A 56,894-nucleotide genomic window follows, 5' to 3' on the forward strand; every position below is an offset into this window, starting at 1 on the left:
CAACGGCCGACTCATCCGAACCGCGCCGAACACCTACAAGATCACCCTCCCCGACGCCTTGACACCGCCGCCCAGTCCTTAACTTCGTGGCATTGCGCCAACATCCAGAAGTAGCAGCAGAAAAGCCCCACTGCCCGTCTGCGGGCAGTGGGGATCCGGCCGGTTCACACGATGCGTCAGACGTCGCCGAACTCGCCGGAGCGAACGGCGAGGACGAAGTTCGACCAGGCGTCGACCGGGAAGGCCAGGGTGGGTCCCTCGGGGTCCTTCGAGTCGCGGACGGGAACCTGGCTGGAGGGCCCGATCGCCACCTCAACGCATTGTCCCTGCTGGGCGCTGTATGAGCTCTTGCGCCAAGCGACGCTGTGTAGGTCAGCCATGTTCAAAACCCTTCCGCCTTCTCGAACGAACTCGATGCTCGCGGCCCGGGACAACGCCTCGACCTGGAGGTGATCGTACTCACTGGCCCACGCGGCCAGTGTCTCCGGATTGCGTTCAAGGAAGCCCCGCTTCTGCATCTCCCCGTAGCCGACCATGGCCCCTGTTCGGCATGGTCAGCATCGTGATTGGGTGGGCAAACGGCCTGAGTTCGCCCAGTTCTGTTCGGTGTAGGCGACACCATCGCCAAGCAGGTCGCTGAACAGGTGGACTGCGAAGGAACAGACCGCGGGCCCGGATCGTTCACGGTCCGGGCCCGCGGAGGCTGGACCGGGGGCTCAGACTTCGCCGAACTCGCCGCTGCGGACAGCGGCGACGAAGCTGGACCAGGCCTCGGTCGGGAAGACGAGAGCCGGGCCCTCGGGGTCCTTTGAGTCGCGTACCGGAACAACACTGGGGAAGCTCGGGGCTACCTCAACGCAGTTGCCACCTTGCTGACTGTAGCTCGCTTTCATCCAGCGGGCGGCGGCCAAGTCGATGTCGGACATTCGATCCCTTTCCGAGTAGCGCGCATCCATTTGCTGGACCGGGGGCTCAGACCGCGCCGAACTCGCCACTGCGGACAGCGGTGACGAATGACTTCCAGGCCTCAGCCGGGAAGACGAGAGCCGGACCGTGGGGGTCCTTCGAGTCACGGACGGGCATCAGTTCACGAGAGCCACGCGCAACCTCAAGGCAGTCGCCGCCTTGCTGGCTGTACGTCGACTTCACCCATGAAACGGTAGTCAAGTCGAAATCAGCCATGGGATTCCTTCCGGGCATGGAGTATCAAATCGAGAGTCGCCGACTCGGCCAGCGCTCCTACCTGGAGGCGATCGTATCGTCTGCGCCAGTCGCGGAGCCTGTCGTCATCTCGTTCGACGTGCCCTCGCCCCTCGGACTCAGAGTAGCCAAACAGGGAGCCGTCGGGGAGTGTCAGCAGTCGCATGGGCAGGGCGAACGGCCTGTGCTCCCCCATGCTGAACGGCGCCACCTGGAGTACCACGCGCCCCTGTTCGCACAGCTGTTCAAGTCGTTCGAGCTGTTCCCGCATGACCTCCGGACCGCCGATGATCCGCCTGAGGCAGCTCTCGTCCAGTACGGCATGGATGAGCGGCGGGTCTCGTCGCGCCACGGCCTCCTGCCGCGCAAGCAGAAAGGTCAGCCTCTCTTCTGCCTGCTGGGGGGTGATGTCCCTTCGGCGAACATCTGCCCTTGTCAGAGCCGCTGCATAGGACTTCGTCTGAAGCAAGCCCGGGATGACACCGAGCTCGAAGATCCGGATCTCGCTGGCTCGGGCCTCGTTGGCTGCGTACTCCGGAAAACCCTCCAGCAACGCCGAGTGCTTGGCCTGGAGCCACATCAGCAGCAGGGTTCCGCCCGTCTCCAGTACGCGATCGGCATCACGTGCGAACTTCTCGCTCGGTGGGGTCCGGCCAGGCGGGGCAAGTTCGGCATAGGAGACGTAGGAGGGGTCGACCCCCACGAGCCTTGCCAGCTGGGCTTGCGTAAGGCCGGCGGCCTTGCGTGACCTGCGGAGTTGCACCCCGAAGGGCGCCCAGGGGCTTGATGTTGGATCAAGTTCCTTGATGTTCATCGACCTTCACCTACTTGCCGAGTACTGACTTCAAGCTTCAGATCGGCTTCCGATAGTAGAGGTCGGGACCCCATCATGGCTACATCCGGTGATTCACCGAATGCGCAGCGCAACCTGGGCGCGGCGCCACTCCATTCGCACGCCATCTCCCTTGAGGTGCTTCGCCATGCTCACTGCCCGGCGTCCCCGCTTGTTCGTCGCGCGCCTCGACTCCTGTGTCGAATCCACGCCCCTGGCCCGGTACATGCTCCGGGCCTACCTCTCCGGGCTGCCCTCCGGGGAGCGCTACGGCGACACCGCCGAACTGCTCCTCGGAGAGCTGTTCGCCAACGCCGTGCAGCACTCCGGCGCCCCCGACGACCGCCACATCGAGGTCCGCTTCTCCCTCGTCAGCTCCCGCCTGCGGATCGAGGTCCACGACGCCGGCTCCGGGTGCCCCGCCCTCCACGTACCTGCCCCCGACGACGAGCGCGGCCGCGGACTGTTCCTCGTCAACAGGCTCGCCGAACGCTGGGGCTGCACGTCCCGGCCGGGCGGCATCGGCAAGTTCGTCTGGGTGCTCGTCGCCCCCGCCCCTGCCCCCGCGCTCGTCACCGTCTGAAAGCCCGAAGCCCTATGAACCTCGCGACCCTCGCCCGTCACACCCTCTCCCGCGGCGCCACCCCCGCCGCCACCTACGCCCTCCTCGCCCGCCTCGGCCACCGGCCCCTGCCCGTCGCGCGGGCCGTCTGCCTCGCCCTCGACATCCCCCACGCCGAGACCACCCGCCGCCTCGCCGACTGCCACGACGCCCTCCTCGCCGACCCCCGCCCCGACTCCGAAGCCGACACCGGCGAACTCCTCGAAGCCCTCGGCGTCTTCGACATCCCCGTCGCCCTCGACGCCACCGGCCTGGCCGTCGTCGACCTCTTCCTCACCGCGATCGAGGCCCTGGGCGGCATCCGACCCGGCCACCAGCACGGCCTCACCCGCTGGTTCACCACCGGCAACCTCACCGCCGCCTACCTCTCCCTCACCGCCACCCACCCCCTGCCCCGCACCGGCGACCCGGCCCTCTACTGGACCACCCTCACCACCGCCGGCGAACTCCTCACCACCACCCCCAACCCCGACCCCCGCCTCAAGTACGCCCTCACCCACTGCCGAACCCAAGCCACCCGCACCTGACTTCCGCACGAGAGTCGACCCCGCCGACTTCCTGCGCGGCGCGGCTGGCGGGGCGGCGGTCGGTGGGATGGGTTGCGCGGGCCGCTCCGGCTGAGCGGCCCGCGCCTGAAGGTCTGTGTCGTGCACGAGAAGTCGACCCCGCCGACTTCCTGTACAGCGCGGCAGGAGCCGACCACGCGCTGCCACCGCGCGTCGACGCGCAGCGCCCGAGGGGACATGCCGCCGAGCGGACGGCGGCCGATGCGGCCGCCTGTGTGCGGGCGGCCCCGCACGGCCGCCCGGGGCCGGTCGCCGCCCGGGGCCCGTGGGCCACGGTGGGCACCGGTCCTGCGTGACGGCGTGTGAGAGCCTGGCCCGGTGCTGCACGACGGACCAGATGACCCGACAGCGGCCCGACCGCAGTGGTGGGCCGCGTACCTGACCCGGCACTGCGCGGTCGCCGACACGGAGCGCGAGCTGGTCGCGGGGTGGTTCGGCACCGACGTCGCCGAGGCCGACGCCGCCTGGGAGACGGCGATGCTGGAGGGACTGGAGGCGCGCCTGCCCTTCGGGGGCGGGCACACGGTGCTGCTGTACAGCTGCGACCTGCCGACGGACTGGGGAACGGAGTACCTGGTCCTCCACCCCGGCTGGGGTCGGGTGCGGGGCCGTCTCGCCGCCGTCGACACCCGCTTCCCGGAGCCGGAACACCGGCAGGGGCCGGGCCTGTCCTGGCGGGAGCTGGTCCACCTCGCCCACACCCCGGACCATGCTGCGCCCGGTGTGCACGACCCGTCCGCGCGGCTGCTGCTCCTACTGCCGACGCTCGGCGACGCCCGACTTCCGCCGGACGCCACCGAGGTGGTGCGGGCGGCGCTGGTCGCCGTCGGGACTCCGCCACAGAACGCGGCGCGCCTTGCGGCCTTCCTCCTGCGGCACCCGCTCTGGGCACCCGCCCGCTGGAGCGCACCGCAAGGCCGCCGGCGACGGGGCCGGCCCTGGGCGGCCGGGCGCGAGCGCAACTTCGCCGGGATCCTCCACTGTGATGCCCCGGGAAGCCCGCGCTTCGCCCGGCAGCTCGCCCACGGCATCACGCCCGCGCAGAGCAGGCAGCTCGCCCGGGCGCTCGGGACCTGGCAGCCACGGTGACGGCCCTTCAGCCGACCGGGTAGGCCGGGTGGGCGGCGAGGTTCCGTCCCACCCGGATCCACACACTCTGCACCCAACACGCCATTGCAGCGGCCTGACCCAGATCAAATACCTCGCCAGCAGAGTCACTCCGCCGACTTCTCGTGCGCTGCGCTGTCCGGGCTGTGTTGTTCGGTGGCCGGGCCATGGCGCAGGACGCCGACCGGGCCGACTTCCTGGGCGCGGGGGCTGGTTGGGGTGGGTTGTTCGAGGCCGATGCGCCACGCCGACGGCAACATTGGTGCGCCGGGGCAACCGGTTCGTCCCCGGGACTGCCCCGGTGGCTCTGGTCCTGGCGACCCCGGCCCGGTAGGCAGGAGCGAGACGAGCCGAAGGCCGCCATCGGATGGGGAGCGCATGCACGACCGCAGCAGGGCCAGGACGACCGGCGCCGGCACCAGCCGCGAACCGGCCCGGCAACCCACCGGGCCACGGGCGGCGTCCGCAGCGCCCTGGAGCCCGATGGCCCAGCAGGCGGCCGCCGGGAACCGGGCCGTCGTGCAGATGCTGCGCCGGGCCGGCCACGGGCACGACGGGCAGCACGACGGGCAGCACGACGAGTTGCCCGAGGTGCAGCGTTCCGCCGTCCACGACGTGCTGCGCGCCCCCGGGCGGCCGCTGGACGAGGCCGTCCGTACCGACATGGAGGCCCGGTTCGGCGCCGACTTCTCCGACGTGCGGATCCACAGCGGCCCGGCGGCCCGGTCCTCCGCGGCCGAGGTGGGGGCCCTGGCGTACACCTCGGGCAGTCACGTCGTCGTCGGCGCGGGCGGCGGGGACCGGCACACCCTGGCCCATGAGCTCGCGCACGTGATCCAGCAGCGCCGGGGCGCCGTCGCCGGGACCGACAACGGGGCCGGCCTGAAGGTCTCCGACCCCGCCGACCGGTTCGAGCGGGAGGCCGAGGCCACCGCGCGGCGCGTCATGGCCGGGCACCCGGAAGAAGCGCACGACCACGGGGCCCCCGCACGGGCGCAGGCCGGTGAACCGGCCGCCGCCGTGCAGCGGATCGTCAAGGTCACCCCCGGCATGTACGCGCGGGGCGTGGGCGCCACCGAGGAACAACCGCTCACCGGGCCCCAGCTCGCGCGGTACCTGGCGATCGCCGTGCAGGACGAGGTGAACCGCGCCCACAAGCTCGACCCCCAGGGCGGGTTCAAGGCGAGGCTCACCGCGATCAGGGACAGGCTCAAGCCCGCCACCCTCGACGTGCCCGAGGCCCTGAGGCTGACCACCGCGCTCGTCACCGCCGTGAACACCTTCCTGCAGACCCAGCAGGTCTACGTCTCCGACCACAACCCGCCGGACCACGAGGACGGGCCGGGCGCGATGGTGCCGGTGCCGAACGCGGACACCCGGTACGCGACCGAGCCGAACACCGCGGACACCGGCTACTACCACACCTCCCTGTCCGGGAACACGGAGCCGTACTGGGGCAACGACGACACGATGCGGGACAAGACCGCCCGCTCGCTCGGCCCGGTCGTCGCCGGGGGACAGGCCCCGCAGGAGCAGCCCCGGCTGCAGAGCCACGCACGGGGCGGGGCGAACCTGCCGCTGAAGAAGCTGACGCTGAAGCAGGCCGTCGAGATGCTGCCGCGCCCGCTGCTCAACCTGATCTTCGACGTGCGCTACCAGCTGGAGGACCCGGACCCCGGGCAGCAGCGGCCGGTGATCGACGAGCGGAGCCCGGCGCAGCAGGCGGTGCGCGACAAGAGCCCAAACCAGCCTGGCACGCTGCGCAGTTGGCACCAGGACGACTACGGCCGGCTGCCCGACAACGGGTTCGACCCGGCGGCCGTGCCCGCGCACGCGGTGCCGCTGCACGACCACTACACCGCCAACTCGCAGTCCGGCGCGGGCTCCTCGGTCCAGAACGCGGCCACGTCCCCGCGCGGCTTCGCGGAGTACACCGGTACGGGCAGTGACTGGGAGCACAACGTCAAGGTGGTGCTGGACTACGTCAACAAGCGTGTCTACCTCACCCTGACGCACTACCAGTACTGGGCGCTGATCCGGCCCGAGAACGCCGGCGGGCCGTACCGGTTCTGGCAGGGGCCGGGCCAGAACCTGCAGGCCGCCCAGGGGGATCTGGCCAAGGAGCCGGACGGCGAGCGGGGGATCATGATGAGCCCCTGGCTGGAGATCACCTTCACCTGACCGGGACGGGCCCCCGGCGCGCGCCGGGGGCCCGTCCCGGGGCTGCCCGCGCCCGGTGGCCCGGGCTGTCCGCGACCGGAGGCCTGCCCGGTGGCCCGGGCTATCCGCGCCCGGTGGCGCGGGTGCGGCGGGTGAGGGAGTCGAGGACGACGGCGGCGAGCAGGACGGCGCCGGTGATCATGTACTGGATGGCCTGGGCGGCGTGGACCATGTCCAGGCCGGTGGTGATGGACTGGATGACGAGGATGCCCAGCAACGCGGACCAGGTCTTGCCGCGCCCGCCGAAGAGGCTGGTGCCGCCGATGACGGCCGCGGCGATCGCGCTCATCAGCACGTTGCCGCCGCCCAGTTGCTTGTCGGCGGAGCCCTGCTGGGAGGCGTAGAACAGGCCGCCCAGGCCGGCCAGGAAGGCGGAGAGCACGAAGACGGAGATCCGGATCCGGGCGACGTTGACGCCCGCGCGCCGGGCCGCCTCGACGCCGCCGCCCACCGCGAAGACCTGCCGGCCGTAGCGGGTGCGGCGCAGCACGAAGTCGGTGGCGAGGACGGCGCCGAGCAGGACGACCAGGGACAGCGGCAGGCCGCGGTCCTGGTTGAGGGCGTAGGCGGTGGCCAGGCACAGCACCGCCAGTGCCCCGGCGCGGACGGCGCTGTCGGCGGCGGGGGGCGTGGTGAGGCCGGCGGCGCGGCGGCGGCGGGCGGTGTGCAGGCGGGCGGCCAGGTAGAGGGCGGGGGCGAGGACGGCCAGGGCCCAGGCGTAGGCGATGTCGCCGTCGCCGAGGAAGGTGCTGTCCAGGCTCGCGACGATGCCGTCGTGGCGGTTGTTGACGGTGCCGCCGTCGCCGAGGACGTACTCCTGCAGGCCGCTCCAGGCGAGCATCCCGGCGAGGGTGACGACGAAGGCGGGCACGCCGACGCGGGCGAAGAACAGGCCGTGCAGCAGCCCCATGACGCAGGCCGCGCCGAGGGCGGCGAGGATGGCCACCCACTCGCTCCAGCCCTGGCGCACCGTCAGCACCGCGGCGACGGCGGCACTGGCGCCGGCGACCGAGCCGAGGGAGAGGTCGATCTCGCCGAGGATCAGCACGAAGACGACGCCGACCGCGATCAGTCCGGGCCCGGCGATGAAGCGGGTGATGTTGGTGAGGTTGTCGGCCTGCAGGAAGTGGTGGGTGACGGACTGGAAGACGACGGCGATGACGACCAGGCCGACGACGACCGGCAGTGACCCGAGCTCGCCGGAGGCCAGGCGCCGGCGGGCGGCCTGCAGTTGGCCGGCCAGGCCCGGTGCGGTCTGCCGCAGCCGCGGGTCGGCGGCGGCAGTGCCGGGGGCGGCGGGACCGGCGGGGTCGCGGTCGGCGGCGGGGGTGGCGGGTGCGTCGGGGGCGCTCACAGGGCCTCGGCCTCCTCGGTGTGCTCGGTGCGGCGGGCCCGGCGGGCGTGGGCGTTGTCGGTGGCGCCGGTGATCGCGGCGACGATCTGCTCCTGGGTGGTGCCCGCCACCGGGAAGACGCCGTTGTTGCGGCCCAGGCGCAGCACGGCGACGGTGTCGGCCACCGCCCGTACGTCGGCCATGTTGTGGCTGACCAGCACGACGGCCAGGCCCCGCTCGCGCAGCCGCTCCACCAGGTCGAGGACCTGGGCGGTCTGCTCGACGCCGAGCGCGGCGGTGGGCTCGTCCAGGACGACCAGGGCCGGTTCGCCGACCAGGGCGCGGGCGATGGCCACCACCTGCCGCTGCCCGCCGGACAGCGCGGCCACGGGGGTGCGCACGTCGGGGATGCGGATGGCGAGGGTGTCCAGCAGCCGGCGGGCGTGCTGCTCCATGGCGACCTCGTCGAGCAGGCCGCGGCGGCGTTTCTCGCGGCCGAGGAAGAGGTTGGCGATGACGTCGAGGTTGTCGCACAGGGCGAGGTCCTGGTAGACGGTCGCGATGCCGAGGGCGGCGGCGTCCTGGGGTCGGGCCAGGCGTACCGCCTCGCCGTGCCAGGCGAGGGTGCCCTCGTCCACGGGGTGGACGCCGGCGATGGTCTTGACGAGGGTGGACTTGCCGGCGCCGTTGTCGCCGACGAGGGCGAGCACCTCGCCGGCGTGGACGGCGAGGTCGACGTCGGTGAGGGCCTGGACGGCGCCGAAGCGCTTGGAGACCGAGCGCAGCTGCAGGACGGGTACGCCTGTCACGGGAACAACCACCTTGGGGGAGCGGCTACTTGATCGACTGCTTGGTCGGCTGCCCGGACGGCTACTTGAGGCCGGCCGCGGCGCACGCGGCGGCGTAGTCGGCGGTGCAGACGTCGGAGGCCTTGTAGAGGCCGTCGGCCAGGACGGTGGCGGCGATGTTGTCCTTGGTGACGACCTTGGCGTCCAGGAGCTTGGCCGGGATGTTCTTGTCGGTGGCGCTGTCGACGCTCGCGGTGGCGACGGCCTTGACGTCCTTGCCCTGCAGCAGGGCGACGGCCAGTTCGGCGGCGGTCTCGGCGAGCGGGCGGTAGGCCTTGTAGATGGTGTACGCCTGGTCGCCGTTGACGATGCGCTGGATCGCGTCCAGGCCGGCGTCCTGGCCGCCGACGGGGACCTTGATGCCGGCGCCCTTGAGCTGGGTGATGATGGCGGCGGCCATGCCGTCGTTGGCGGAGTAGACGCCCTGGAAGCCGTTCTTGCCGAACTCGGTGACGGCGGCGGAGATCTTCTGCCCGGCGACGACGGGGTCCCACTGCCCGGACTGCTCGTAGACGACCTTCTTGACCTTGCCGTCGAGGACCTTGTGCGCTCCGGACTTGAACTGCGCGGAGTTCGGGTCGGCCTCGTCGCCGTCGATCATGACGATGTTCGCCTCGGCGGCCTGCGCGCCGATCGCGTCCAGCAGGGCCTGGCCCTGGAGTTCGCCGACCTTCTCGTTGTCGAAGGAGGTGTACGCGGCGACCGGGCCGCTCGCGAGGCGGTCGTAGGCGACGACCTTGACGCCCTTGGCCGCGGCCTCCTGCACCCACCCCTCGGTGGACTTGGCGTTGTACGGGTCCAGGATGATCACCTTGACGCCCTGGGTGAGCAGGGTGTCGAACTGCTGCTTCTGCTTGGCGGCGCTGCCCTCGGCGTTGTTGTACAGCACCTTGCACTGCGCGCACAGGGACTTGACCTTGGCCTCGATGAACGGGCGGTCGAAGGACTCGTAGCGCACCGAGGAGGCGTTCTCGGGCAGCAGCAGGCCGATGGCGTTCGGGTCACCGGCGGAGGTGGACTCGCTCTTGGCGCCGCCGGCCTTGCCACAGGCGGCGGTCATGGACAGGGTCAGCGCGAGGCCCACGGCGGAGACGAGGGCGCGACGCAGGACGGCGTTCATACGGTTGGCCTCTCCCTGGGGTCGCCGCGGCGTTGCGGCGGGGTGGGGGGAGTCAACCCTGGGCGCGTACATGACGTCAATAAGTAAAACCAGCCTCCCGAAAATCCACCACTATTCGTTATCTTCGTGAACACGCCCCTGGTTCCGCGGGTAGACGCAGACCGCCCCGGACGCACGATCCGCCCCTCCACTGCCCGCCGGCCCAGGAATCCGGTGCCCGCAGCGGTCCCTGACATCCGACGACAGGGGCGCGCCTGCCCGCCCGACGGCACAGCAGACGCGCCCCCGGGAAGCGACGCCGGCGAACGGCTACGGCTCAGTGCGGGTGCCCCAGGTACGGGAACGCCGGCAGCAGGTCCGTGTGCGGCCCGATGTGGTCGCCGGACACCTTGCCGTCCGTGAGCATCGTCAGCCGCGCCGAGGTCACGTCGTCCGTCAGCGACCGCCCGTTCGGATAGACCGCCGGACGCGAACGGTCGTAGCGCAGGACGTCCGGCAGCACCAGCCGCAGCTGCGCCTCGGCCGCGTCCGTGGTGTACCCGCCGACGTGCTGCAGCTTCGCCGTCCACGGCCCCCGGTACGTCACCCAGTCGTCCACCGGCTCACCGGCGTTGTACGCGTCCTTCACGTCCTCCTCGTTGAAGTACGCCGTCAGCGACGGGTGCGCACCCCGGTCCACCGACACCAGCCGGCCGTCCTTGCGCACGCTCACCCGCGCCCACACCCCGATCTGCGGCGACGGCCCGAACTGCGCGTCCGGCGCCTCCAGCACGATCCCGAACACGTTCTTGTCCGCACCCCAGTCCACCCCCGTCCACTCGAACCCCTTCACGATCCCGTCCAGGTCCGCGAAGAACGGATCGCTGCGCAACCCCGCACTCACCCGGTAGGGGCCCGCCTCCACCACCGCCGGGGTGCCGTCGAAGCTCACCGGCGCGTCCGCCACCAGCACCTCGCCGGTCGCCTCGTGCCCGCGCGCCCCCTCACCGGTGGCACGGCGCACCGTCATGGTCTGCGACCCGCCGGCCGGCTCGGAGAAGGTGAAGCTGTACGCGATGTCGGCCCGGTTGTCGCCGTCGGTGTCGATGTCGATCCGGTACACCGCCTCAGGGTGGAAGGCCTTGCCGCCGGACGGCGCGACCGGGTTCACGTTCATGATCAGCACCGTCCGGCCCGGCTCCGGCGAGGCGAAGGCGAACAGGTCGGTCAGGTCCAGGCGCGCGTCACCCTCGGGTGAGCGCAGGTTCGGTCCGCTGAGGTGGTGCGACAAGACGGCCTCCGGATGTCGAGTTGCTTCGCGAGCACGCGCGCGAGAGCCTCGCGCGCGTCCGCGTGGACACCCCCCGCCCCCCGGCCCTTGCTAACACGCCCGCCCGCCCCCGGCCCGCCCCACTGCGCCGTCCGGACGAGCGCGCGGCGAGGTCGGGGCGGGGAGACAGCGGCGCCAGGAGGCCCGCGGCGCCTGCGGCCCCGGCAGCACCGGCAGCACCGGCAACGCGCGGTGCCCGTGGGAGACCGGCGAGTCGACCGGCTCCAGCAGCGCCCCGGCAGCGAGGGCGACGTCCGGGAAGCGCCCGAACAGCCGGCGCAGCGCCGCGCGCCCCTCCGGACGGGCCGGCGGCGCGCCGAGGCAGAAGCGCCCGCCGCGCCCGCCCGGCTCACACCCGCAGGCCGTCCGCCTCCCGGACCCGCGCCGGCGGCGCCACCGCGACCGTGGCGCGCTCGAACAGGGCGCCGCTGCGGCTGCCGGCCACCGTACGCACCCAACGCCAGCCCCGCGCACGGTAGTAGGCGTGCAGGGCCGTGTTGTCGCTCCACACGTTCACCCGCAGCAGCCCGGCGCCCGCCCGCGCGGCCCGCCAGGCCGCCCAGTCACCCAGCCGGGCGCCGATGCCCTGCCCGGCGTACCGGCGGTCCACCGTGAAGGAACTCAAGTAGCGCGCCGGAAGGGCCAGTTCCTCCCCACTCCACAGCCGCGGACTGCCGGTGGGCCGCAGCGTCACGGTCGCGACCGCCTCGCCCCGCGGCGCCAGCGCGGCGACCACCGTCGCACCCCGGGCGATCAGCGCCAGCCCGCGCTGCGGGTCGTACGGGGACGACCACTGGGCCGAGCCGTGCTCCAGCGCGATCCAGGCGGCCGCCTCCGCCCGCAGCGCCGCCAACCGGGGCAGGTCGGCGGCCACCGCCAGGCGGAGGTACAGCGCCACCGGCGCCGTCAGCACGGCACCGCGGACGGCACCGCGCACGGCAGCGGCCCCTCGACGGGCTCGAACGTGAAACCCGCCCGCAGGGCCTCCACCAGCCGCCGCCCCTGCTCGGTGAGCGCGATGCCGTCCGCGGTGGTCAGCGAGTACCGGGCGACGATCCGGCCCAACGGCACCCCCGGATGCAACACCGTTCCCGGGGCGGGCAGTTGCAGCAGCACGCAGTCGTCCGGGCCGCACTCCAGCAGCCCGAACCCGACCCCGCAGTACTGCAGCAGCCCGTCCTTGAGCCGGTGCAGCCCGCCGCCCGGCGCACCCGCCACCCGCACCGGGCCGCCGGTGTGCCGCACCACCAGCTGCACCGCGCCGTCCGCGTCCGTGCGCGGCTCGCCACCGGTGGCGTGGCCGTACAGCTCCAGCACGTGGCGCAGCGCCGACGGCAGCGCGTCCTCCGCCAGCTCCAGCTCGCCCAGCAGCCAGGTCGAGCCCTGCATCCGGCAGTTGAGCTCCAGCAGCAGCGCCTCCTCACCCGCCAGGACGAAGTCCGCACCGAACAGCCCCCGGTAGCCGAGCGCCGCCAGCGACTCCCCGACGCGCCGCGCCGCCGCACCGGCCCGGGACAGCGCCCGCGCCGGCAGCAGCGCGGGCGCCGCGAAGTCGCAGCCGGAGTACGTGCCGAAGGGCGCGCCGACCCCCTCGACCCGGGTCAGCTGGACGGACGGGCGCAGCACCCGCACCGTGCCGTCCGCCGACACCAGGACGTGCACGTTGACCGCCGCGCCCTCCACGTAACCGCTCACCAGCCAGGGCCCGCCGCCGACTTGGCGGATCGGAACCAGGTCCGCCTCCTCGGCGACCAGGTGGGTGCCCTTGCCGCTGGAACCGAGCGGCGTCTGCACCACGTAGCGGTCGCCGAAACGCCGGCGCAGCTCCCGGTGGTCGAGCACCGGGACCACCGCGTCCGGCGGTGTCAGCGCCCCCAGCGACCGCAGCCACGCGCGCTGCGCCCGCTTGTCGCCCAGCACCGGCGGCGTCGGCCGCACCGGCGGCTCCGCCAGGCGGGCGCCGAGCGCGTCAAGTGCCGGGCGCCACTCGGGTTTCATCGCCGTGTAGGGCAGCAGCGCCAGCTCCCGGCCCCGCCAGCCGCCGCCCGTACCGCGGCCCCTGCCGCCGCCCGTTCCGCCGTGCGTACGGTCGCCCTCGGCGATCCGGCGCAGCACCTCGTGGACGCCCGCCCCCAGCGGGGTGTGGTCGCGCACCGCGCAGTACGGCTCCAGCGCGTGGAACCGCGCCCCGAACTCGCCCGCCCAGCCCGCGTCCGCGCCCTCCACGGTCAGCACCTCGGACAGGCAGCCGGTGCGCAGCAGGGGCAGCAGGAACAGGGGACGGGCGCAGCACGACAGCCCGGGCACGGCCCGCAGACGGGCCGCCGCTTCGTCACAGGATGTGATCACCACGCGATTATGGGGAGCCCGCGACCGGCCCCGCCGCCGCCCCGGCCCCCGCCCCGCCCGCCACGAGGCACGCCCCGCTCCCACGCTCACCCGTACGAAGGAACGACCGAGCGGCGCCCCGGTTGACGGCCCGCCGGGGCCGCTGTCGGAGGCCCGCAGTACCGTGCACGAATGAACGACCGCACCGACCGGGCCGACCGCACCGGCCAGTCCACTCACACCACTCACACCACCGCCCCTACCTGGCGGGTCACCGAGACCGCCGGCCTGGAGACCTCCTGGATCGACCTGCGCCCCACCACCCTCACCGCCCACGGCCGCGCCGCCGCCGCCGAATTCGCCCCCTACTGGCTCGACTACGAACTCGAGACCGGCGAAGGCTTCACCACCCGCCGGATGCACGTCACCGCCCGCACCCCCGAGACCACCCGCACCCTGGACCTGCGCCGCGACGAGGCCACCGGCCGCTGGACCGTCGACGGCACCCCGCGCCCCGACCTCGACGGCGCCCTCGACTGCGACCTCGGCCTGTCCCCGCTCACCAACACCCCGCCCGTCCTGCGCCACGCCCTCCACCAGGGCCCCGGCGAGCACCACTTCCTGATGGCCTGGATCCGCGTGCCCGACCTGGTCGTCGTGCCCTCCCGCCAGACGTACACCCACCTGCGCCGCCACCCGGACGGTGGCGCCACCGTCCGCTACGCCTCCGGCGACTACCGGGCGGAGCTGCTGCTGGACGCGGACGGACTGGTCGCCGACTACCCGGGTCTTGCCCACCGCCTGGCCTGATACGACGCCCGCCGCCCGGGCCCTCTTCCCGGGCCTCCTTCCCGGGCCCGATACGCTCGGGACCGTTTCCCGGCTCACAGGAGGCCCCCGATGCCCTGGTTCACGCTGGAGCGCTTCGACGCGTCCTTCTTCGACACCGCGCCGCACCGCCACCGCTTCCGGATGGACCTGCCGGTGGCGCCGCACACCGTGTGGGAGGGGCTCGCCGGACGGACCCCGCTGTCCTGGTGCCGCGGCCTGGCCGGCGGCCGCTACACCTCGCCGGCCCCGCACGGCGTCGGAACGACCCGGGAGGTCACGGCCCTTCGGCTGCTGCGGCTGCGTGAGGAGTTCGTGCACTGGGAGGAGAAGGAGGAGGGCCGGCGCCACGCGTTCTGCGTCACCCAGGCCGGCCTGCCGATCTACCGGCGCTTCGGCGAGGACTACCTGGTCGAGCCCCTCGCCGCCGGCGGCACCCGCTTCACCTGGACCTTCGCCTACGAGCCCGCCCAGTTCCTGCGCCGCCCCGCGGCCCTCACCGACGCACCCGGGGCGGCGTTCCTGCGCACGCTGATCGCCGACACCAAGCGCCACTTCGGCGCGGCGTAGCGCCGCCGGAAGCGCCCGCCGGAAGCGTCCTGGGAGCGCCCCGGGAGCCCGGCCCCCGGAGCGCCCCCCGGGAGCCCGGCCCCCGGGGGCGGCGCGGCCCGATGCCGCCGCTGCCGCCCCTCCTGCCCGTCTCCGGTCCCGAGCGGGCCCCGTCACCCGATCGGGTGGCCGGCGGCCGTTTCCCGTGCCGGTGACGGGTGCGTGGGTAGCGTCGGTTCATGATCGTGGAATCGTCAACCCGGCTGACGCATCGACGATTTGACTTATTGTCGTACAGGTAAAGAGGCATCGTCGCATGGCAGAGAAGCGCCTGAAGTCCTGGGGCAACAACCGCTCCGGCCAGCTCGGGGACGGCACCTGGACCGACCTCCGCACCACGGCCACCACCGTGCACGGGCTCACCGGCACCGACGTCCTGAAGATCGCCGCCGGCGGATTCGGCGCCGCCACCGGCCACGCACTGGCCCTGCTCACGGACCGTACGGTGCAGTCCTGGGGCGTCAACGGCTCGGGCCAGCTCGGCGACGGCACGGTGTTCAGCCACAACGCGCCCGGCCAGGTGCTCGACCTCGCCGACGTCACCGACATCGCCGCCGGCGGCGCGCACAGCCTCGCCCTGCTCGCCGACGGCACCGTGGCGGCCTGGGGGCGCAACGACCACGGCCAGCTCGGCAACGGGGCCACCGCCGACAGCGGCATCCCCGTCCGGGTCGAGGGCCTGAGCAGGATCGTCGCCGTCGCCGCCGGCCTCCACCACAGTCTGGCCCTGCGCGAGGACGGCACCGTCTGGGCCTGGGGCTACAACGGCAACGGCCAGCTGGGCGACGGCACTTCCTCCAGCCGCGGCAGCGCCGCCCCGGTCGCCGGCCTGACCGGGGTCAGCCGCATCGCCGCCGGCGCCGGCCACAACCTCGTCCTCGTCGGCGCACCGGGCGCCGGCGCCACGGTGAAGGCCTGGGGCTACAACGCCACCGGCCAGCTCGGCGACAACACCACCATCAACCGCTTCACCCCGGTCACCACCCAGGCCACCTGGACCGGCGGCGTCACCCGGATCGCGGCCGGCTGCAACCACAGCATGGCGGTGGTCGACACCGACCACCGCCTCAAGGCCTGGGGCCAGAACACCGCCGGCCAACTCGGCGACGGCACCACCGTCTTCCGCGTCCTGCCCGTCACCGTCCCCGGCCTCACCGGCGTGCGCCTGGTCGCCGCCGGCCGCGAACACACGGTGGCCCTGTCCGGCAGCGCCACCGTCCACTCCTGGGGCAGCAACGGCTCCGGCCAGCTCGGCGACGGCACCACCACCGACAGCACCACCCCGGTCCCCACCCTCACCGCACTCACCGGCATCGACAAGCTCGCCGCCCCCGTCGGCGGCGACTTCAGCCTCGCCCACTGAGCGCCTCGACGGTGCCCGGCGGTCCCTCCTGTCACAATGCCCCCGTGAGCGTTCCGTAGCCGCAACCATGCAGACAGTGAGGTAGTCATGTCGAAGGTCAAGCTGAGCACCAACCACGGCGACATCGTCCTCCGCCTCGACGCGGAGAAGGCCCCGGCGACGGTGGAGAACTTCCTCCAGTACGTCCGGGACGGCTTCTACGACGGGACGGTCTTCCACCGGGTCATCAACAACTTCATGATCCAGGGCGGCGGAATGCAGCCCGGCCTGAAGCAGAAGAAGACCCGCGACCCCATCCAGAACGAAGCCGACAACGGCCTCAAGAACGTCAGGTACTCCGTGGCGATGGCCCGCACCGGGGACCCGCACTCCGCCACCGCCCAGTTCTTCATCAACGTCGCCGACAACGACTTCCTCAACCACAGCGGCAAGAACGTCCAGGGCTGGGGCTACGCCGTCTTCGGCGAGGTCGTCGAGGGCCAGGACGTCGTCGACTCCATCAAGGCCGTCCCCACCGGCTCCAAGGACGGCCACCAGGACGTCCCCAAGGAGGACGTGGTCCTCGTGAAGGCCGAGGTCGTCGAGTAGGACGGGAAGCAGGGGCCGGCAGGAGCGGGAAGTCGGCCCGGCCGACTTCCCACTCCGCGCGGCTTCGCCCGCCGCGACGGCGCCGGCCCCGCCGCCACCCCGCCGGCCGAAGGAACCCGGCCACTGCTGGACGCCCTGCGCCACGCCGGCCCCGACGGCGGCTGCTGGACCCGGCGGGACCCCTCCCAGCCCCCCAGGAACGCCGCCGCCGTCGCCCGCCACCAGCTCCAGGAGGTCGCGGTCCACACCTACGACGCCCAACTCGCCGTAGGCGCCGCACAACCGCCGCCCGAGGACGTCCCCCACCACACCACCGAGGATCGCTCCCGGCGCCTGTCGCTGTCCGCCGACGGCGCCCGCGTCACCCCCATCTCCGCACCCGCCGAAGCCCAGCACGCGCCCGACACCTCCGCCACCGCCGCCGAACCGGTCCTCACCTTCCGCGGCCGCAACCCCGTCGACGCCCTGAAGCTCGACGGCGACCGCCGCGTCCTCGACCGGCTCGTCGACCGGGACCCGCGCGCAGTAGCCGCACGGCGCCACACACCCGGCCCCGTATGCTCCTGCCCATGAGCACCGCACCCCCCACCCGCAAGCGCGACGGCGCCGCGACCCGCGAGGCGATCCTCGCGGCCGCGGTCGTCGAGTTCACCGAGCACGGCTACGCCGCGGCGGGGGTGCGCCAGATCGCCGAGCGGGCCGGCGTCACCGCGATGATGATCAACCGCTACTTCGGCTCCAAGGAAGGCCTGTTCGCCCAGACCGTCGACCGCGCCTTCGCACCCCCGACCGTCGTCGGCGACGAGAGCACCGCCCTCGCGCACACCCTCGCCCGCACGCTCGCCCGACGCACCGCCGCCGGCGCCGACCCGCTCGACCCCTTCCTCCTGCTGCTGCGCTCCGCACCGGACCCGGAGGCCGCGGCCATCCTGCGCCGGGGCGTGGAGACCCACGTGGGCGCCCGCCTGGCGGGGCTGCTCGACGGACCGGACGCCCACGTGCGCGCACAGCTCGCCCTCGCCCTGGTCGCCGGCACCTGGCTGCTGCGCAGCGTCGTCGGCACCACCGCCCTCGCCACGGCCGAGGACCAGCGCCTGGCCGAACTGCTCGCGGGCATGCTGGAACCGGTCGTCTCCGTGCCGGGCGGCGCGCAGGCGCCCGCCGCCGACGGGTAACGTCCGCCGGGGCCGGGGAGGTTGGCCATTTCGCTCGTCCCGGTGCGGCCCCCGGCCCCGCTCCTCGGTCGCCCCGCTCCTCCCGGGCGCGGGGGCGGGTGCTCAGAACGCGGAGCGGATGAGCCCGCCGTCGACGCGGATGGTGGCCCCGCTGACGTACTGGGCGTAGTCGCTGCACAGGTAGGCGACGGCCGCGGCGATCTCCTCGGGCTCGCCGAAGCGCTCCTGGTCGTTGGGGATCATGGCCCGGACGGCGTTGGGCCGGATCTCCTCCCAGGTCTCGCCCCAGCCGTGGTCGGGTCCGACGCGGGTGATGAGGTCCCGGGTGGCGTCGACGAGGATCGCCCCGGGGGAGACGACGTTGGACGTCACACCGGTGCCCTTGAGCTCGCGGGCGAGCGAGACGGCGAGGTTGTGCCGGGCCGCCAGGGTGGCGTTGTACTGGGGGAAGGCGTCCGCCGGCTGGGAGGCGAGCCCGCCGCCGATGGTGACGACCCGGCCCCAGCCGCGTTCGCGCATCGCGGGGACCAGGTGCCGGATCATGCGCACGCCCGAGACGACGTTGACGTTGTAGGTCTCGCACCACTCGTCGGGGGTGGCCTCGGCCCAGGACAGGTGCCGGTAGAAGCCCGCGTTGTTGACCAGGATGTCCACGGGCCCGTCCGCCGTGGCTGCGCGGGCGACCTCCTCGGCGCCACCGTCGTCGGCGAGGTCGCCGACCACCGCGTGCGCCGTCCCGCCGGCCTCGCGGACCTCCCGCGCGACGCCCTCCGTACGGCCCTCGTCCCGGCCGTGCACCACGACCGCCGCCCCCTCGGCCGCCAGCAGCTTCACCATGGCCTTGCCGAGCCCCGCGCTCGAACCCGTGACGAGCGCGCGCTTGCCGATCAGCTTGAGATCCATCCCGTGCTTCCCTCCCGTGCGACGTGTCCGCCCCAAAAGTATACAGCTGTAGACTTCTGGGGTCGGGGCACCCGAACCACCCCCGGCCGCCGCCCTGGCAGGGCGTCTGGGAGTCCGACCGGGATGGACGGGCAGCGGGCTGGAGTTCCATGAGATGAGCGGCGCGCGACCACCGGCGGAGAGCACGGGGAAATTCGGTTGCCGCGGGCCGCCGTCTCGATCATGATCGCCCGCATGGACTTTTGATGACTGCCACGTAGTACGTACCTGTCGCGCGATCGACCTCGGAGCCTGAAGACCCGGCCCCGGGGTGATGGGTCGCGCCCCTCGTGAGCATCCGTCAGAGAGCGGGAGCCGCCGAGTGAGTTCGGCACGCCCTCCTGCTGAGTCCTGAAAGCATCCAACACACATGAATACCGACCGCAAGGCCCTGTGGGCCGTGCGTCAGTCCGCCCTGCCCACCATCGTCCGGTCCTGCCCGGACTGTCCCGGCATGCGGCACCGCGCCTCGGGGAAGATCCGCGCCAACGCGAACGGCAAGCTGCTCGACGTCTGGCTGCTGCTGAGCTGCGCGACGTGCGACCGGACCTCGAAGGTGCCCGTCCACGAGCGCGTCCACGTCTCGACGGTGGAGCCGGCCCGGCTGGTGGCGTACGAGATCAACGATCCGGCAACGGTACGGGAGTTGGTGATGAGCACGTCGCTCGCGGCGAAGAACCGGTACCGGCTCGACTGGACCGGGACGTGGGAGCTGGAGACCCGCACGCCGCTGTACGCGCTCGACGACCCGAACCCGCTCTCGGTGCAGGTGCGCTTCGAGCTGCCCGCGCCGGTCCGGGTGGAGCGGCTGCTCCAGCTCGGTCTCGGCCTGAGCCGGGCCGAGGTGCGCCGTCTGGTCGCGGACGGGCGGATCCGCCTGCCGTTCGCTCCGGACGTCAAGGCGCACCAGGACTTCGAACTCACCATCCACGGACCTGGTTCCGTCGACGCGGCCAGGCACGCGGAGTCCCTCGATGCGCCCAACGCCGAACGCACCGACCTGGCTCGGATCGGGCTGCCGCCCGCACCCGGCCGGGAGCTCCCACGCCGGGCCACGGCGCGCGCCTAGAAGTCTGACGTAGATCTCGCTGATGGAGAGGCTGTCCCGCTCGGGGACAGCCTCTCCTGGGCTATGTGGTCGCGTCGCCGGCAGGAACGGCTAGTAGTAGCCCTTCGAGCCGTCCAGGAGCTCCCGGACGATGTCGGCGTGCCCCGCGTGCCGTCCGGTCTCCTCGACGAGGTGGATCAGCATCCAGCGCAGGTTGGCGCCGCCGGCGCGGAAGCCGGTGTGGCGGCCGACGTCGTCCAGGGAGGCCGCCGCGACGATCTCGTCGCTGCGCGCGCACTGCGCCTCGTACTCCGTGAGCAGTTCGGCGAGCGGGCGGCCGCCGGTGCGCCAGTCGGCGTCCTGGTCCGACTCGTCGAACGACGGGTTCTGCTTCTCGTCGCCGCCGAGGAACAGCACCTCCAGCCACAGGTGTTCGGTCCAGCGCATGTGCGAGACGAGACCGGCCATCGTCATCGCGGGGGAGTCGGGGAGGACGGAGCGGTGCGCGTCCTCGTCGCTCAGCCCCTCGCACTTCCAGCGCAGGATCTTGCGCTGCAGGTCCAACCAGCCGACGATCGCGGTGCGTTCATCCGCCAGGAGCGGGGGCCGTTCCAGTTCCGATGCCATGGCCGTGCAGGCTACCGAGACGATCCGGCGGGCGCACCGGAATTTACGCGGTGCGACCTGGCGGGCGGGGAGTGGGAAGTCGGCCCGGCCGACTTCCCACAACCGGGCCGCCCCCCGCCGCCGGGGGGCACGCCATGGGGGCCCCCCCGCGGGGGGGGGGGGGTGAGGTGGGGGGGGGGGGGGCCGGCGGCGGCGCCGGGGGGCGCGGGGGCCGCCGCCCGGGCCCGCGCCCGGGCCGGCGGGCGCCGGGGGGGGCCCGGGCCCCCCCCCCCCCCGGCCGTCGGGATGGCCGTCGGAGGCGTCTCAGGCCTTCCGTCCCAGGCCTTCCCTCTCAGGCCCTCCGCCTCACACCTTCCCGTCCCCGCCGAGCAGGCCGGCCTGGGCTGCGGTCAGCCGGCCCTGGGCGTGCAGCCAGCGCACCGTGTCCGCCATGGTCTCGGCGGTCGGCCTCGGAGTCAGCCCGCCGGTGCTCGCGGCGGGGTCGACCGGGGTCGCGCAGGCGCAGGTGTAGACGGCGCCGTACTCGGCGGGGATGTGCCAGGGCCAGCCGCGCTGGACCAGGGTGGCCAGGGCGCCGACCGGCAGCATGGCCCGGGCCGGGAGGAAGACCGCGGGCAGGCGCCGCCCGGTGACCTCCCGCAGGGTCCGCACGTACTGCCGGGTGGGCAGGTGGTGGCCGGGCCCGAAGTGCCGGTCGGAACCGGCCCGCGGCGCGGTCAGCAGCCTGGCGTGCAGCCGCGCGGTGTCGCGGACGTCGCCGACCGGGAAGCCGCCGAGCGGCCAGATCGGCATCAGCCCGCGCAGGGCGTTGCGCAGCCGGGCGTTCTGGTCGCCCAGCCCCGGGTCCCGCGGGCCGAGCAGTGCGGGCGGGTAGCTGATGACCACCGGCGCGCCGTCCCGCTGGTGGGCCCGGGCGATCCGCTCGGCCGCGGCCTTGGTCGCCATGTACGTGTCCCGGGGACGGCCGACCGGGGAGTGCTCCCCGAGCGGCCGTCCGGGGGACGGCAGCAGGGCGACGATGCTGGAGACGTGGACGATCGGGTCGGCGCCCGACCGGCGGGCGGCCGCCAGCACCAGCTCCGTCCCCCGTTCGTTGGTCCGGCGCATCCGCGCGTTGTGCCGGCTGTCGAAGGAGTACACGGCGGCCGCGTGGAGCACGGCGTCGGCGCCGCGCACCGCGCGGGCCGCGCCGCCCTCGTCGGTCACGTCCCCGACGACCAGGTCGACGGCGCCCGGGTCCACCTCCAGCAGGCCGAGGGCCCGCTCCGCCGCGGCCGGGTCGCGGACCAGCATCCGCACCCGGTGCCCGTCGCGGACCATCGCCGCGACGGAGTGGATGCCGACGAACCCGGTGCCGCCGGTCACGCTCACCAACATCGAGCCCATCCCCCCGCTCAGCCGATCCCGTCCGGGTCCGCGCCGATGCCCCGGTGGAAGGCGCCGCGGTAGAACAGCAGCGCCTGCCGGTCGTCGGCCCAGTCCGCGGCCAGCACCTCGCCGAGGAAGATGGAGTGGTCGCCGCCGTCGTACTGCTCGGCCAGTTTGCACTCCAGCCAGGCCAGCGAGCCGGCCAGCAGCGGGGCGCCGGTGAACGGTCCCGGCTGCCAGTCGAGGCCGTGGAACTGCTCGGCCCCGCGCGGCCTGCCCTTGTTCGCGAAGTACCGTGCCAGCGGCTCCTGCTCGGCGCCGAGTACGGAGACCGCGAAGGACCTGGTGACGGTGATCGCCTCGTGCATGGTCGCGGAGCGGGCAACGCAGCAGAGCACCATCGGCGGTTCCAGGGAGACCGAGCTGAACGCGTTGGCGGTCATCCCGTGGACGTACTCGCCGCCGGTGGTCATCACCGTGATCCCGGTGGCGAACCTGGCCATCGTCTCGCGCAGGGCGCCCGGCAGGACGGCCCGGTTCTCGGTGGCCGGCCTCCGTACGTCCGCCGGCCGGGCGTTGACCGGCAGCCGGCCGTTGCCGATCACAGCGCCCGCCCCGTCTCCACCGGCCCGCCGGGCGCGGCCTGCGCCGCGACGGCCCGCGCGACGGCCGGCCCCTCGGCGTACGGGGCCAGCGCCAGGCGCAGTTCCTCGGGCACCCGGGCGGGGACGGTGGCCGTGTTCGGCCCGCGCATGCACGCGATCCGCTGCCGGCCGCGGGCGACCAGGTTCTCCTGTTCGCCGTCGATCCGCAGGTAGTCGAAGGTGAACTGGATCTGGGTCTGGGTCAGTTCCTCCAGGCGCATCCGGACGGACAGCTCGTCGAAGGAGGTGATCTCGGCGAAGAAGTCGCACTCCACCTTGAGGGTGAACAGCTTGAGGTCGTCCCGCAGTTCGGCGAGCACCCCCGGCGCCTTGTCCTTGAGGAACATCTCCCGGCAACGCCCCTGCCAGCGCAGGTAGTTCACGTAGTAGACGTTGCCGACGAGGTTGGTCTCCTCGAATCCGACGGTGTGCCGGATCTCGTAGTAGGACGACATCAGTTCTCCTTCCCGACGAGGACCGCGAAGAGCACCGGCTCCGTGCGGTCGTTGACGGTGGTCACCCAGGTGGCGACGGCCGCGTCACCGGCGGACAGCACGACCCAGCCGCCGGGGTGGACGCGGTCGAGCGTCAGCGCCTGGGTGGTCGCACCGGACTTGCGCAGGCACTCCAGCGCGCTCCAGACCCTGGTGCCGGCCACCGCCGGGCTGCAGCCCGCCTCGGCCACCAGCAGGTCCCGCAGGGCGAGTTGGCCGGCGCCCAGCAGCGCGTCCCAGTCCTCGGCGGTCCGCTCCAGGACGGTCTCGACATCGCAGGCGAGCCGCCCCCGCCCGGCCACCGCCAGGGTGAGTCCGGGGCCGTGCGAGGCCGACACGGTGACTCCTTCGAGCCCGGGCGCGCCGGCGAGTTCGGGCTTGCCGTCCGGGCGGTGGCGCAGTTCCACCGGCCGGCCCAGCGCCCGGCCGAGGGCGGTCTCGGTGCGGGCCCTGCGGTCGCCGTCCGCGGCGCCGGTCTCCGCCGTGGCGTCCGCCGCGGGTTCGACGACGACCGCGCGGCTGCCGCCCAGCACCCGTTCCAGGCCGCGCTCCAGGTACGAGCCGAGCATCGCGGGCACCCACGGGCCGGCGCCGTCGCGCTTGCGGACGGCGACCAGGGTCAGCCCCTCCCAGCGCTCGACGACCTTCCCGGACGGGGTCCGCACGTCGACGTCGTAGACGTAGCTGTCACCGTCCTGCGAGCGCTCCCTGGCGTCGAGCACCACGTACTCGGTGTCCTGGTCGGCCGGATCGGCCAGCCAGAGCCGCTCGATGCCCTGCGGCAGCAGGGTGGCGTCCGGCACGCAGCACTGGATGGCGTGCATCATCGCGTCCCGGGTGCCGGGGTCGGCGAGCAGCTGGTCCTGCGGCAGGTAGGCCGCGAACCACGGCGCCTGGGCGGTGGTGGAGATCTCCGCCAGCGCGTGCCGGGCGCCGGCCCGCCGGTACTCCAGCAGGCGCTGGAACCGCTTGCCCTGGAAGAGCACGCTGCCGTACAGCTCGGTCACCGGGTCCACCGGCACCGCCGGCAGGCCGAACCCGTCCGGCACCGGGGTGTCGGGCACCTCGGTCCTGGGGTAGCGCAGCCTGGCCCGGAAGTGGTCGGCCGCGAAGTCGGTGCCCTCGCTGCGCAGCACCACGTCGACCGTTTCGGGGTCCCGGACCAGGGCCGCGATCCGGATGGTGGTCGAGCCGCCCGGCCGGACCACCACGGGGCGGCGGAACTCGACGTCCTCCAGCAGCGGCGGGCCCTGGTGGCCGCTCACCGCGGCGGCGACCTGGGCCATCGCCTCCATGCCGAGCACGGCCGGGAAGAGCAGGTCGTCCTGGAGCCGGTGGTCGCTCAGGTACGGGTCGCCGCCCTCGGTCAGCTCGGTCTCGGTGATCAGCTCGATGTCCGGGTGGTGCGCGACCACCCGCTCCACGAACCTGGTCAGCGGCAGCTCGCGCCGGGCTGTGGTGAGGGTCGGCAGGCCGCCGGCCCGGCCGCTGACCACCAGGACGGGGCCGGCCGACGGGTCCGCGAGCACCTCGCGCAGCACCTGGATGCCGTTCTCGGTGGAGATCGGCGTGATGCCCTCGCGGATCAGCGCCTCGACGACGCCGAGCCGTTCGCCCATGCCGGCGCCGGACCAGACGGACCACTCCAGGGCGATCGCCCGGGCCTTCGGGTGGCGCTGCTGGAACCGGAGCGTCAGCTCGGTCATCCAGTCGTTGGCGGTGGCGTAGTGCGCCTCGCCGCGCAGTCCGGCCCGGCCGATGATCGAGCCGAAGGTGATCAGCAGCTTCAGGCGGTCGGGTTCGACGGCCGCCAGGACGGCCTCCAGGCCTTCGGTCTTGGGTGCCAGGGTCCGGTGGAAGTCCTCGACGGTGAGCGCGTCCAGGGCGGCCGGTTGGTTGCGTCCCGCGCCGTGCAGCACCGCGGTGACCGGGCCGAGCCCGCTCTCCAGCAGGGCCACCGCGGCAGCGGTCTCCTCGGGCGAGGTCACGTCGGCGCGGGCGTACCGGTAGCGCAGGCCGGCGGCGTCCATCCGGGCGAGGTTCCCGGCGAGTTCGCGGTCGGCGGCCGGATCGGCGCGGCCGATCAGGGCCAGGGCCGCACCGGAGTCCTGCGCCATCGCGAGGGCGCACTCGGCGGTGATGCCCTTGCCGCCGCCGGTGACCAGCAGGACGTCCCGGGCGTCGAGCGGGGACTGGCCCTCGGCCGCCGGACGCAGCTGCAGCGGCCGGAGCACCGGGACGGTGCGGCGGCCGTCCGGCTGGTACCGGACCTCCGCGAAGCCGGCCGTGGCGGCGGTCTCGGCGACCACCCGGGCCACCGCCTCCTCGCGGGCCGCGCCCTCGGGGGCGGTGTCGGGCAGCTCGACCACCGTGGTCGGGACGGACGGGTGCTCCAGGTGCAGGGTCTTCGCCAGCCCGGCGGCCCCGAGCCGGTGCTGGACCACGACCAGCCGGGTGCCCTCGGGGGCGGCCAGCACGGCCCGACCCGCGGTCAGGAAGAGTTCCGCGTCGTCCGGTCCGCACGCGTCCGGGAGGCAGAGCAGCACGCCGTCGCCGAGGCCCGACGCCGCGAGCGCGGTGCGCAGCGGCTCGGCGAGCGGGTGGCCGGGCGTGCTGTAGGCCGTCCAGGCTCCGGCGGAGTCCTGGGGGCCGGACTGCGGCCAGGCCGCCGGGGTGGGCAGGGCGGGCCGGGCGGCCTCCAGGTGCTCGACCGCGAAGGGCCGCACCCACGGGGCCACGCCTGCGACCTCGGCCGCCGACTCGCCGCCGTCCTGCGCGGTGTCCGCCAGCTGGTCGATCAGCTCCGCGATCCCGCCGAGGTTGACGGTCGCGTAGTTGGGGGTCGCGGCGAGCACCGGCCGGCCGAGCGCCCGGGTGACGTCGTTGACGATCTGGCCGATGGTGATGGAGCTCAGGTGCAGGTCGTCCATCGGGTGGGTCTGCGCGGTGACGGAGTCCAGCGGCAGCTCGACCCGCTCGGCGGCGAGCCTGCGCAGCAGCTCCAGGGTGGAGTCCGCGCCGGTGTCCGCGGCCCCGGGCTGTCCGGCGGGCGCGTCCACGGCCTGGCCGCCGTCCTGCGCGGCCAGCTCCGCGTCGATGGCCGGGGCCGCCTCGCAGGGGTTGGCCAGGAAGGTCATCGCGCCGTCGGCGGGCAGTGGCCGGAGCAGGCGGTCGCCGAACAGCGCCTGGGTCCGGACGGGCACGCCGAGCACGTACGCGGCGCCGGCGATCCTCAGCAGCGGGCCGAGGGAGGCGCTGTCGGTGTCGACCGCCAGGGTGGCGCGGTCCGGTGCGATCTCCGCCAGCAGGCCGGACAGCACCCGGCCCGGGCCGACCTCCACGACCAGGTCGGCGCCGTCGACCGCCACGGTGGCGGCCTCCTGGAAGCGGACCGGGAGCAGGACCTGCTCGCGCAGGACCTCGCGCAGGTCGGCGGACGGGTCCAGGAGCCGGCCGGTGACGGTGGAGGCGATCGGACGGACCGGCTCGCTGAAGTCGAACTCCGCCAGTTCGGCGGCCATCGCGACCGCGGCCGGCTCGACCAGGGGCGAGTGGAAGGCGTGCGAGACGTTCAGCCGGGTCGCCGTGACGCCCTCGGCCGCGGCCCGGCGGCACACCTCGTCGACCGCCTCGGCGGGGCCGGAGAGCACGGTCTGCCGGGGCCCGTTGTAGCCCGCGACGACCACGTCCAGTCCGGCGGACAGGGCGGCCGCCCGCTCCGGGGTGGCCGCCAGGCCGGCCATCGCGCCGCCTCCGTGGCTGGCCCGGGCCATCACCTGGCCGCGGATCGTGGCCAGGCGCACCACCTGCTCCTCGTCCAGCGCGCCCGCCCAGTGCAGGGCGGTCAGCTCCCCGAGGCTGTGGCCGACGGCGGTGTCGGCCCGGATGCCGAGCGCGTCCAGGACCCGCAGCGCGGCCAGTGAACCGGTGACGATGCGCGGCTGGGCCACCTGGGTGGCGACCTGGTCGGCGCCGGTGGGCGGGGCGGAGGAGCGGAACACCTCCTCCGCCGTGGCGAACCGGCGCCGGATCGCGCCGACGGCGCCGCGGCCCGAGCCCTGGCCCGGGAAGAGGTAGGCGATCCGGGGGGCGGTCCTGGCACGGCCGAGGAAGACGCCCTCGCCGGCCGAGAAGGCCTCCCGCGCTCCGGAGTCGAGCAGGGCGAGGAGCCGTTCCAGGCCGCGCACGGCGTCGTCCGGGCTGGTCGCGACGACGGCGGCGCGCACCGGGCCGCCGGACAGCCGGTCGGCCAGTGTGCCGGCCAGGTCCGCCAGTTCGGCCTGGGCCAGCTTCGGCACCAGGTCGAGCAGCCCGGTCAGCTCGGTGCGCAGCGCGGCCGGGTCCGGGCCGTCCAGCAGCAGCAGTTCGGCGTCCTGGCGGCCGGCGACCAGCCGGGTGGTGCGCTCGTCGAGCGCCTCGCGCCGGGCGCTGCCGGGGGCCTGGGTGACGGCGACGTGGGTGTTGATCCCGCCGAAGCCCATGGCCGACACCCCGGCCCTGACCGGCTGGTCGGCCGGCCAGAGTTCGGCCTGGCGCGGGACGTACATGGCCGCCTCGTCGCCGAGCAGGCCCGGGTGCGGGTCGAGGTGGCCGGTGCCCGGGGGGATCACCTGGTGGTGCACGGCGAGGGTCGCCTTGATCAGGCCGGCCACGCCGGCGGCGGCCTTGGTGTGCCCGAAGTTCCCCTTGACCGTGCCGAGCGCGGCCGGACGGGCCGTCGGGTCGCCGGCGCGGCGCGCGGAGGAGAGCGCCTCGATCTCGGTCGCGTCGCCGAGGGCGGTGCCGGTGCCGTGGCCCTCGAAGTAGGAGACCGTCTCGACGCCGTAGCCGGCCCGGTGGTAGGCGCGGGTCAGCGCCAGCCGGTGCCCGCTCGCCTCGGGCCGGGTGATGCCGCCCTTGCCGTCGGAGGAGACGCCCCAGCCGCTGATGCTGGCGTAGATCCGCCGGCCCTGCGCCAGCGCGTCGCGCTCGCGCATCAGGACGAGCATGCCGGAGCCCTCGCCGGGCCAGAAGCCGTTGGAGTCCCGGTCGTAGACCTTCATCTCGCCGGTGGCGAGGGCGCCGGTCTTGGCGAAGCCGATCACCTCGAACGGGTCGATGGAGAGGTCGACCCCGCCGGCGACCGCCACGTCCAGTTCGCCGTCGGCCAGGGCCTTCGCCGCGGTGACGACGGACAGCAGGGAGGAGGAGCAGGCCCCGTCGACCGTGTAGCCGCCGCCGCGCAGGTCGAAGTGGTTGCAGATCCGGCCGGCGATGGTGTTGGCGAGGCCGCCGGCCAGCGAGTCCTCGTCGATGGCGGGGAACGGCGCCTTGTACTGCGGTTCCAGTTCCTGGAGGAACTTCGCCACGTCCCCTTCGGACCAGCCCTGGCCGGTCAGCGCGGCGGCCACCGTGCGGCGCACGTACGGCCACCGAAGCCGCATGATGTTGGCCCGCGAGAATTCCCCGGTGAGGCTGTTTCCGACGACCACGCCGGTGCTCTGGTGGGGAAGTCCGGAACCGTCCGGGAATCCGGCGTCGGAGAGCGCTTCGGCGGCCACGTCGAGGGCCAGCCAGTGCGTCAGGTCGGTGGCCCGGTAGGTGCTTCCGGCGACGCTGTACTTGATGCGGTCGAAGGCGTAGTCCCGCAGGACCGCAGCTTTTTTCGTGTAGTGCCGGTCGGGCGCGCTCCGGTCCTCCGACCAGTAGTCCGCCTGGTTCATGCGCTCGTCCGGCAGCCGCCGGAAGGCCCGCCGACCACCCAGTACGTTCTCCCACAGTTCGCTCGCCGAATTGGCGTCCGGGTAACGGAGGCCGATTCCCACGATAGCGATCCGCTCACTGCTCACGTATTCACCACCCATGGAGATGAATTGACGGCAAATCTGTTGCCGACTCGACACCCTGCACTGTCGTCAATAGTGCGGCGGCGACCGTCCGGCTGTCTTCTCCGAGTTTGCTTTCCGCCTGGTGGGGGGCGGTGCTTTTCCATAACGGTGTGATTCCACGCCGCCGCTATTCGATAACGGCGTCATTTTCCGCGGGCCGGCCCGGGGGCTCCCCGGGGGCCGGCCGGGGCCTTCGCCGGGAACGCGCCGAGGCTCCCGCCGGTCGGCGGGAGCCTCGGGTGTGCGGGCCGTGCGCGGGGTCAGGGCCTGTCTGGCGGGCCCTGTCCGGCGGCCGCGGGAACGCGGTCGGCGAGCCGGGCGCCCAGCTCCCGGGCCGCCGTCAGGGCGGCCCAGGAGGTGAGCTCGATCAGCGTGGCGTCGCCGGGCCGGCCGCGCCGGAACTCGGCGACGAGGCCGTCGTCGACCTGGTACGAGGCCTCGGCGGTCAGCAGGGCCAGCCGGGCCGCCGGACGCTCGTCCCCGGGCAGGGCCGCCACGGCGTCCTCGACCCAGCCGCGGCTGATCCCCGGCGGCCGGCCGTCCCAGTCGGCCAGCCGGTCGGCCAGCAGGGCGCGGACGCCGTCCGGCACCGACCTGGCCCCCGCCGCGTCGATCGCGGCGGCCGCCCGGGCGAAGGCGCCGGCCACGCTGGGGGTGCCCGCCGCCCAGCGCAGGTCCTGCGGCAGCGGCGCGGAGGGCAGCAGGTCGAGCGAGGTCCCGGCCGGCGGGGCGACGCGCGCGCTGCGGCGCATCAGCCGGCCGAGGACCGCCCTCGCCGCCGATCTCGCGGCCTCCGGGAGTCCGGTCGGCAGCGGGCTCGGCGCGAGGAACAGGTTGACCATGCGGTTGAGGTAGTGGAAGGTGACCGCCACCCCGACCAGTTCGGGCACCGCCTGCGCGGAGAACGGCGGCGGCGCGCCCTGGTCCCGGTCCGCCCGGAACCAGTCCGCCGACGCCTCGACGGCGGCCCCGGCGCTGCCCGGGGCGGACACCCCGGGCAGCAGCGCGGCCAGCGTCGTCCCGTGCACCTCCACGCAGTACGGGCAGGAGTTGGCGGCCGAGACCGCCGCGGCCACCGCCTCCTTGGTCGCGCGGTCGACCCGCCCGCCGGCGACCAGGGTCTCCCGCAGCATCACCCAGGAGGCGGCGAGCACCGCCGGCGAGGCGGCGTGCAGGCCGATCGGCGGTGCCAGCATGCCGAACTCCCGCTCGACCTCCGCGAAGACGCCGGCCACCTCCTTCCCCGCGTCGGCCGGCCGCACCGGGGTGACCCGGTGAACCTGCGCCATGGACCTGCGCAGGGCCGGCCGCAGGAACGGCGTCGTCATGTGCGTCCTCCTCCAAGCTCGGTCTGGAAGCCCGGTCCGGAAGCCCGGTCCGGCGCCGGGCGCTACCGGCGCATCAGACCGGGCAGCTGCACCTGCACGCCGCGCCGGCCGCTGGTGGCGCCGTCCGGCGCGGGCGCGCCGTACTTGACGTTCACGCCGCGCTGCTGCGCGGCGGCCACGATGCCCGGGACCGCGCGCTCGGCGAGCGCCGAGATGGTCAGCGCGGGGTTGACCGTGAGCGCCCCCGGGACGGCGGAGCCGTCGGTGACGAAGATGCCCGGGTGGTTGCGCAGTTCCTGCCGGTCGTCGAGCGCCGAGGTCCGCGGGTCGTCGCCGATCCGGCAGGACGCCAGCGGGTGCACCGTGTAGGCGCCCACCAGGTCGTTGGTCCACGGCATGACACGGGCGAGTCCGTCGCGCTCCAGGATGTCCTTCACCACGGCGTCCGAATCGGCCCAGGCGCGCAGGGTGTTGGCGGTCGGCCGGTACGAGATCGGCCCGCGCCCGAGCATCTGCTGGGAGATCCGCTGCGCGTTGCCGGTGGGCGGCGGCGGGCCGAAGACGCCCTCGTTGTCGTCCTCGATCATGGTGAAGACAGTCAGCCAGGACTGCCACTGCCGGACCAGTTCCTTCTTCTCCACGCCGAACCAGCTGGGCCCGCTCGCGTCGGGCACCTGCGCCAGGATGGTGCCGAACCCCGGCGGGAAGTAGAGCTGTTCCAGGGAGAACCGGGAGTGTTCCGGCAGCGAGCCGTCGAGGTTGTCCCAGCTCGCCACGACCGGGCCCTTGCCGATCTGGTTGGCCCGGAACGCCGGGCCGTCGGAGCGCTTGAGCCCCAGCAGGTCGCGGGCCTTGTCCTCGTCGACGATGGCCGTGTTGAGGCGCTCCCCGTTGCCGGAGAAGTAGCGGCCCACGGCGTGCGGCATCTCGCCCAGGGCCGCCTCGGAGCGCTGGAGGATCACCGGGGTGGCGCCGGCGCCGGCGGCGAGCACGACGATCTTCGCGTCGATCGTGCCGCTGCCGACGTGCACCCGGTAGTCCTCGTCGTCGACGACGCTGTAGTGCACCCGGTAGCCGCCGTCGTCCGTCCGGGTCAGCTGCTGCACCTCGTGCAACGGCCGGATCTCGGCGCCGTGCGCGAGGGCGGCCGGCAGGTAGTTCAGCAGCAGGGAGCGCTTGGCGTCGAAGCGGCAACCGGACATCATCCAGTTGCAGTTGGTGCACTTCGCCCGGTCGATGGCGGCCGGGACGGGGTTGGCGGTGCGCCCCGCGTGCTCGCAGGCCGCGGCGAACAGCCCGCCCGAGTAGGTGACGTCGTTCCAGTCCTGCTGGGTGATGGGCAGCGCCTCGGCCACCCGGTCGTACCAGGGGTCGAGGACGTCCCGGTCGATGGCGGCCGGCCACATCCGCCGGCCGATGCTGCCGCGGCGCTCGAAGACGAACCGCGGCGCGCGCGGCATCGCGGCGAAGTACACCACGCTGCCGCCCCCGACGCAGTTGCCGCCGAGCAGGCTCATGCCGTCGCCCACCACGAAGTCGAAGATCCGGGTGTACGAGGAGCCGAGCAGGAAGTCGTGGTCGAAGTCGTCGGCCTTCAGCCAGGGGCCGCGCTCCAGGATGGTGACCTTGGCGCCGCCGGCCGCCAGGTGGTAGGCCGCGATGGCGCCGCCGAAGCCGCTGCCCACGATCAGGACGTCGGTGCTCTCGGTGCTTGTCATGCAGGACTCCCTGAAGACGTGGTGTCCGGGTGGGGATCGGCCAGCTGCTTGCCGTACGAGAAGTCGGGGAACCGCCACAGGCCGTCCTCGTCCGGCTTCATGAACCCCATCGCCGTGAGGCCCGGGTGGCCCGCCGCGAGCGCGTCCGCGGTGTGCATGTGGGCGGCGGTGTCGAAGGCCATGTTGGCGAACAGCGCCAGCAGGACCCACAGTTCACGTTCCTGGTGCTCCTTCCCGGTCAGTTCCTGCACCAGGCCGGTCCGGTCCGCGAACGGCAGCGCGACGAACGGCGGCACCGAGTCGTCGAGCCGCAGGCCGTGGTCGTCCGCGTACGCGCTCGCGTGGCGGTTCAGGGCCTGCTCGTAGTCGTCCAGGGCGTCCGACAGTCCGGTCGCCGGCGTCTCCAGCAACTCGATGGCGCCCGCCTGGACGGCGCCGCCGCCGGTCGAGGCGCCGGCCACCGCCCGGTCGTCGGGGGAACGCTTCTCGCCCGGGACGATCGTGTCCGCGAACGCTTCGAGCGTCATGGTCCGGTAATCGTGTCGATCCGAGGTAGGCGAGCCCACCGGCATCTCCTCAGGGGCTTGTCGAAAAGCGGGCCCGGCACGCACCGGCCGTCCCGATTCGCATACGCGACAGTGGCATCGTGCGCGCAATACGCCCCCGCAAGCATCTCCTGTGTTGCTGATGGCCTCCGGGGCCGTTCAAACATGAATTCCGGGACATCTCACCGGACGGCATGCCGAGGGCACGTGCCACCGGACCATTGCGTCTGTCATGTGCCTGCTGCTACGGTCGTCACTTGCTATGGCCGGCGACACTTTTCAGCTTCGCCTTTACCGAAGGGGGCCTCCCTTCGCTTGCCTGGCACCTCGTCAGTCGGCCTGTCAGCGCGGCCGCGACTTTCGTTCCCGATCATCGCAAGGGTGGAATCTCTGTTCATCCGCAGGTGCGGCGGAGAAGCTGGAGTCAATCATGACAACTGCCATCGAGCAAGCTGTTTCCCGGGCCATCGAGACCATGCACGAGAACATCGGCGAGCTGCTGACCATAGACGACATGGCGCAGGCCGCCATGTACAGCAAATTCCACTTCTCCCGTGAATTCCAGCGAATGACCGGGGTTTCGCCGAGGCGCTTCCTCTCCGCCATCCGCCTCGAAACGGCCAAGCGCCTCCTCATCGAAACGTCGTTCACGGTGACCGAGATCAGCCACCGCGTCGGGTACAACAGCGTCGGCACCTTCAGCTCACGGTTCGCCAGCAGCGTCGGCGTCCCCCCCACCGTCTACCGCCAGCTCGGGGGTTTCACTCCCCGGATCGAGGTCGACCCGCGCGGTCTGTCCCGGAGCACGGAGCTCTCGACCTTCCGCGGCGAGATCCGGGCCCCCATCGCGGGGGACCTCGGCCGGGTGTACGTCGGGCTGTTCCCGACCCGCGTCCCCGAGGGACGGCCCGCCGCGTGTACCGTCCTCCCCCGCCCCGGCGTCTTCTTATTCGACCAGGTGCCGGCCGGCACCTGGTTCCTGCTGGCGCACTCCGTCCCGGCCGCGTTCGACGAGGTACTGACGGGCGACCGCCCGGTCTCGGTGGGATCGGTCGGACCGATCGAGGTGCGGCCGGACGTGCCGCTGCTGCCGATCGAGCTCCGCCTGCGCCAGGCCCGGGTCCTCGACCCGCCGGTGCTGCTGGCCCTGCTGGACGCCCGGGCGGTGGCGCTGACCGCGCGGGCCGCCCCGATCACCGACACCGCCTGAGCCAGCGGCCCCGGAGCCCGGCTTCGAACCCGCGTCCGCGGAGCGTTCGGAGCCGGGCCCGGGCCCACACACGGAGCCCCCGCGACGATCCCCGGAGGGACGGTCGCGGGGGCTCCGCCGTGCGGCCCCGGGGCCCGGTCAGCCGGCCGGGTGCACGGTCATCGGCAGGCCGCCGCCCACCCGCAGCGACAGCATCGGCTCCGCCACCACCCGGTGGCCCGGCACCTTCCTCAGCCGCAGCTCCCGGGCGACCATGGCGATCGTGAACGTCGCCTCCAGCAGCCCGAGATGGTTGCCGATGCAGAAGCGCGGCCCCGCCCCGAACGGGATGTAGGCGTAGCGCGGCCGGTCGACCGCCCGGTCCCGGTCGAAGCGCTCCGGGTCGAACTGCTCCGGGGCGTCCCAGAACCGGGGGTGGCGGTGCAGGGTGTACGGGCAGATCAGCACGTCGGCGCCGGCCGGGACGTGGTACCCGCCGACCTCGTCGTCCGCCTGGGCCTGCCGCGGCAGGATCCACACCGGCGGGTAGAGCCGCATGACCTCCTCCACCACCATCGAGGTGTACCGCAGGCGGTGCAGGTCCTCGAACTCGGGCAGGCGGTCGCCCAGCACCTCGACGGCCTCGGCGTGCAGCCGGTCCATCACCTCGGGGTGCCGGTCGGCCAGGTAGAAGGTCCAGCCGAGGGTGCTCGCCGTGGTCTCGTGGCCGGCCAGCAGCAGCGTGACCAGCTCGTCGCGCATCCGCTGCCGGGCGACGGCGCGGTCGGGCTCCTGCCGGGTGGCGACGATCAGGCGGGACAGCGCGTCCTCCCCCTCGATCCGGGCACCGTCGCGGGAGACCCGCTCCGCCACCAGCCGGTCGACCACCCCCTGCAGGTCCTGCCGGGCCCGGCGGAAGCGGAGCTGCTTGGACAGCGGCACCCAGCCGGGCACCATGCCCATGGTGACCATGTCGAACATCGCCTGGTCCTGCACGGCCTCGAAGTCGTGCCCGACCGCCTCGAAGGCGCTGAGGTCGACGTCGAGCAGCGTGCGGCCGAGCACCCCGAGGGTGAGCGCCGTCATCTCCTTGACCACGTCGACCGGCCCGCCGCCCTCGTGCGCCCGCAGCCGGCTGACCAGCTTGGCCGCCTCCTCCGCGACGGCACCGGCCTGCTGGACGATCCGCTTGTGCTGGAAGGCGGGCTGGATCTGCCGGCGCTGCTTGCGCCAGAGCTCCCCCTCGCTGGTCAACAGGCCGTTGCCGAGGGCGCGTCGGGCCTGGGCCAGGCCGATCCCCTTGTGGTAGTTGGCCGCGTTGTCCGCGAGCACGTGCTTGGCGTGGTCGGGGTGGTTGAAGAAGTAGAGCGTCTTGGGGCCCATGGAGATCCGGACCGCGTCGCCGTACTCCGCCGCGGCGGCGCGCATCATCTCCAGCCGGTCCCCCACCAGCCTGCGCAGCAGGACCGGGGCGGCCCGGCGCGGCGGGCCCGGCGGGACCTTCCGGGTGGCGGCCACGGCTAGCACCCCCCGACGTTCCGGAAGCGGTCGGCGATGGCCTGGCGCCACAGCTCGAACGCGGGCACGGGGCCCGGCACCGGCTCGGTCGGCCGCAGCTCCTGGGTCACCGCGGCCGCCTCGACGGGCCCCATGCCGCAGAACACCCGGGTGGCCAACTCCGTGTGCGGCACCAGCAGTCCGGCCCGGATCCGGGCCTCGGCCGCGAACGCGCTGCCCTGCGCGACGATCGCCCGGTGCTCGCCGGCCCGGTCCCGGAACGCGCACAGTTCGGCCTCGTCCACGCCCCCGGCGTAGGTGGCCGCCAGTCCGGCGCCGCCGTAGAGGTCGGAGCGCCTGGACTCCGGGAACTTCTCGATCATGGTCGCGACCAGGTCCGGGTCGGTGCCGCCGACGAACCACAGGGCCCGGCCGATGCCCTGGTCGATCGCGCGGCCGGCGTACGACGGGGCGTCGTGGGCCGGCCAGGGGAACGCCGGGTCCCGGTACTGCCGGTGGACGTACCGGTCGGTGCGGAAGTACGCCTGGTGGAAGCCGTACCCGTCGAGCACCAGCCAGCGCAGCAGCGGGTCGAGCGCGTCGATGTCGGGCCAGAGGAACCTCGGCAGCCGGGCCATCGCCCAGCCGATCCCGACGTACACCATGTAGACGTGGTCGGCGCCGCGGCCCTGGAGGCAGCGGGCCACCGAGCCGCCGCCGGACAGCCGCAGCCCGTCGAGCATGGCGAAGCCCATTCCGGCGCCCTCGTAGGCGAAGCCGCGGAACCGGTCCGGGATCTCCTCCAGCGGGTATTCCGCCTCCGCCGGGTTGCGGGCCTCCACGGCGTGCGCGTAGCCCTCCAGGAAGCGCGCGCCGACCGTCTCCAGGAGTTCCTGGGCGGTCGGCGACTTCCGGTGGAAACCACGTGTTTCCATGAGCGTCTCAGAGGTGCTCGGAGTGAGAATTCGACGTCGGAGCGTCCGCCATGCAGTGGACACGCCTTACTCCTCTCAGGTCTCCCGCGGGGCGGCCGATCCGCCCCGCGGCTGCTTCGCACCGGGCCTAGGCGTCGCCGAAGTGGGCGCGCACGTTCGCCCGCCACCGTTCGTACGGGGGCGGACCGCCGGCGGCGCCCGGGGCGCGGTCGTCCACCGCGCAGTCGTCGGCCGCCTTCGCGGCCGCCTCGACCGACAGGCCGGTCAGGCCGGTCGAGGCGGTCTCGCAGTGCGCGGGGACGAACCCGGCGTACGCGCGCGCCTTGGAGGCGAACACCGAGCCCTGGGCGAGCTGCGCCCGGTGCGGGCCCGCCGCTTCGCACAGCCCGGCCAGGCCGTCGGCCGTGCCGCCGCCGGCGAAGGTCGCGGCCAGTCCCACGCCGCTCCACAGGTCGCCCTGCCGGTCCGCGTCGAACCGCCGCACCGCGTCGGCGACCTGCGCCGGCGAGCCGCCGTGGATGAACCACAGGGCCCGTCCGACGCCCTGGTCGAACGCCCGCGGGAAGTACTCGGGCGCGCCCTGCCACGGGTACGGCTTCGGCCGGCGCTGCTCGTCCACCCAGCGCCGGGTGTGGAAGTAGGCGAGGTCGAAGCCGTAGCCGTCGACGGCCAGCCAGCTCATCGTCGGGTGGTAGGGCGTCCCGGCGAGGTCCGGCAGCACCTTGCGCCACAGCGGCCGCGGCAGCCGCGCCATGGCGAAGCCGATGCCGATGTACGCCAGGAAGATGTGCGGCTGTCCGGGACCGGCCAGCAGGTCCCGGGTGCGGTGGCCCCGGCCCATCGCGTCCAGGACGGTGAAGGCCATGGTGGCGCCCTCGTAGGCGAATCCGCGCTGTTCGGGCTCGACCAGGGCGAGGCGGCGCTCGACCTCCCACTGGCTGCGGGCGTCGATCCCCCACTCGAAGCCGCAGACCACCGCGCGGGGCACCGCCTCCAGCCGTTCGGTGGACTCCGTGGGCGTCACCGGGAACCCGCGCCCGGCGAAGGTCACCGAGGCCAGTGACGGTGTCAGTACCAGTCGGCGCAACGATCCCAAGGTCGTCGGCACGATCCCTCCCAGGCTCACATCGGGAATTGACGGCTCCTCCATGCTCCTGACGTCACGTCATGGCCCGCATCTCCACGGTTGCGTTTCCGGGGGCCTCTTCAGACCCGCGTCTTCGGGAGTGCTCCGCGTTCCCTCCGTTCGGCCCGGCCCGGATCCCGGGCGCCACAATGGAACCGGCCCGTACGAGACCGGGTTCCCGGCGTCGTCGGTCCGTCCCCGTGAAGGTCGTCCCACCGAAGGAGAGCCGTATGAGCACGTATCAGCGGAACGCCGAGGCCACGCCCGGGTCGCTCTGGGACCGGGCGCCCGACCACCTCGCCTACCGCGGTTCCCGGGAGAACATCACGGCGCTGCTGGGCGACCGGCCCGGGGTGGCCGGGGTCGCGGTGCCCGCCTGTCCGGAGTGGACCGTGCTGGACCTGGTCGGCCACCTGCTGGAGGTCTGCCGGACGGTGGCCGCCGACGCGCCCGGCAACCTGTGGGAGGTCCCGCACGCCGACTCCGGCGACGGCCTGGACGGCCTGCTCGCCGAGTGGGCGCGGTTGGACGCCCCGGTGGAACGGGTGCTCACCGAATCCCCCCAACTGCGGCACACCATGCTGATGATGGACGCGTTCACCCACGAGATGGACCTGCGGGCCGCGCTGGGGGAGGCGGCGGTCCCCGACCACCCGTCCTACCCCTCGTCGTTGGACCTGGTCGTCCGGGGCTTCGCCAACGCGGTGCGCACGCAGGGGCTTCCGGCGCTGCGGATCGAGGCGCCGGGGGCCGAGTGGCTGGCCGGCGACGGCGAGCCGGCCGCCGTCCTGCGCGGGCACCGGCACGACCTGCTGCGCTCGCTCACCGGCCGGCGCTCGCTCGACCAGATCGCCGAACTGGCGTGGAGCGACGCGCCGCAGGCCTGGCTGCCCGCGTTCACCTGGGGCCCGTTCCGGCCGCCGGCACGGCCCGTCGAGACGGCGGCCGGGCGCTAGGTTCTGTCCGCGGCCGGCAGAACGGCGCTGTGGCGCTGCCCGGTCCGGGCAGCGCCACAGCGCCGTCGTGGTGCCACCCGCGGCGTCTCAGGCCGCGACCGCACCGACCTGCTGCGGCTGCGCGGCCGTCCCCTCCGGGGCGCCCGCCCCGGCGGCCTTGGCCTGCCGGGACTTCTGGATCAGGTGCGCGACCCACCACCCGATCCCGCGCAGGGCGCAGACGATGGTGGTGGCGTAGAACAGGGTGTAGACCACGTTGAACACCATCAGCACCCCGTAGACCATCGCGACCGAGGAGCCGAACATGAACTGGGCCTTGGCCTTCATCGGCGTGGTGCCCGGGTCGCTGATCATGTAGTTGGTGAACAGCACGAAGGCGACGCCGGTCATCGTGCCGAGCGCGGAGTACAGCGCGACGTCCCAGATCCAGTGCCGGACGAACGCCTGGATGGCGAACGCGCCGAGCCAGCCGACGATCAGCGGCGTGCGCTTGGTGAGCAGGGCGTTGATCACCGTTCCCGCGGTGGCGATGATCAGCGGGATCATCACGCGGAAGAAGGTGTTCGCGTTCTCGGTGAACTGGTACGGCGGCGAGATGCTGAACCAGGTGCCGAAGCACAGCAGCGACATCGTGATCCCGAAGTTGGACGGGTTCATGTAGTGCCGCATCCGGCCCGCGATCGGCGCCTGGAGGGCGTGCTTGCCGCCGACGCCGATGACCACCCCGAAGAACATCGGCAGCAGCTGGTTGTTGCCGTACGTCAGCATGTTGACCGCGAGCGCCGTGATGTGGGCCGGCAGCAGGAACTCGTAGAGCCCGCGCGCCCCGCGGCCGCGGAAGCGCGGCGCGCGCCGCTGCGCCCAGGCGCTGATCAGCTCGAAGCAGATCTCGCAGGTGTAGGCGGTGACCACCGCGATGAACGGCCAGAGCCAGGGCTGCTCGAAGCCGAGCAGGGTGTAGCCGAAGGCGTTGAACACGCTGATGGAGATGGCGAAGTTCCGCAGGGCCAGGTAGCGGGGGTCCTTCGGTTTCGCGGGGGCGGCCGGCGCGGCCGCCGGGGCGCCGCCGGGAACGGGTTGCGCGGTCGCGCTCATCGGTTCGGGACCTCCTGGACGTCGCTGGTCAGCATGAGGGTGTGGGTGCCGGGGTCGATCTGCTCGGTCTTCTCGTGCAGCCCGCCGCTCGCGTCCCGCCACGTCAGCTTGACGGTGACCGGGCCCTGCTGGGAGCCGAGGCCGAAGCGCACGTCGAAGCTGCGGTAGCCGCCGTGGCCGCCGCCGCCGTCGAGCTGGGAGATCTGGGTGCGGCCGTCCGGGGTCATGACGCACACGGTGGCGTTGTACGCGGGCGCTCCGCTGTTCACCAGGCCCTGGCCCGCCCCGCCCTCGGCGGTCGGCCGGTAGAGCCGCAGGTTCAGCTGGTTGCCCACGCTGGGCGCGGTGTTGGCGTAGAAGGCGGGCGGCCCCCACTGGCGGGCGACGGCGAAGTCCAGCCGGCCGGTCCCGGTGGTGTCGCCGGTGGCGAGGCCGCGGGTGGGTGTCGGCACGGCGATGCCCAGCTCGGAGCTGATGTTCACGTACGGGCCGTCGGGGGTCTTGGCGTAGAAGGCGATCGCCTCGTCCCCGGCGATGTCGTCGCCCGGCTGGACGTTGGGCCACATCGCGGGGTTGGAGAGCAGGTCGTCGTTGGTCATGGCCATCTCCTGCAGCCACGGCCAGCGGTTGATCTTCCCCTTCACGAAGCCGGTCGCCTGGAGGACGTTGAGGTCGCCGTTGTTGAGGAAGTCGCCCATCTTGGCGTCCCAGCCCCACCCGCTCCAGGCCATGCCGTGCTCCTGGGCCTCCTGGGTGAACGGTGCGACGCCGTCGGCGAGTTTGGCCTTCATGTCGGCCTCGTCCTTCGCCTTGTTGATCCAGACGAAGTTGCTCTCCTCCAGGCCCCAGGCGACGGCGATGTTGCTGACCATCATGTCGAAGTTGCCGTTGCGGCCGAGGTCTCCGAAGTCGACGCCCATGCCCTTGAACGAGCCGTTGCCCAGGACGAAGGACTTGGGGGTGCTCGGTGTGCGCTCGCCCGTGGCCTCGGTGAACCGGATGTGCCCGGGTGTCGACCTGTTGTACATCAGGTGCCCGTGGCCGAAGTCGTTGGCGATGTACATCTCGGGCAGTCCGTCGCCGGTCAGGTCGGCGCCGGAGATCGCCAGTGTCCAGCCGGTCGATGCGTCGAAGGGGATCGCGCCCTTCTCCTCCACGTACGACACCGTGGGCTCGGGGCCCGAAGTGCTCTGCTGCCAGCGCAGGACGTGGTCGCCGCCGGCGTTCCTGGCGCTGGACAGCGATTCGTTCATCACGACGTTCTTCAGACCGTTCGGGTCGAGCACGTCGGAGTCGGGGAAGTAGTTGCCGATCACGATCGACGGGCGTCCGCTGCCGTCGAGGTCGGCGACGTAGTCCGCGTCGGTGTTCCAGCGCGGGCCGTGGTACTTCCCGTCCAGCGACTCCGAGGGCACCAGCTCGCGCGGCACGTAGGAGCTCGCGGCCGGGGTCGTGGCGTCCGACCTGGCCATGAACAGGATCGGCGTGCGGCCCCAGTACGTCACCAGGAGGTCCATCCGGCCGTCGCCGTTGAAGTCGCCGGGCGTGCAGCCGGTGGGCGCCATGGTGTCGTCCATCGGCAGCGGCTTGCCGTCCAGCACGAAGGGCGTGAAGCGGTCGGCCGGCCGGGCGGTCGGCGTGTACGTCACGACCACGCTGTCGGTCCTGGTGTCGACGATGCACATGCTGTCGGCCACGCCGTGCCCGGTGAGGTCGTTGATCGCGATGCTGGCCCCGACCGAGGAGATCCACGAACGGATCTTCTGGTAGGCCGGGTTGACGTTCCGCACGGTCCTCATCGGCCGCTGGTCGTAACCGGGCGGCATCGCGATGGGCATCTCCTTGAAGCCGTACTGCTTCGCGACCTGTTCCGCTCCGGCCACCGCGACCGAGCTCCGCGCCGCGAAGAACAGCGAGGCGGCCACCAGGATCACCACCAGGCCGGGTACCAGTCTGCGGAATCGTTCATGGTATGTCACCGAATTCCCCTCTCGGCAGATCGTGTACGACCCTGCTTTCGCATCGAGTGCACTGACGCGACCGACTCCGGCGGGAGGAAGAAGTCCCGGGGTCCTGGATCCGCGTTCCCGAAATGCGACGGTGAATCCACTTCACTCGCAGGTCTACCCCACGAGCATGGACGCCGGGCACCCCCGGGGGCATCTCTCACATTGCTCACCGAACCCATACCGGCTTTGCCAAGACTTTTCCGAGCGGGGGAATCCCGGCGGCGCCGGAAATCGGTGGGCGCGACTTCCCGCCGGCCGGGCGCCCGTATTCCGCCGCGGCGGCCGGGGAAACGCCGAAGCGCCCTCCGGAGGTGCTCCGGAGGGCGCTTCGGCGGGTGCGTGCGGTGCCGTGCCGCCGGGCGGTGGCGGGGGCGGGTCAGTAGCGGTTGGAGGACCCGGGCGGGACGTCGTGGCGCAGCCACCCGGCGGGGTCCACCCGGTGGCGCACCCGGTCCAGCCGCGCGACGGCGGCCGCGGACAGGTGCCCCTGCGGCTGCTCCAGCCGCTCGACCAGGGTCGGCGCGGTCCGGCCGGTGTCCCAGGGCGTCAGGGCGGAGCGGACCTCGGCGCAGTGCGCCCGGACCGCCGCCGTGGTGACCTGGTCGACGGCCAGCCCGCCGGCCGTGAACGCGAAGGCCGCGTCGAGGTGGCTGAGCGCCCCGCCGTTCGGGTCGGGCACCGCCAGGGCGCCGCCGAGCTGCCGGAGTTCGGCGTTGACCAGCGGGGATCCCGAGCCCTCGCCGAGCACCTTGAGGAAGGTCTCGGCGCCGTCCGGGCCGAGGTCGGAGAGCAGCAGGTGGTCCCCGAGCACCGGCACCGGGTCGGTCGGGTCCATGTGCGTGCGGACCACGGCCGGCGGGGTGGTGGCGCACCAGGTGTCCAGCACCGGCTCGCGGACCGCCCGCAGCGGCCCGAGCAGGTCCGCGGCCCGGCGCTCGGCGGTCGCCAGGCCGTCCTCGGTCGGGCTGAGCACCACGCCGGCCAGGCAGATCACCGGGCCGCCGGTCAGCACCGGCGGGATCTCCGGCACGGCCGGCAGGTTCATCACCCGGAACGCGGTGGTGACGGCCTCGGGCGCGTCCCCGGTCCAGCGCAGCCAGCGGGACAGCAGCTCGGGGCCGTACGCGGCGGGCCAGAAGGCCGCGCCGGTGACCACCCGGGCCGCCGGGAAGAGCGCGAGCTCGACCGCGGTGACGACGCCCAGCCCTCCCCCGCCGCCGCGCAGGGCCCAGAACAGCTCCGGGTCGGCGATCGCCGAGACGCGGCGGAACTCGCCGTCCGGGGTGACGAGTTCGACGGCCCGGACGCTGTTCACGGCGAGCCCGGCCCGGCGGCCGTAGAAGCTGATCCCGCCGCGCAGCAGGTACCCGACCACCCCGACGGTGGGCGAGGTGCCATGCGGCGCGGCCAGGCCGTGCTCGGCGGCGGCCTCGACCACCGCGCCCCAGCGCGTTCCCGCCGGGACGCGGGCGGTGCGGGCCACCGGGTCGACCACGACCGGCCCGGCGGGCTCGGTGCGGATCAGCAGGGCGTCGTCCATCGGCCGGGCCGAGGAGGAGGCGTGCCCGGTGGTGTGCACCCGGACCCACCGCCCCGCGCGGTGGGCGTGCCGCAGCGCCGCCTGGACCTGTTCGACGGTGCGGACGGTCACCGCCGCCGCGGGCCGGACCGGAGCGGCCAGGTTGAACACGGCGGTCGCGGCGGCGTAGGCGCGCTCCCCGGGCAGCGAGACGCCCGGATCGGTCTCGGTCATGACACGAACTCCTCGGCTCGACGGGCTACTCGACTCGACGGGCTACTTGACACCGAACCGCGCACGGGCGAGCTCCCGGGTCGTCACCGCGGACAGGAAGACCCCGATCCCGGAGTGGCTGTGCAGGGTGGACAGGTCGCGCCAGACCCGCTCGATCCGCTCGCCCTGGCGCACCGCGCTCGACCCCGCCGTCGGGAACAGCTGCCCCTCCACGGCGTGCCAGCACAGCCGGATCACCTCGCGGCAGATGGTGGCGAGGCGCAGGTCGTGCTCCCGGGTGAAGGCGCCGGGCCCCTGGGCGCAGAGGTCCTGCCACTGGGTGACGGCGTGCAGCACGGCGGCCTCGGCGGTGGCGATCATGCCGGCCGCCTCGCCGTACCAGAACTGGTAGTCCGGGTCCTCGGCGCGGGTGACCACGGGCGGGAAGAGCGTCGTGCGGGACTGCATCAGCTCCCCGTAGGCGTCCAGCGCGCCCTGGGCCATGCCCACGGCGAGCGAGGCGACCTCCAGCACCATGAAGCTGAGCGAACCGCCGCCGTACTCCGGGTTGCCGTGCAGCCGGTAGCCGGGGGTGCCGCCGTCGACGAGGACCTCGCTCATGTGGGTGCGCGGCAGCGTCAGGTGGTCCGGGACCAGCCCGTCCTCGATCACGATGCTGTGCGAGCCGCTGCCCTTGAGGCCCAGCTGGCCGCCCCAGTCGTCGAGCCGGCGGAACCGGGAGCGCGGGGCGACGAAGAGCATCGGCGCCGGCGGTTCGCCGTCCTCGCCGGGCACCGGGACGTGCCCCATGAAGTGCGTGGCGTACGGCGAGCCCGAGCAGTAGTTCCAGGTGCCGTCGATGCGCCAGCCGCCGTCCCGCGCCCGCTCGGCCCGGCCGTTCGGCACGATGGTGGCCGGGCAGATGAAGTCGCCTCCGGCGAAGATCTCGGCCTGCGCCCGCTCGCCGAACAGCGAGGCCGCGGGCAGGGCGTGGGTGGCGCCGAGGCAGTACATCCAGCCGGTCGACGGGCAGCCGCGGGCGAGCGTCATCGCCACCCGCAGGAAGGTGTCGATGCCGAACTCGTAGCCGCCGTACCGCTTGGGGACGAGGATCCGGTAGAAGCCGGCCTCCGCGAACGCCTCGTGGGTGTCCTGGGCGTAGTACGTGCGCTGTTCGGTCTCGGCCTGCCGGGCCACCAGGAGCGGCGCGATGGCCTCGGCCCTGGCGATGACCTCCTTCGGCGTCAGACCGGGTTCGGGCGGCTGCGGCGAGCCGGACCCTGCGGCATTCGTGGCGACCGTCATTGCGGCGCGGCTCCTCTACGGTTGGCGCGGGCGTTCCGCCCGGGGCCGGGCGGACATTTCCCGGCCACTGTCGCCCGCGGCGGGGGCGGGGCGCATCTCCCTGATTGCCAGCACGATCGAAGAACCACGGCGGCGGGGCCGTTGCTACGGTTCCGGGGCGAATTCGCCCCGGAACCAGCGAGAGGAATTCCCCGTGATCTCCGATGGAAAGCCGCAGTCGAACGCACCGGAGAGCAGGACGCAGCTCTCCTTCAACCAGGAATTCCTCTGCGGTTTCGACCGCGGCGACGAGGAAGGACCGTTCGGCCCGCACTTCCACATCGTGCACGGCTGGCGCCTGCGCGGGAAGGTCGACGCCGCGACGCTGCAACTGGCCCTGGACGACGTGGTGGTCCGGCACGAGGCCCTGCGCACGGCCATCGTCCGGGGCGACGGCGAGCGGTACCAGGAGGTCCACCCGCCCACCCCGGTCCCGCTGGAGCTGCGGGAGCTGCCCGGAGCGGACGCTCAGGCCCGCGAGCAGGCTGTGGAGGAGCTGATCACCGAGGTCGAGTCGGGAACCATCAGCGCGCGCGAACTCCCTTTGCTGAAGGCCACCTTGCTGCGCTTCGACGAGGACGACGCGATCCTGGCGCTGGTCGTCCACCACACCGCGGCCGACGGATGGTCGGTCCGGCTGATCATCCGCGACCTCGCCGTCCGCTACGCCGAGCGCCGCGGGCACCGCCGGCCCGAGCTGCCGACCGCCCTGCCGTACCGTGAGTTCTCGCAGTGGCAGCGGGAGTTCGCCGAGAACCCGGCGCTGGAGGAGTCGCGCGCGTTCTGGCGCAAGCAGCTCGCCGGCGCCCGGATCCTCTCGGTGCCCACCGACCGGCCGAAGTCCTCCGGCCTGCCGGAGTCCACCGCCGTGTACCGCTTCACCGTCGACGCGGACCTGACCACCCGGGCCGTGGAGATCGGCCGGGCGCTGCGCAGCACGCCGTTCATGGTGCTGATGGGCGCGTTCGCGGTGATGGTCGCGCGCTCCACCGGGACGACCCGGGTGGTGGTGCCGACCTTCTCGCCGGGCCGCGGCGAGGACCGCTTCCACCACACGGTCGGGCCGTTCTTCAACTTCCTCCCGCTGTGCACGGAGCTCGCCGGGGCCCGCGACTTCGCCGAGGTGGTCACCAGGATCCGCACCACCAGCCTGGAGGCGTACGCCCATGACATCCCGTTCGGCCAGATCCTCGCCCAGGCGCCGGAGTTGATGCTGCCGACGCTGGAGGACGAGCGGGCGGCGTGCGTCTTCCAGGTCTTCCCGTTCCCGTTCCTGCTGGACGGCGAGCTGATCGGGGACCTGGAGTTCACCGAGGTGCGCCGCCGGCTCACCTCGCAGCCGGTGGGCTCGGACGTGCCCAACGGCGCGCTGTGGACGCTCAACCTGGACCCGGCCGGTGACGTGGTTGCCAGCATCCAGTACAACAGCAACCTCTACGACGAGAGCACCGTGGCGGAGCAGGTGGACCGCTTCCGCGAGGTGCTGCGGGAGCTGGTCGGCGCGCCGGACGCGCCGCTGGAGCTCGGTGCCGGGAACTCCTGAGTGCGCCGGGGCCGGCGGTTCCGCTCCCCACGGAACCGCCGGCCCCCTTCGTCGACCGGCCCGCTCAGCCGACCCGGATCGGGCCGCGGGGGCGCAGGCCCCGGTAGGCGTCGTTGTACCGGTCCAGCAGCAGCTGGGCCTCGGCGTTCGCCCGGGCGAAGCGCTCCCGCGGGTCCACGTCGGTGGCCAGGACGTCGTGCATGGCGGTGGTCAGGACGTTCTGGATCGCGGCGAACTCGCCGAGCAGCGCGCCCCGGGCGGCCGGCGAGCCGGAGTTGGCGGCGAGCTGGTCCAGCGCCGTGCGGAAGTGCGGGTTGCGGTGGAACCAGCCCTCCTGTTCCAGCAGTTCGATCGCTCCGCCGGTGACCGGGATGAACCCGGTCTCCCGGTGCCGCTCGGCGGCGGTCCGCGGCGCGTTCAGGTACTGCATGAAGGCCAGGGCGCCGTCCTCGGTCTCCTTGTCCAGCCCGGACGCCAGCCAGAGCGCGTCCCCCCCGATCACGTTGCCCGCGTAGGGCACCCGGTCGTTGTACGGCATCCGGCAGGCCCTGGCGACGAAGCCGCCGTCGTGGCCGGCCTGGGCCATCCGGGCCGCCTCGACCGAGGTGGTGAGGACGAAGGCGACCTCCTGGTCGGCGAAGGCGCGGAAGTTGCGGTTCCAGTCGACCTCGGTGTTCACCCGGCTCGGGTGGTAGCGGTACAGGCCCGCCCGGTGCAGCCCCCGCCACCACTCGACGTAGGCGAGCATCGCGTCCGAGTCGAGGTACAGCTTCTCGGCGCGGCCGGAGCGGCCGTTGTCCCGGTCGGCGAGCAGCGCGCCCTGCTGGGCCACCGACTGCTGGAACCACCAGCCGTGGTTGGGCCAGGTGATCCCGTGGGCCGGCCCGTCCGGGAGCGCGGTGACGGCCCGGCAGGCGGCCTCGATGCCGGCCCAGGTCAGCGGGACCTCGGTGATCCCGGCCCGCTCCAGCAGGGTGGTGTTGGCGTAGAGCAGGGTGGTCGAGGTGAGCGGCGGCATGGCCGCGACCGCGCCGTCGTAGGTGTAGAAGTGCCGGGCGGCGGGTTCGACGTCGCCGAGCACGACCGGCTCGCCGAGGATCTCGGTGCGGCCGGCGATCGCCCGCTCGACCGAGGTGAACAGCGGTGAGCCGTCGGGCCGTCGGGCGTCGAGGGCGTCCCGGGTCGAGGTGTAGAAGTACTGCGCGATGGTCGGCGCCTCGCCCTTCAGGGCGGCGTCGTGGATGGTCTGCGGAACCGACAGCCAGTCCACGCCGGTGACCCGGATCCGGTACTCGGGGTGGTTGGCCGTGAACTTCTCCGCCAACTCCCTGGTCCGGTCTTGGAAGTAGGGCATCAACGGGTAGAGCGGCACCACGATGTCGAGGTCGATCCGCTTGCTCATTCCGGAATCCTTCCTGGCAGGCCGGGCAATCCAGATGCTCATGCTCCGGGGGTGGCGTGCCCCGGGCATCTCCGCTCGTGCTGACTGCGCGGCCCCTCGCGGCCCGGTCCGGCGCGAGCGCACGACGGGAGAAGCGGCCGGCCATTCGGAAGTGTCAGGCTCGGTTCGTCCGGTGAACTGGCAGCAAGGAGAGGCGTCTGATGGCCGAAGCCCGCGAGACCACCGCCGGAGATGCGCGCGGCAGCCGCCCGCTGACCGGGGCGGAGTACATCGAGAGCCTCCGCGACGACCGGGAGATCTACCTCTACGGCGACCGGGTCAAGGACGTCACCGCCCATCCGGCGTTCCACAACCCGGTCCGGATGACCGCGCGGCTCTACGACGCCCTGCACGATCCGCGACACCGGCCGGTGCTGACCGCACCGGTCGACAGCGGCGGCGAGGGCTACACCCACCGCTTCTTCACCACTCCGCGCAGCGCGGAGGACCTGGTCGCCGACCAGCAGGCGATCGCCGCCTGGGCGCGGATGAGCTACGGCTGGATGGGCCGCAGCCCCGACTACAAGGCGTCCTTCCTCGGCACTCTGGGCGCGAACGCGGACTTCTACGAGCCGTTCGCGGACAACGCCCGGCGCTGGTACGCCGAGTCGCAGGAGAAGGTGCTGTACTGGAACCACGCGATCGTGCACCCGCCGGTCGACCGCTCACTGCCGCCGGACCAGGTGAAGGACGTCTTCATCCACGCGGAGAAGGAGACGGACGCCGGCCTGGTGGTGTCCGGCGCTAAGGTGGTCGCCACCGGCTCCGCGCTGACGCACTACAACTTCATCGCCCACTACGGCCTGCCGATCAAGGACCGCACCTTCGCGCTGGTGGCCACCGTGCCGATGGACGCGCCCGGGATGAAGCTGATCTGCCGCCCGTCGTACACCGCGACGGCGGCGGCGATGGGCAGCCCGTTCGACCACCCGCTCTCCTCCCGGCTGGACGAGAACGACACCATCCTGGTGCTCGACAAGGTGCTCATCCCGTGGGAGAACGTCTTCGTCTACGGCCAGCCGGAGAAGATCCGGATGTTCACCGGGCAGTCCGGCTTCATCGAGCGGTTCACCTTCCACGGCTGCACCCGGCTCGCGGTGAAGCTGGAGTTCATCGCCGGGTTGCTGGCCAAGGCCCTGGACATCACCGGCACCGGTGACTTCCGCGGGGTGCAGAGCCGGCTCGGCGAGGTGCTGGCCTGGCGCAACCTGTTCTGGGGGCTGTCCGACGCGGCCGCCCGCAACCCGGTCGCCTGGCACAACGGCGCGGTGCTGCCCAACTCCCAGTACGGACTGGCCTACCGGTGGTTCATGCAGACGGGCTACCCGCGGATCAGGGAGATCGTGCTCCAGGACGTGGCCAGCGGGCTGATCTACGTGAACTCCAGCGCCAAGGACTTCGACAACCCGGGGATCCGGCCCTACCTGGACCGGTTCCTGCGCGGCTCCGGCGGTGTCGACGCGGTCGAGCGGGTCAAGGTGATGAAGCTGCTCTGGGACGCCGTCGGCAGCGAGTTCGGCGGCCGCCACGAGCTCTACGAGCGCAACTACGCGGGCAGTCACGAGAACACCCGGATCGAGCTGCTCTTCGCCCAGCTCGCCAACGGCCAGCTGGACGCCTACAAGGGCCTGGTCGACGAGTGCCTGGCGGAGTACGACCTGAACGGGTGGACCGTACCCGATCTGTCCTCCTTCGCCGACCTGAGCGATTCCGTCCACGGGCTGCTCGACAGCTGATCCGGGCGCCGACGACCGGCCGACAACCAATCGATGAGGATCGGAGGGCATGGTGGCTTCCCCTTCCCTTCAGGGGCATTTCACACAACAGGCGCTGCGGACACCGGACGCGATCGCCGTATCGTCCGGTGAAGTCCGGCTCAGCTACCGCGAGTTGGACGAGCGGGCGAACCGGCTGGCGCACCGGCTGCGGGACCTCGGCGTGCGGGCCGAGTCGCCGGTCGCGGTACTGATGGAGCGCTCCGCGGACCTGGTGGTGGCGGTGCTGGCCGTGCTCAAGGCCGGCGGCTGCTACCTCCCGCTGCACAGCGCCTACCCCCTGGCGCGCAAGCAGTGGATCGTGGAGCACTGCGCGGCGCCGGTGCTGCTGACCGACGAGGCGATGCGCGGGCGCGGCCTGCCGGACGTCGCCGAGGTGGTCGTCGTCGAGGGCGAGAAGGGCCTCGCCGACCACCCCGCGACGGACCCGGCCGTCCCGGTCGAGCCGGACGCGCTCGCCTACGTGATCCACACCTCGGGCTCCACCGGGGAGCCGAAGGGCGTCGCGGTCGCGCACCGGGACGCGCTCGGCCTGGCCCTGGACTCGATCTGGTCGCAGGGCCGGCACGAGCGGGTGCTGATGGTGGCGCCGTACGCCTTCAACGTCTCCACCTACGAGTTCTGGGTGCCGCTGCTGCACGGCGGGCGGATCGTGGTGGCCCCGCCCGGCGACCTCGACGTGCACGCCCTGCGCCGGCTGATCGCCGGGGAGCGGATCACCGGCATCCACCTGACCGCGGGCCTGTTCCGGGTGCTCGCCGAGGAGGACCCGGGCTGCCTGGCCGGCGTGCGCGAGGTGCTCACCGGCGGCGACGTCATCGCCCCCTCGGCCGTCCAGCGGGTGCTGGAGCACAACCCCGGCCTGGTGGTGCGGGCGATGTACGGCGCGACCGAGGCCACGCTGTTCAGCACCAGCGCGGCGATGACCGCCCCCTACGTGGCCGACGGCCCGGTGGGCGTCGGCCGGCCGATGGACGGCGTCCGGCTGCACGTCCTGGACGCCGAGCTGCGGCCGGTGCCGGCCGGCGGGGTGGGCGAGCTGCACATCGCCGGACGCGGCCTGGCCCGCGGCTACTTCAACCGGCCCGACCTGACCGCCGAACGCTTCGTGGCCAACCCCTTCGACGCGCCGGGCGAGCGGATGTACCGCACCGGGGACCTGGTCCGGGTCGACCGGGACGGCATGCTGGAGTACCTCGGCCGGGCCAACGACCAGCTCAAGGTGATGGGCTTCCGGATCGAGCCCGCCGAGGTGGAGGCGGCGCTGGCGCGCCACCCCGGCCTGGCCCATGTCGCCGTCGTGGCACGGGAGTCGGAGTCCGGGGAGAAGCGCCTGATCGCGTACTACGTCCCGGAGTCCGACGGGGTCGAGGCGGGCGCGCTGCGGGCGCACGCGGTGGCGCAGCTGCCGGCGTACATGGTGCCGACGGCCTTCGTGAGCGTGCCGGCCCTCCCGCTGACCCCCAACGGCAAGCTGGACCGGCGGGCGCTGCCCGAACCGGTGACCGACTCGGCCCGCCGGGCGCCGGCGACCGAGCGCCAGCGGCAGCTGTGCGCCCTGTTCGCCGAGGTGCTCGGGGTGCCGGAGGTCGGCATCGACGACAGCTTCTTCGAGGTGGGCGGCCAGTCCCTGGACGCGATGCGGCTGGTCAGCCGGATCCGGGCGGCGCTGGACGTCCGGCTCACCGTCACCCAGTTCTTCGACGTGCCCTCGGTGGCCGCGCTGGAGAGCCTGCTGGACCGACCGGAAGGAGAGCGGGGATGACCAGTCCCTTCGACGCCGAGGACGGCCGGTTCACCGTCCTGGTGAACGCGCGGGGCCAGTTCTCGCTCTGGCCGGCCGCCGCCGGGGTTCCGGCGGGCTGGACGGCCGAGCACGGCCCGGTCGACCGGACCGCCGCCCTCGCGTACGTGAACGAGCACTGGACCGATCTGAGGCCGAAGAGCCTCACCGGGCGCCCCCTCGGGCAGCCCGACGACTGACGAGGAGTCTGGAACATGAGCCTCGACGCGGGTCAGGAGACCTTCGGCGGCATGCTCGTCGACCACATCGCCTGCTACGTCGCCGACCTCGCCGCCACCACCGAGTGGCTGGTCCGGGGTTACGGCCTGGAAGTGTACGCGGGTTCGGCCCCGCAGGCGCCGGACCTCCGCTCGGTGGCGCTCGGCCGCAACGGCATCCGGGTGGTGCTCAGCCAGCCGCTGCCGGGCGACCACCCGGGAGCGGCGTACGTGGAGAAGCACGGTGACGGGGTCGCCGACATCGCGCTGCGCGTCCCGGACGCCCGGGCCGCCTTCACGGAGGCCGTCCGGCGCGGCGCCCGGCCCGTCGCCGGGCCGGCCGCGCACGGCGAGCTGGTCACCGCGACCATCATGGGCGTCGGCGACATCGCCCACACCTTCGTCCAGCGGCCGGCCCCGGCCGACGAGCGGCCGCTGCCCGGGCTCGCGCCGGTCGCCACCGACCCGGCCGCACCGGACTTCGGCCTGCGGGAGGTCGACCACTTCGCGATCTGCGTCGAGCCCGGGCAGATCGACGCGACGGTCGCCTTCTACCGGGAGGTGCTCGACTTCGAGCTGATCTTCACGGAGCGGATCAAGGTCAACGGCCAGGTGATGATCACCAAGGTGGTGCAGAACGGCACCGTCACCTTCACCCTGATCGAACCGGACCAGGCCCAGGTCACCGGCCACCTGGACGAGTTCCTGAAGGACCACGGCGGGCCCGGGGTGCAGCACATCGCCTTCACCACGGACGACATCGTCGGGTCGGTCGACGCGATCGCCGCCCGGGGCGTGGAGTTCCTGGGCACCCCGGAGGCGTACTACCGGCTGCTCTCCGGCCGCCTCACCCCGCTGCGGCACTCCGTGGCGGACCTGGAGCGGCTGAACATCCTGATCGACCAGGACCACGACGGGCAGCTGTTCCAGATCTTCACCAAGTCCGTGCACCCGCGCGGCACCCTCTTCCTGGAGGTCATCGAGCGGATGGGGGCCCGCTCGTTCGGCAGCGGCAACATCAAGGCGCTGTACCAGGCCATCGAGTACCAGAAGGGCAGGGGTGCGGCCGATGGCGCGTGACGGGATCTTCGACGACCGGTTCCGGACGGCCGTGGAGCGGCTGCGGGTGCCCGGCATGGGCACCGAGGTGGTGGCGCCGCTGCTCTCCCACCTGATCCACCTGGCCCGGCCCCGCCGGGTGCTGGAGGTCGGCATGGGGTACACCACGCCGTTCCTGGCGAAGGCCCTGGCCGAGGCCGAGGAACTGGCCGCGGCCGAGGCCGCCGCGCTGGTCCGCAAGACCCGGCCGTACCTCGCGGACGGCCGGGAGCTGGACGAGGCGTGGATCGACAGCGAGCCCGCGCTGCTGCTGCCGGCCGGCTACCGCGAGCCGTACGAGCCGCGGTTCGTGGCGATCGACGACCTCTCGGACAGCGGCTCCTCGGCCCCGCTGGTGACGGAGGTGCTGGACGAACTCGGCCTCGCCGAGCGGGTCACCGTGGTCAACTCCGACATGCGCGGGGCCGTCGGACGCCTCCCCGAGGAGTTCCGGCCGATCGACTTCGCCTGGGTCGACGCCTGGGACTGCCTCTACTTCTTCGAGAACTTCTGGGAGTTGATCGATCCGGACGGCGGGATCGTCGTCATGCACTACCTGATGACCTACCCCGAGGGCGAGGCGATCCTCGACTACATCGCCGAGACCCAGCGGCTGGCCCCCGGCGAGTTCGAGATGCTGAACCTGCTGGAGAGCCGCAAGCTGCGCCAGAACAGCATGACCGTGCTGCGCCGCACCAGCGGCAGCCGGCCCCGGCAGTACTCCGACACCGGTCAGCGCCCGCGCCTCGGCGGCCAGGTCCGCGAGGACGCCCTCGCCCTGGCCCGCTCGATGACCGGAGCCGCCGGCCAGAGCCCGAACAGGACACCCCGATGACCCAGACCCCCGTGGAGTTGCTGACCGCCTTCACGACGGCCGGCGCCGAACAGCGCGACGCCGCCTTCCGGCACCTGGTGGCCGCGCTGTGGCAGGACGGCCGGGCGAGCGACCTCGCCCCGGCCGCCGTGCCGGCGCTGCTGACCGCACTGGACCAGGCCCCGCCCGAGCGCCAGGGCTGGCTGGTCCTGCTGCTCGGCCTGCTGGCCGGCGCCGAACCGCCCTCCGTCGGAGGCGGGTCGGCCGAGTCGATCGGCAAGGAACTGGACCGCTTCCTCGAACTGCTCGCGGACCGCGGGGCCCACCCCGGGCGCACCCTCGCCCTGCTGTACCTGCTCTCGCACTTCCCCGCCGACCGCGACCGCATCCTGGCGGCCGTCGAACCGCTGGAGCCTTCCCAGGACGACCTCAGCCGGCTCGACCGGGTGCTGCGGCCGCTGGACCCGGCCACCGCCGTCCTGGGCCGGGTCTGGCCCTCGCCGGCCGAGTGGGTGCTCAGCGAGGCCGAGCGCGCCTTCGACCGCTCGTGGGTCGACGCGCTCTCCCCCGCGCAGCTCGCCGCCACCTGGGACGGCGACACCCGGATGCTGATCGGCTACTCCGGCGCCAAGGCGTACTGGGCGCTGCGCCACGGCACCACCGAGGTGGTCGCCGACACCAGCCCGCACCGGACCACCGCGCTGACGGCCGACGCCGTCGGCACCGCCGACCTCACCCGCCACGCCGAGGTGCTGCGCTGCCCGGCCTGCACCGGCCGCCTGGACGTCTCCCCCGGCGGCGCCCGCTGCGCCGACTGCGCCGCCGCGTACTCCTCCGCGGCGGGCCATCTGGACCTGTTCGAACGCAGCGAGCCCTCGGACCCCAAGGACGTCCTCCAGAACGCCGCCGCCATGCGCAACATCGGGCTGCACTACGAGACCGTGCTGCGGCCGGCCTTCCTGCGGCTGATGGGCGGCAACTTCGGCGGCCAGGTGACGCCGGCCGACGAGGACCGCTACATCGCCGCGCACACCGCCCCGGTCGACGGGCCGGTGCTCGACCTGGCCGCGGGAGCCGGCCGGTGGACCGCCGTGCTGGCCGAGGCGGTGGGCGCCGAGCGGCTGATCGCGCTGGACCTCAACCCGGCCATGCTCACCTGGCTGAGCGGACGGCTGCCGGACGTCCCCGCGCTCCGGGCGAGCGCGCAGGCGCTCCCGTTCGGCGACGCCACGCTGGGCGCGGTCAACTGCTGGAACGCCCTCCAGGCGATGCCGGACCCGGCCGGGGTGATCGCCGAGGTCGGCCGCTGCCTGCGGCCCGGCGGCAGCTTCACCCTGCTCACCTTCCTCCAGGCCGCCGACCCGGTCGACCGCCACTTCCAGGGCACCTTCCGGGGGCCCGGCTTCCCGGACGGCATGCCGCTGTTCGCGCTCGCCGACCTGCGCGCCTGGCTGGCGGCCGCCGGCCTGACCGTCCGGGACCAGTACACCCCCGGCACCTTCGCGGTCATCACCGCCGAACGCGCCGCCTGATCCCGGCGCCCGACCGCTCCCCGACCGCGGCGCCCGATCCCGGCGCCCGATCGGACCCGCCCGACCAGACCCGCCCGATCACACCGCAATCCGCGAGATGTGACGCCCGGCCGTGCCGTGCGAACGTCTCTGCGGCGCAGGAACACGGAGGGACGAACGAGCATGACCGACAAGACCGTTGATCCGACCGGCCCGGCGGTGATCAGGCCCGGGGACCCGAGGTACGAGAACCTCGTGCAGGGCTACAACCACCGCTTCGTCGGACGACCCGACGAGGTGCGCCTGGTGACCACCACCGAGGAGGTGGTGGCGGCCGTCGGCGAGGCTGTGGCGGCGGGCAAGCGGATCGCGGTCCGCAGCGGCGGTCACTGCTTCGAGAACTTCACCACCTCGCCCGAGATCGAGATCCTGCTGGACCTGTCCGAGCTGAACCGCATCGCCCACGACCCCGCGCGCCGCGCGATCGAGGTCGGGGCCGGCGCCCTGCTGGGTGACGTCTACCGCACCCTGTTCAAGCGCTGGGGGGTGACGATCCCGGGCGGCACCGGCTTCGAGGTGGGTGTCGGCGGCCACTTCCCGGTCGGCGGCTACGGCCCCCTCTCGCGCCGCGACGGCCTGATCGTCGACCACCTGTACGCCGTCGAGGTCGTGGTGGTCGACGAGTCCGGCCGGGCCGGGGTCGTGGTGGCCACGTCCGAGCCCGACGACCCGCACCGGGACCTCTGGTGGGCCCACACCGGCGGTGGCGGCGGCAACTTCGGCGTGGTGACCAGGTACTGGCTGCGCACTCCGGGGGCGGACACCGACGACCCGGCCGGGCTGCTGCCCAAGGCGCCGGCCCGGGTCTGGAAGCGGACGGTGATGTGGCCCTGGGACGGGATGACCGAGCGGTCCCTGACCACGCTGCTGCGCAACTACGCCACCTGGTACGAGAACAACGACGACGCCGACTCCCCGGCGGCCGGTCTGTGGAGCAATCTGATCGTCACCCACCGCAACTCCGGGATGTTCGGGATGACGGTGGTGATCGACCACGACGGGCCGGACGCCGAGAAGGTGTTCGCCGAGCACTTCGAGTCCGTGTCCGCCGGGGTCGGCGTGGAGCCGGTGGTGCACACCGCCGAGGTGGTCCCCTGGTTCAGCTCCTGGCTGCCCTCGTACAGCTTCCCGAGCGACCCGAAGGGGCGCTACAAGGACAAGGCGGGCTATCTGCGGAAGGGGTTCACCGATCACCAACTCGGGGTGATCTGGCGCTACCTGAGCGATCCGGAGCACACCAATCCGATGTCGTGCATCGTGGTCGCGGGCTTCGGCGGGAAGGTCAACACCGTCGCCCCCGACGCCACCGCCGCCGTCCAGCGCGACTCCGTCCTGAAGGTCCTCTACTGCGCCGGCGTCTGGCAGTCCGAGGACCAGGACGAGGCCAACATCGCCTGGGTCCGGGCGTTCTACCGCGACGCGTACGCCCCGAGCGGCGGCGTCCCGGTGCCCGACGAGAACAGCGACGGCACCTACATCGGCTACCCCGACCGCGACCTGGCCGACCCGGCCTGGAACACCTCGGGGGTGCCCTGGTCGACGCTCTACTACGGCGGCAACTACCCGCGCCTGCAGCAGGTCAAGCGGACGTACGACCCCGGGAACGTGTTCCGCCACGCCCTGTCGGTCGAACTCCCCTGCGGAGAAGTGGATGTGAAGGAGGATCAGGATGCTTGAGAACAAGGTCGTCGTGGTCTCGGGGGTCGGCCCCGGCCTCGGGCGGGCGATCGCCCTGCGGTCCGCGCGGTCGGGCGCGGACGTCGTGCTCGCCGCCCGGACCGAGTCCCGGCTCGCCGAGATCGCCGCGGAGGTCGAGCGGACCGGGCGCCGGGCGCTGGCGGTGCCGACCGACATCACCGACGACTCGTCGGCCGCCGCGCTGGTCAAGGCCGCGACGGAGGCCTTCGGCCGGGTCGACGCGCTGGTCAACAACGCCTTCGCGGTGCCGCCGATGGTCGACCTCGGCGAGGTCGACCTCGCGGACGTGCGCGCCGGGTTCGAGACCAACGTGTACGCCGCGCTGCGGCTCACCCGGCTGTTCGCGCCCGCGCTGGCGGAGAACCGGGGATCGGTCGTCATGATCAACTCGGCGGTGATCCGGCACTCCAAGCGGCCGTTCGGCGCCTACAAGATGAGCAA

Annotated in this window: 48 protein-coding genes and 1 pseudogene (1 of these 49 running past the window's edge); 22 read left to right on the forward strand and 27 right to left on the reverse strand. The window is 73.1% G+C overall.

Going from position 1 to position 56,894, the window contains the following annotated elements; translation table 11 throughout:
• Nucleotides 1-176 precede the first annotated feature (176 nt).
• From ACWDBE_RS22300 to ACWDBE_RS22315, 4 genes are all read right to left on the reverse strand, one after another.
• Entirely contained in the window at nt 177-536 is a 360-nt protein-coding gene (locus ACWDBE_RS22300) for a DUF397 domain-containing protein (RefSeq protein WP_449791986.1), read from the reverse strand.
• 180 nt (nt 537-716) lie between these two features.
• On the reverse strand, nt 717-926 hold the full coding sequence (locus ACWDBE_RS22305) for a DUF397 domain-containing protein (protein ID WP_449791985.1): 210 nt from the start codon (nt 924-926) through the stop codon (nt 717-719).
• A 46-nt stretch (nt 927-972) separates the two neighbouring features.
• Nucleotides 973-1,182: a DUF397 domain-containing protein gene (locus tag ACWDBE_RS22310; protein ID WP_449791984.1), complete on the reverse strand. Its 210-nt coding sequence runs from the start codon at nt 1,180-1,182 to the stop codon at nt 973-975.
• Nucleotides 1,175-2,014 (reverse strand): helix-turn-helix domain-containing protein, encoded by an 840-nt coding sequence (locus tag ACWDBE_RS22315; RefSeq protein WP_449791983.1) that lies wholly within the window; start codon nt 2,012-2,014, stop codon nt 1,175-1,177. The genes ACWDBE_RS22310 and ACWDBE_RS22315 overlap by 8 nt, the downstream gene beginning before the upstream one ends.
• 166 nt (nt 2,015-2,180) lie before the next feature.
• Between ACWDBE_RS22315 and ACWDBE_RS22320 the strand changes: the two genes are divergently transcribed.
• From ACWDBE_RS22320 to ACWDBE_RS22335, 4 genes are all read left to right on the forward strand, one after another.
• Nucleotides 2,181-2,615 carry an ATP-binding protein gene (locus tag ACWDBE_RS22320; protein WP_449791982.1) on the forward strand — a complete coding sequence of 145 codons (435 nt, stop codon included), beginning with the start codon at nt 2,181-2,183 and terminating at the stop codon, nt 2,613-2,615.
• 14 nt (nt 2,616-2,629) lie between these two features.
• On the forward strand, nt 2,630-3,181 hold the full coding sequence (locus ACWDBE_RS22325) for a hypothetical protein (protein WP_449791981.1): 552 nt from the start codon (nt 2,630-2,632) through the stop codon (nt 3,179-3,181).
• 357 nt (nt 3,182-3,538) lie between these two features.
• Complete coding sequence (locus tag ACWDBE_RS22330) at nt 3,539-4,309, forward strand: hypothetical protein (RefSeq protein WP_449791980.1); 771 nt, start codon at nt 3,539-3,541, stop codon at nt 4,307-4,309.
• Nucleotides 4,310-4,810: 501 nt separating this feature from the next.
• Complete coding sequence (locus ACWDBE_RS22335; RefSeq protein ID WP_449791979.1) at nt 4,811-6,508, forward strand: eCIS core domain-containing protein; 1,698 nt, start codon at nt 4,811-4,813, stop codon at nt 6,506-6,508.
• 100 nt (nt 6,509-6,608) lie between these two features.
• Here ACWDBE_RS22335 and ACWDBE_RS22340 read toward each other — a convergent pair whose 3' ends face one another.
• The 6 genes from ACWDBE_RS22340 to ACWDBE_RS22365 all read right to left on the reverse strand — a co-directional run bounded on the left by ACWDBE_RS22340 (nt 6,609) and on the right by ACWDBE_RS22365 (nt 13,506).
• The gene (locus ACWDBE_RS22340; RefSeq protein ID WP_449791978.1) at nt 6,609-7,901 is read right to left on the reverse strand and encodes a sugar ABC transporter permease; all 1,293 of its coding nucleotides are present in this window, start codon (nt 7,899-7,901) and stop codon (nt 6,609-6,611) included.
• Entirely contained in the window at nt 7,898-8,689 is a 792-nt protein-coding gene (locus tag ACWDBE_RS22345; protein ID WP_449791977.1) for an ATP-binding cassette domain-containing protein, read from the reverse strand. The genes ACWDBE_RS22340 and ACWDBE_RS22345 overlap by 4 nt, the downstream gene beginning before the upstream one ends.
• A gap of 61 nt (nt 8,690-8,750) precedes the next feature.
• Entirely contained in the window at nt 8,751-9,848 is a 1,098-nt protein-coding gene (locus tag ACWDBE_RS22350) for a sugar ABC transporter substrate-binding protein (RefSeq protein ID WP_449791976.1), read from the reverse strand.
• A 316-nt stretch (nt 9,849-10,164) separates the two neighbouring features.
• Nucleotides 10,165-11,118, reverse strand: coding sequence for a DUF4331 family protein (locus ACWDBE_RS22355; RefSeq protein WP_449808859.1), 954 nt, complete (start codon nt 11,116-11,118; stop codon nt 10,165-10,167).
• 388 nt (nt 11,119-11,506) lie between these two features.
• Nucleotides 11,507-12,094, reverse strand: coding sequence for a GNAT family N-acetyltransferase (locus tag ACWDBE_RS22360; RefSeq protein WP_449791974.1), 588 nt, complete (start codon nt 12,092-12,094; stop codon nt 11,507-11,509).
• Nucleotides 12,064-13,506: an ATP-grasp domain-containing protein gene (locus tag ACWDBE_RS22365; RefSeq protein ID WP_449791973.1), complete on the reverse strand. Its 1,443-nt coding sequence runs from the start codon at nt 13,504-13,506 to the stop codon at nt 12,064-12,066. Before ACWDBE_RS22365 ends, ACWDBE_RS22360 begins: the two co-directional genes overlap by 31 nt.
• Nucleotides 13,507-13,677: 171 nt before the next feature.
• Here ACWDBE_RS22365 and ACWDBE_RS22370 point away from each other — a divergent pair, with 171 nt between their 5' ends.
• From ACWDBE_RS22370 to ACWDBE_RS22395, 6 genes and pseudogenes are all read left to right on the forward strand, one after another.
• Nucleotides 13,678-14,295, forward strand: coding sequence for a putative glycolipid-binding domain-containing protein (locus ACWDBE_RS22370; RefSeq protein WP_449808860.1), 618 nt, complete (start codon nt 13,678-13,680; stop codon nt 14,293-14,295).
• 90 nt (nt 14,296-14,385) lie between these two features.
• The gene (locus tag ACWDBE_RS22375) at nt 14,386-14,883 is read left to right on the forward strand and encodes an SRPBCC family protein (RefSeq protein ID WP_449791971.1); all 498 of its coding nucleotides are present in this window, start codon (nt 14,386-14,388) and stop codon (nt 14,881-14,883) included.
• Between the two features lie 295 nt (nt 14,884-15,178).
• On the forward strand, nt 15,179-16,285 hold the full coding sequence (locus tag ACWDBE_RS22380; RefSeq protein ID WP_449791970.1) for an RCC1 domain-containing protein: 1,107 nt from the start codon (nt 15,179-15,181) through the stop codon (nt 16,283-16,285).
• Between the two features lie 87 nt (nt 16,286-16,372).
• Nucleotides 16,373-16,873, forward strand: coding sequence for a peptidylprolyl isomerase (locus ACWDBE_RS22385; protein ID WP_449791969.1), 501 nt, complete (start codon nt 16,373-16,375; stop codon nt 16,871-16,873).
• A 108-nt stretch (nt 16,874-16,981) separates the two neighbouring features.
• Nucleotides 16,982-17,446: pseudogene (locus tag ACWDBE_RS22390) on the forward strand (maleylpyruvate isomerase N-terminal domain-containing protein); the annotation flags it as partial.
• Nucleotides 17,443-18,048 carry a TetR/AcrR family transcriptional regulator gene (locus ACWDBE_RS22395; protein WP_449791968.1) on the forward strand — a complete coding sequence of 202 codons (606 nt, stop codon included), beginning with the start codon at nt 17,443-17,445 and terminating at the stop codon, nt 18,046-18,048. The pseudogene ACWDBE_RS22390 and the gene ACWDBE_RS22395, both read left to right, overlap by 4 nt.
• A gap of 102 nt (nt 18,049-18,150) precedes the next feature.
• Here the strand turns inward: ACWDBE_RS22395 and ACWDBE_RS22400 are convergent, their stop codons facing one another.
• A complete protein-coding gene (locus ACWDBE_RS22400; protein WP_449791967.1) occupies nt 18,151-18,951 on the reverse strand; it encodes an SDR family NAD(P)-dependent oxidoreductase in 801 nt (266 codons plus the stop codon).
• 409 nt (nt 18,952-19,360) lie between these two features.
• Between ACWDBE_RS22400 and ACWDBE_RS22405 the strand changes: the two genes are divergently transcribed.
• The gene (locus tag ACWDBE_RS22405; protein ID WP_449791966.1) at nt 19,361-20,059 is read left to right on the forward strand and encodes a DUF1062 domain-containing protein; all 699 of its coding nucleotides are present in this window, start codon (nt 19,361-19,363) and stop codon (nt 20,057-20,059) included.
• Nucleotides 20,060-20,149: 90 nt separating this feature from the next.
• Here the strand turns inward: ACWDBE_RS22405 and ACWDBE_RS22410 are convergent, their stop codons facing one another.
• From ACWDBE_RS22410 to ACWDBE_RS22445, 8 genes are all read right to left on the reverse strand, one after another.
• Nucleotides 20,150-20,665, reverse strand: coding sequence for a DinB family protein (locus tag ACWDBE_RS22410; RefSeq protein ID WP_449791965.1), 516 nt, complete (start codon nt 20,663-20,665; stop codon nt 20,150-20,152).
• A gap of 345 nt (nt 20,666-21,010) precedes the next feature.
• Nucleotides 21,011-22,042, reverse strand: coding sequence for an NAD-dependent epimerase/dehydratase family protein (locus tag ACWDBE_RS22415; protein WP_449793491.1), 1,032 nt, complete (start codon nt 22,040-22,042; stop codon nt 21,011-21,013).
• A gap of 17 nt (nt 22,043-22,059) precedes the next feature.
• Nucleotides 22,060-22,638, reverse strand: a complete 579-nt coding sequence (locus ACWDBE_RS22420) for a flavin reductase family protein (protein WP_449793490.1) — start codon at nt 22,636-22,638, stop codon at nt 22,060-22,062.
• Complete coding sequence (locus tag ACWDBE_RS22425) at nt 22,635-23,132, reverse strand: acyl-CoA thioesterase (protein WP_449793489.1); 498 nt, start codon at nt 23,130-23,132, stop codon at nt 22,635-22,637. Before ACWDBE_RS22425 ends, ACWDBE_RS22420 begins: the two co-directional genes overlap by 4 nt.
• Nucleotides 23,132-29,014 (reverse strand): type I polyketide synthase, encoded by a 5,883-nt coding sequence (locus ACWDBE_RS22430; RefSeq protein WP_449808861.1) that lies wholly within the window; start codon nt 29,012-29,014, stop codon nt 23,132-23,134. The genes ACWDBE_RS22425 and ACWDBE_RS22430 overlap by 1 nt, the downstream gene beginning before the upstream one ends.
• A gap of 284 nt (nt 29,015-29,298) precedes the next feature.
• Complete coding sequence (locus tag ACWDBE_RS22435) at nt 29,299-30,366, reverse strand: carboxymuconolactone decarboxylase family protein (RefSeq protein WP_449808862.1); 1,068 nt, start codon at nt 30,364-30,366, stop codon at nt 29,299-29,301.
• 62 nt (nt 30,367-30,428) lie between these two features.
• Nucleotides 30,429-32,084: a GMC family oxidoreductase N-terminal domain-containing protein gene (locus ACWDBE_RS22440; protein WP_449793486.1), complete on the reverse strand. Its 1,656-nt coding sequence runs from the start codon at nt 32,082-32,084 to the stop codon at nt 30,429-30,431.
• A complete protein-coding gene (locus ACWDBE_RS22445) occupies nt 32,081-32,611 on the reverse strand; it encodes a DUF5987 family protein (RefSeq protein ID WP_449793485.1) in 531 nt (176 codons plus the stop codon). The genes ACWDBE_RS22440 and ACWDBE_RS22445 overlap by 4 nt, the downstream gene beginning before the upstream one ends.
• Nucleotides 32,612-33,059: 448 nt before the next feature.
• Here ACWDBE_RS22445 and ACWDBE_RS22450 point away from each other — a divergent pair, with 448 nt between their 5' ends.
• Complete coding sequence (locus ACWDBE_RS22450; protein WP_392870656.1) at nt 33,060-33,839, forward strand: helix-turn-helix transcriptional regulator; 780 nt, start codon at nt 33,060-33,062, stop codon at nt 33,837-33,839.
• Nucleotides 33,840-33,977: 138 nt separating this feature from the next.
• On the opposite strand, the gene ACWDBE_RS22455 is transcribed toward ACWDBE_RS22450, so the two are convergent.
• The 3 genes from ACWDBE_RS22455 to ACWDBE_RS22465 all read right to left on the reverse strand — a co-directional run bounded on the left by ACWDBE_RS22455 (nt 33,978) and on the right by ACWDBE_RS22465 (nt 37,358).
• On the reverse strand, nt 33,978-35,336 hold the full coding sequence (locus ACWDBE_RS22455; RefSeq protein WP_449808863.1) for a cytochrome P450: 1,359 nt from the start codon (nt 35,334-35,336) through the stop codon (nt 33,978-33,980).
• A 2-nt stretch (nt 35,337-35,338) separates the two neighbouring features.
• A complete protein-coding gene (locus ACWDBE_RS22460) occupies nt 35,339-36,313 on the reverse strand; it encodes a DUF1702 family protein (protein ID WP_449808864.1) in 975 nt (324 codons plus the stop codon).
• Between the two features lie 64 nt (nt 36,314-36,377).
• The gene (locus ACWDBE_RS22465; RefSeq protein ID WP_449793483.1) at nt 36,378-37,358 is read right to left on the reverse strand and encodes a DUF1702 family protein; all 981 of its coding nucleotides are present in this window, start codon (nt 37,356-37,358) and stop codon (nt 36,378-36,380) included.
• Nucleotides 37,359-37,606: 248 nt separating this feature from the next.
• Here ACWDBE_RS22465 and ACWDBE_RS22470 point away from each other — a divergent pair, with 248 nt between their 5' ends.
• On the forward strand, nt 37,607-38,332 hold the full coding sequence (locus tag ACWDBE_RS22470; RefSeq protein WP_449808865.1) for a maleylpyruvate isomerase family mycothiol-dependent enzyme: 726 nt from the start codon (nt 37,607-37,609) through the stop codon (nt 38,330-38,332).
• 87 nt (nt 38,333-38,419) lie between these two features.
• On the opposite strand, the gene ACWDBE_RS22475 is transcribed toward ACWDBE_RS22470, so the two are convergent.
• The 4 genes from ACWDBE_RS22475 to ACWDBE_RS22490 form a co-directional block, all read right to left on the reverse strand.
• The gene (locus tag ACWDBE_RS22475; RefSeq protein ID WP_449790531.1) at nt 38,420-39,427 is read right to left on the reverse strand and encodes an enediyne biosynthesis protein; all 1,008 of its coding nucleotides are present in this window, start codon (nt 39,425-39,427) and stop codon (nt 38,420-38,422) included.
• Nucleotides 39,424-41,406 (reverse strand): FG-GAP repeat domain-containing protein, encoded by a 1,983-nt coding sequence (locus tag ACWDBE_RS22480; protein WP_449790532.1) that lies wholly within the window; start codon nt 41,404-41,406, stop codon nt 39,424-39,426. Before ACWDBE_RS22480 ends, ACWDBE_RS22475 begins: the two co-directional genes overlap by 4 nt.
• A 406-nt stretch (nt 41,407-41,812) precedes the next feature.
• Nucleotides 41,813-43,189: an FAD-binding oxidoreductase gene (locus tag ACWDBE_RS22485; protein ID WP_449808866.1), complete on the reverse strand. Its 1,377-nt coding sequence runs from the start codon at nt 43,187-43,189 to the stop codon at nt 41,813-41,815.
• Between the two features lie 42 nt (nt 43,190-43,231).
• Nucleotides 43,232-44,473 (reverse strand): acyl-CoA dehydrogenase family protein, encoded by a 1,242-nt coding sequence (locus ACWDBE_RS22490; RefSeq protein WP_449790534.1) that lies wholly within the window; start codon nt 44,471-44,473, stop codon nt 43,232-43,234.
• A gap of 193 nt (nt 44,474-44,666) precedes the next feature.
• On the opposite strand from ACWDBE_RS22490, the gene ACWDBE_RS22495 reads away from it, so the two are divergent.
• On the forward strand, nt 44,667-46,055 hold the full coding sequence (locus ACWDBE_RS22495; RefSeq protein ID WP_449808867.1) for a condensation domain-containing protein: 1,389 nt from the start codon (nt 44,667-44,669) through the stop codon (nt 46,053-46,055).
• A 64-nt stretch (nt 46,056-46,119) separates the two neighbouring features.
• On the opposite strand, the gene ACWDBE_RS22500 is transcribed toward ACWDBE_RS22495, so the two are convergent.
• On the reverse strand, nt 46,120-47,457 hold the full coding sequence (locus tag ACWDBE_RS22500) for an extracellular solute-binding protein (protein WP_449790536.1): 1,338 nt from the start codon (nt 47,455-47,457) through the stop codon (nt 46,120-46,122).
• A gap of 200 nt (nt 47,458-47,657) precedes the next feature.
• Between ACWDBE_RS22500 and ACWDBE_RS22505 the strand changes: the two genes are divergently transcribed.
• The 8 genes from ACWDBE_RS22505 to ACWDBE_RS22540 all read left to right on the forward strand — a co-directional run.
• Nucleotides 47,658-49,232 carry a 4-hydroxyphenylacetate 3-hydroxylase family protein gene (locus ACWDBE_RS22505; protein WP_449790537.1) on the forward strand — a complete coding sequence of 525 codons (1,575 nt, stop codon included), beginning with the start codon at nt 47,658-47,660 and terminating at the stop codon, nt 49,230-49,232.
• Between the two features lie 49 nt (nt 49,233-49,281).
• Nucleotides 49,282-51,036, forward strand: coding sequence for an amino acid adenylation domain-containing protein (locus ACWDBE_RS22510; protein ID WP_449808868.1), 1,755 nt, complete (start codon nt 49,282-49,284; stop codon nt 51,034-51,036).
• Complete coding sequence (locus ACWDBE_RS22515) at nt 51,033-51,254, forward strand: MbtH family protein (protein WP_449790539.1); 222 nt, start codon at nt 51,033-51,035, stop codon at nt 51,252-51,254. The genes ACWDBE_RS22510 and ACWDBE_RS22515 overlap by 4 nt, the downstream gene beginning before the upstream one ends.
• Before the next feature lie 15 nt (nt 51,255-51,269).
• Nucleotides 51,270-52,352 carry a 4-hydroxyphenylpyruvate dioxygenase gene (hppD, locus tag ACWDBE_RS22520; RefSeq protein WP_449790540.1) on the forward strand — a complete coding sequence of 361 codons (1,083 nt, stop codon included), beginning with the start codon at nt 51,270-51,272 and terminating at the stop codon, nt 52,350-52,352.
• On the forward strand, nt 52,342-53,205 hold the full coding sequence (locus ACWDBE_RS22525) for a class I SAM-dependent methyltransferase (RefSeq protein ID WP_449790541.1): 864 nt from the start codon (nt 52,342-52,344) through the stop codon (nt 53,203-53,205). The genes hppD and ACWDBE_RS22525 overlap by 11 nt, the downstream gene beginning before the upstream one ends.
• Nucleotides 53,202-54,716: a class I SAM-dependent methyltransferase gene (locus ACWDBE_RS22530; protein WP_449790542.1), complete on the forward strand. Its 1,515-nt coding sequence runs from the start codon at nt 53,202-53,204 to the stop codon at nt 54,714-54,716. Before ACWDBE_RS22525 ends, ACWDBE_RS22530 begins: the two co-directional genes overlap by 4 nt.
• A 162-nt stretch (nt 54,717-54,878) precedes the next feature.
• Nucleotides 54,879-56,432 carry an FAD-binding oxidoreductase gene (locus ACWDBE_RS22535; RefSeq protein WP_449808869.1) on the forward strand — a complete coding sequence of 518 codons (1,554 nt, stop codon included), beginning with the start codon at nt 54,879-54,881 and terminating at the stop codon, nt 56,430-56,432.
• Nucleotides 56,425-56,894, forward strand: the 5' portion of a protein-coding gene (locus ACWDBE_RS22540; RefSeq protein WP_449790544.1) for an SDR family oxidoreductase. 304 nt of this gene lie beyond the right edge of the window; the window shows 470 of its 774 coding nt (coding positions 1-470); the start codon lies at nt 56,425-56,427; its stop codon lies beyond the right edge, outside the window. The genes ACWDBE_RS22535 and ACWDBE_RS22540 overlap by 8 nt, the downstream gene beginning before the upstream one ends.

This window comes from Kitasatospora sp. NPDC001132, from assembly GCF_053598415.1.

Coding starts and splice junctions, on each gene's coding strand:
- hppD (WP_449790540.1), top strand. CDS start 51,270: ATGAGCCTCGACGCGGGTCAGGAGACCTTCGGCGGCATGCTCGTCGAC.
- ACWDBE_RS22400 (WP_449791967.1), bottom strand. CDS start 18,951: ATGGATCTCAAGCTGATCGGCAAGCGCGCGCTCGTCACGGGTTCGAGC.
- ACWDBE_RS22530 (WP_449790542.1), top strand. CDS start 53,202: ATGACCCAGACCCCCGTGGAGTTGCTGACCGCCTTCACGACGGCCGGC.
- ACWDBE_RS22325 (WP_449791981.1), top strand. CDS start 2,630: ATGAACCTCGCGACCCTCGCCCGTCACACCCTCTCCCGCGGCGCCACC.
- ACWDBE_RS22510 (WP_449808868.1), top strand. CDS start 49,282: ATGGTGGCTTCCCCTTCCCTTCAGGGGCATTTCACACAACAGGCGCTG.
- ACWDBE_RS22375 (WP_449791971.1), top strand. CDS start 14,386: ATGCCCTGGTTCACGCTGGAGCGCTTCGACGCGTCCTTCTTCGACACC.
- ACWDBE_RS22310 (WP_449791984.1), bottom strand. CDS start 1,182: ATGGCTGATTTCGACTTGACTACCGTTTCATGGGTGAAGTCGACGTAC.
- ACWDBE_RS22535 (WP_449808869.1), top strand. CDS start 54,879: ATGACCGACAAGACCGTTGATCCGACCGGCCCGGCGGTGATCAGGCCC.
- ACWDBE_RS22410 (WP_449791965.1), bottom strand. CDS start 20,665: ATGGCATCGGAACTGGAACGGCCCCCGCTCCTGGCGGATGAACGCACC.
- ACWDBE_RS22500 (WP_449790536.1), bottom strand. CDS start 47,457: ATGAGCAAGCGGATCGACCTCGACATCGTGGTGCCGCTCTACCCGTTG.
- ACWDBE_RS22525 (WP_449790541.1), top strand. CDS start 52,342: ATGGCGCGTGACGGGATCTTCGACGACCGGTTCCGGACGGCCGTGGAG.
- ACWDBE_RS22300 (WP_449791986.1), bottom strand. CDS start 536: ATGGTCGGCTACGGGGAGATGCAGAAGCGGGGCTTCCTTGAACGCAAT.
- ACWDBE_RS22435 (WP_449808862.1), bottom strand. CDS start 30,366: ATGACGACGCCGTTCCTGCGGCCGGCCCTGCGCAGGTCCATGGCGCAG.
- ACWDBE_RS22385 (WP_449791969.1), top strand. CDS start 16,373: ATGTCGAAGGTCAAGCTGAGCACCAACCACGGCGACATCGTCCTCCGC.
- ACWDBE_RS22485 (WP_449808866.1), bottom strand. CDS start 43,189: ATGACCGAGACCGATCCGGGCGTCTCGCTGCCCGGGGAGCGCGCCTAC.
- ACWDBE_RS22430 (WP_449808861.1), bottom strand. CDS start 29,014: ATGGGTGGTGAATACGTGAGCAGTGAGCGGATCGCTATCGTGGGAATC.
- ACWDBE_RS22335 (WP_449791979.1), top strand. CDS start 4,811: ATGGCCCAGCAGGCGGCCGCCGGGAACCGGGCCGTCGTGCAGATGCTG.
- ACWDBE_RS22490 (WP_449790534.1), bottom strand. CDS start 44,473: ATGACGGTCGCCACGAATGCCGCAGGGTCCGGCTCGCCGCAGCCGCCC.
- ACWDBE_RS22505 (WP_449790537.1), top strand. CDS start 47,658: ATGGCCGAAGCCCGCGAGACCACCGCCGGAGATGCGCGCGGCAGCCGC.
- ACWDBE_RS22405 (WP_449791966.1), top strand. CDS start 19,361: ATGAATACCGACCGCAAGGCCCTGTGGGCCGTGCGTCAGTCCGCCCTG.
- ACWDBE_RS22515 (WP_449790539.1), top strand. CDS start 51,033: ATGACCAGTCCCTTCGACGCCGAGGACGGCCGGTTCACCGTCCTGGTG.
- ACWDBE_RS22315 (WP_449791983.1), bottom strand. CDS start 2,014: ATGAACATCAAGGAACTTGATCCAACATCAAGCCCCTGGGCGCCCTTC.
- ACWDBE_RS22470 (WP_449808865.1), top strand. CDS start 37,607: ATGAGCACGTATCAGCGGAACGCCGAGGCCACGCCCGGGTCGCTCTGG.
- ACWDBE_RS22370 (WP_449808860.1), top strand. CDS start 13,678: ATGAACGACCGCACCGACCGGGCCGACCGCACCGGCCAGTCCACTCAC.
- ACWDBE_RS22350 (WP_449791976.1), bottom strand. CDS start 9,848: ATGAACGCCGTCCTGCGTCGCGCCCTCGTCTCCGCCGTGGGCCTCGCG.
- ACWDBE_RS22450 (WP_392870656.1), top strand. CDS start 33,060: ATGACAACTGCCATCGAGCAAGCTGTTTCCCGGGCCATCGAGACCATG.
- ACWDBE_RS22425 (WP_449793489.1), bottom strand. CDS start 23,132: ATGTCGTCCTACTACGAGATCCGGCACACCGTCGGATTCGAGGAGACC.
- ACWDBE_RS22445 (WP_449793485.1), bottom strand. CDS start 32,611: ATGACGCTCGAAGCGTTCGCGGACACGATCGTCCCGGGCGAGAAGCGT.
- ACWDBE_RS22440 (WP_449793486.1), bottom strand. CDS start 32,084: ATGACAAGCACCGAGAGCACCGACGTCCTGATCGTGGGCAGCGGCTTC.
- ACWDBE_RS22415 (WP_449793491.1), bottom strand. CDS start 22,042: ATGTTGGTGAGCGTGACCGGCGGCACCGGGTTCGTCGGCATCCACTCC.
- ACWDBE_RS22475 (WP_449790531.1), bottom strand. CDS start 39,427: ATGAGCGCGACCGCGCAACCCGTTCCCGGCGGCGCCCCGGCGGCCGCG.
- ACWDBE_RS22395 (WP_449791968.1), top strand. CDS start 17,443: ATGAGCACCGCACCCCCCACCCGCAAGCGCGACGGCGCCGCGACCCGC.
- ACWDBE_RS22305 (WP_449791985.1), bottom strand. CDS start 926: ATGTCCGACATCGACTTGGCCGCCGCCCGCTGGATGAAAGCGAGCTAC.
- ACWDBE_RS22320 (WP_449791982.1), top strand. CDS start 2,181: ATGCTCACTGCCCGGCGTCCCCGCTTGTTCGTCGCGCGCCTCGACTCC.
- ACWDBE_RS22380 (WP_449791970.1), top strand. CDS start 15,179: ATGGCAGAGAAGCGCCTGAAGTCCTGGGGCAACAACCGCTCCGGCCAG.